At 62.3% G+C, this 55,748-nt stretch carries 58 protein-coding genes and 3 tRNA genes (1 of these 61 running past the window's edge); 32 read left to right on the top strand and 29 right to left on the bottom strand.

Going from position 1 to position 55,748, the window contains the following annotated elements; translation table 11 throughout:
- The 3 genes from AC4GYV_RS00305 to AC4GYV_RS00295 all read left to right on the top strand — a co-directional run.
- On the top strand, positions 1–72 hold the final stretch of the coding sequence (locus AC4GYV_RS00305; RefSeq protein ID WP_491098659.1) for a cupin domain-containing protein. It extends 324 nt beyond the left edge of the window; only the last 72 of its 396 coding nucleotides appear in the window; its start codon lies beyond the left edge, outside the window; it ends in the stop codon at positions 70–72.
- Between the two features lie 83 nt (positions 73–155).
- Complete coding sequence (locus tag AC4GYV_RS00300) at positions 156–308, top strand: hypothetical protein (protein ID WP_491098658.1); 153 nt, start codon at positions 156–158, stop codon at positions 306–308.
- A 96-nt stretch (positions 309–404) separates the two neighbouring features.
- Entirely contained in the window at positions 405–533 is a 129-nt protein-coding gene (locus AC4GYV_RS00295) for a hypothetical protein (RefSeq protein ID WP_491098657.1), read from the top strand.
- Positions 534–547: 14 nt separating this feature from the next.
- On the opposite strand, the gene AC4GYV_RS00290 is transcribed toward AC4GYV_RS00295, so the two are convergent.
- Positions 548–673 carry a hypothetical protein gene (locus AC4GYV_RS00290; protein WP_491098656.1) on the bottom strand — a complete coding sequence of 42 codons (126 nt, stop codon included), beginning with the start codon at positions 671–673 and terminating at the stop codon, positions 548–550.
- An 89-nt stretch (positions 674–762) separates the two neighbouring features.
- Between AC4GYV_RS00290 and AC4GYV_RS00285 the strand changes: the two genes are divergently transcribed.
- A tRNA-Thr gene (locus AC4GYV_RS00285) sits at positions 763–837 on the top strand.
- A gap of 161 nt (positions 838–998) precedes the next feature.
- On the opposite strand, the gene AC4GYV_RS00280 is transcribed toward AC4GYV_RS00285, so the two are convergent.
- From AC4GYV_RS00280 to AC4GYV_RS00250, 7 genes are all read right to left on the bottom strand, one after another.
- Entirely contained in the window at positions 999–1,349 is a 351-nt protein-coding gene (locus AC4GYV_RS00280; protein ID WP_491098655.1) for a hypothetical protein, read from the bottom strand.
- A gap of 65 nt (positions 1,350–1,414) precedes the next feature.
- Positions 1,415–1,771 (bottom strand): hypothetical protein, encoded by a 357-nt coding sequence (locus AC4GYV_RS00275; RefSeq protein WP_491098654.1) that lies wholly within the window; start codon positions 1,769–1,771, stop codon positions 1,415–1,417.
- A 269-nt stretch (positions 1,772–2,040) separates the two neighbouring features.
- Complete coding sequence (locus tag AC4GYV_RS00270; protein ID WP_491098653.1) at positions 2,041–2,760, bottom strand: sulfate/molybdate ABC transporter ATP-binding protein; 720 nt, start codon at positions 2,758–2,760, stop codon at positions 2,041–2,043.
- A 1-nt stretch (position 2,761) separates the two neighbouring features.
- A complete protein-coding gene (gene cysW / locus AC4GYV_RS00265; protein WP_491098652.1) occupies positions 2,762–3,598 on the bottom strand; it encodes a sulfate ABC transporter permease subunit CysW in 837 nt (278 codons plus the stop codon).
- Positions 3,595–4,428: a sulfate ABC transporter permease subunit CysT gene (gene cysT, locus AC4GYV_RS00260; protein WP_491098651.1), complete on the bottom strand. Its 834-nt coding sequence runs from the start codon at positions 4,426–4,428 to the stop codon at positions 3,595–3,597. The genes cysW and cysT overlap by 4 nt, the downstream gene beginning before the upstream one ends.
- Positions 4,429–4,436: 8 nt before the next feature.
- Positions 4,437–4,730, bottom strand: a complete 294-nt coding sequence (locus AC4GYV_RS00255) for a hypothetical protein (RefSeq protein ID WP_491098650.1) — start codon at positions 4,728–4,730, stop codon at positions 4,437–4,439.
- Positions 4,730–5,737 (bottom strand): sulfate ABC transporter substrate-binding protein, encoded by a 1,008-nt coding sequence (locus AC4GYV_RS00250; protein WP_491098649.1) that lies wholly within the window; start codon positions 5,735–5,737, stop codon positions 4,730–4,732. The genes AC4GYV_RS00255 and AC4GYV_RS00250 overlap by 1 nt, the downstream gene beginning before the upstream one ends.
- A gap of 258 nt (positions 5,738–5,995) precedes the next feature.
- Between AC4GYV_RS00250 and AC4GYV_RS00245 the strand changes: the two genes are divergently transcribed.
- The 4 genes from AC4GYV_RS00245 to AC4GYV_RS00230 are packed head-to-tail and all read left to right on the top strand — an operon-like array spanning position 5,996 to position 8,415.
- Positions 5,996–6,997 carry a threonine aldolase family protein gene (locus AC4GYV_RS00245; protein WP_491098648.1) on the top strand — a complete coding sequence of 334 codons (1,002 nt, stop codon included), beginning with the start codon at positions 5,996–5,998 and terminating at the stop codon, positions 6,995–6,997.
- On the top strand, positions 6,994–7,923 hold the full coding sequence (locus tag AC4GYV_RS00240) for a DMT family transporter (RefSeq protein ID WP_491098647.1): 930 nt from the start codon (positions 6,994–6,996) through the stop codon (positions 7,921–7,923). The genes AC4GYV_RS00245 and AC4GYV_RS00240 overlap by 4 nt, the downstream gene beginning before the upstream one ends.
- Positions 7,924–7,962: 39 nt before the next feature.
- The gene (locus tag AC4GYV_RS00235) at positions 7,963–8,181 is read left to right on the top strand and encodes a KTSC domain-containing protein (protein WP_491098646.1); all 219 of its coding nucleotides are present in this window, start codon (positions 7,963–7,965) and stop codon (positions 8,179–8,181) included.
- A gap of 24 nt (positions 8,182–8,205) precedes the next feature.
- On the top strand, positions 8,206–8,415 hold the full coding sequence (locus AC4GYV_RS00230; protein WP_491098645.1) for a hypothetical protein: 210 nt from the start codon (positions 8,206–8,208) through the stop codon (positions 8,413–8,415).
- Here the strand turns inward: AC4GYV_RS00230 and AC4GYV_RS00225 are convergent.
- Positions 8,412–8,963: a hypothetical protein gene (locus tag AC4GYV_RS00225; protein ID WP_491098644.1), complete on the bottom strand. Its 552-nt coding sequence runs from the start codon at positions 8,961–8,963 to the stop codon at positions 8,412–8,414. The two genes, AC4GYV_RS00230 and AC4GYV_RS00225, sit on opposite strands and share 4 nt — an antisense overlap.
- Before the next feature lie 79 nt (positions 8,964–9,042).
- Here AC4GYV_RS00225 and AC4GYV_RS00220 point away from each other — a divergent pair, with 79 nt between their 5' ends.
- From AC4GYV_RS00220 to AC4GYV_RS00205, 4 genes are all read left to right on the top strand, one after another.
- Positions 9,043–9,240: a hypothetical protein gene (locus tag AC4GYV_RS00220; RefSeq protein WP_491098643.1), complete on the top strand. Its 198-nt coding sequence runs from the start codon at positions 9,043–9,045 to the stop codon at positions 9,238–9,240.
- A gap of 106 nt (positions 9,241–9,346) precedes the next feature.
- Positions 9,347–10,630: a homogentisate 1,2-dioxygenase gene (gene hmgA, locus AC4GYV_RS00215; protein WP_491098642.1), complete on the top strand. Its 1,284-nt coding sequence runs from the start codon at positions 9,347–9,349 to the stop codon at positions 10,628–10,630.
- A complete protein-coding gene (gene fahA / locus AC4GYV_RS00210) occupies positions 10,627–11,922 on the top strand; it encodes a fumarylacetoacetase (RefSeq protein ID WP_491098641.1) in 1,296 nt (431 codons plus the stop codon). The genes hmgA and fahA overlap by 4 nt, the downstream gene beginning before the upstream one ends.
- A 246-nt stretch (positions 11,923–12,168) precedes the next feature.
- Entirely contained in the window at positions 12,169–12,483 is a 315-nt protein-coding gene (locus AC4GYV_RS00205) for a hypothetical protein (protein WP_491098640.1), read from the top strand.
- Positions 12,484–13,252: 769 nt separating this feature from the next.
- Here AC4GYV_RS00205 and AC4GYV_RS00200 read toward each other — a convergent pair.
- The 3 genes from AC4GYV_RS00200 to rpsM all read right to left on the bottom strand — a co-directional run bounded on the left by AC4GYV_RS00200 (position 13,253) and on the right by rpsM (position 15,247).
- Complete coding sequence (locus AC4GYV_RS00200; protein WP_491098639.1) at positions 13,253–14,326, bottom strand: DNA-directed RNA polymerase subunit alpha; 1,074 nt, start codon at positions 14,324–14,326, stop codon at positions 13,253–13,255.
- A gap of 91 nt (positions 14,327–14,417) precedes the next feature.
- Positions 14,418–14,807 (bottom strand): 30S ribosomal protein S11, encoded by a 390-nt coding sequence (rpsK, locus tag AC4GYV_RS00195; RefSeq protein WP_491098638.1) that lies wholly within the window; start codon positions 14,805–14,807, stop codon positions 14,418–14,420.
- A gap of 71 nt (positions 14,808–14,878) precedes the next feature.
- Positions 14,879–15,247 carry a 30S ribosomal protein S13 gene (gene rpsM, locus AC4GYV_RS00190; RefSeq protein WP_491098637.1) on the bottom strand — a complete coding sequence of 123 codons (369 nt, stop codon included), beginning with the start codon at positions 15,245–15,247 and terminating at the stop codon, positions 14,879–14,881.
- A 143-nt stretch (positions 15,248–15,390) separates the two neighbouring features.
- Between rpsM and AC4GYV_RS00185 the strand changes: the two genes are divergently transcribed.
- The 8 genes from AC4GYV_RS00185 to AC4GYV_RS00150 all read left to right on the top strand — a co-directional run bounded on the left by AC4GYV_RS00185 (position 15,391) and on the right by AC4GYV_RS00150 (position 21,754).
- Positions 15,391–15,906, top strand: a complete 516-nt coding sequence (locus AC4GYV_RS00185; RefSeq protein WP_491098636.1) for a DUF2127 domain-containing protein — start codon at positions 15,391–15,393, stop codon at positions 15,904–15,906.
- Positions 15,887–16,816, top strand: coding sequence for a bifunctional riboflavin kinase/FAD synthetase (locus AC4GYV_RS00180; RefSeq protein WP_491098635.1), 930 nt, complete (start codon positions 15,887–15,889; stop codon positions 16,814–16,816). Before AC4GYV_RS00185 ends, AC4GYV_RS00180 begins: the two co-directional genes overlap by 20 nt.
- A 46-nt stretch (positions 16,817–16,862) precedes the next feature.
- Positions 16,863–19,769, top strand: a complete 2,907-nt coding sequence (gene ileS / locus AC4GYV_RS00175; RefSeq protein WP_491098634.1) for an isoleucine--tRNA ligase — start codon at positions 16,863–16,865, stop codon at positions 19,767–19,769.
- Positions 19,762–19,884, top strand: coding sequence for a hypothetical protein (locus AC4GYV_RS00170; RefSeq protein WP_491098633.1), 123 nt, complete (start codon positions 19,762–19,764; stop codon positions 19,882–19,884). Before ileS ends, AC4GYV_RS00170 begins: the two co-directional genes overlap by 8 nt.
- On the top strand, positions 19,881–20,384 hold the full coding sequence (gene lspA, locus AC4GYV_RS00165) for a signal peptidase II (RefSeq protein ID WP_491098632.1): 504 nt from the start codon (positions 19,881–19,883) through the stop codon (positions 20,382–20,384). Before AC4GYV_RS00170 ends, lspA begins: the two co-directional genes overlap by 4 nt.
- Positions 20,377–20,778, top strand: coding sequence for a DUF3035 domain-containing protein (locus AC4GYV_RS00160; RefSeq protein WP_491098631.1), 402 nt, complete (start codon positions 20,377–20,379; stop codon positions 20,776–20,778). Before lspA ends, AC4GYV_RS00160 begins: the two co-directional genes overlap by 8 nt.
- A 29-nt stretch (positions 20,779–20,807) precedes the next feature.
- Positions 20,808–21,359: a winged helix-turn-helix domain-containing protein gene (locus AC4GYV_RS00155; RefSeq protein ID WP_491098630.1), complete on the top strand. Its 552-nt coding sequence runs from the start codon at positions 20,808–20,810 to the stop codon at positions 21,357–21,359.
- A 113-nt stretch (positions 21,360–21,472) separates the two neighbouring features.
- Positions 21,473–21,754: a hypothetical protein gene (locus AC4GYV_RS00150; protein WP_491098629.1), complete on the top strand. Its 282-nt coding sequence runs from the start codon at positions 21,473–21,475 to the stop codon at positions 21,752–21,754.
- On the opposite strand, the gene sseA is transcribed toward AC4GYV_RS00150, so the two are convergent.
- Entirely contained in the window at positions 21,751–22,584 is an 834-nt protein-coding gene (gene sseA / locus AC4GYV_RS00145) for a 3-mercaptopyruvate sulfurtransferase (protein WP_491098628.1), read from the bottom strand. The two genes, AC4GYV_RS00150 and sseA, sit on opposite strands and share 4 nt — an antisense overlap.
- 47 nt (positions 22,585–22,631) lie before the next feature.
- Here sseA and queF point away from each other — a divergent pair, with 47 nt between their 5' ends.
- Both queF and AC4GYV_RS00135 read left to right on the top strand, forming a co-directional pair.
- On the top strand, positions 22,632–23,078 hold the full coding sequence (gene queF, locus AC4GYV_RS00140) for a preQ(1) synthase (RefSeq protein WP_491100350.1): 447 nt from the start codon (positions 22,632–22,634) through the stop codon (positions 23,076–23,078).
- Positions 23,065–24,072 (top strand): 2-dehydropantoate 2-reductase, encoded by a 1,008-nt coding sequence (locus AC4GYV_RS00135; RefSeq protein ID WP_491098627.1) that lies wholly within the window; start codon positions 23,065–23,067, stop codon positions 24,070–24,072. The genes queF and AC4GYV_RS00135 overlap by 14 nt, the downstream gene beginning before the upstream one ends.
- A 2-nt stretch (positions 24,073–24,074) precedes the next feature.
- Here AC4GYV_RS00135 and AC4GYV_RS00130 read toward each other — a convergent pair whose 3' ends face one another.
- From AC4GYV_RS00130 to hflK, 7 genes are all read right to left on the bottom strand, one after another.
- Positions 24,075–26,120, bottom strand: a complete 2,046-nt coding sequence (locus tag AC4GYV_RS00130; RefSeq protein WP_491098626.1) for an OPT family oligopeptide transporter — start codon at positions 26,118–26,120, stop codon at positions 24,075–24,077.
- A gap of 25 nt (positions 26,121–26,145) precedes the next feature.
- Entirely contained in the window at positions 26,146–26,544 is a 399-nt protein-coding gene (locus AC4GYV_RS00125) for a nuclear transport factor 2 family protein (RefSeq protein WP_491098625.1), read from the bottom strand.
- 26 nt (positions 26,545–26,570) lie between these two features.
- On the bottom strand, positions 26,571–27,197 hold the full coding sequence (locus AC4GYV_RS00120) for a hypothetical protein (RefSeq protein ID WP_491098624.1): 627 nt from the start codon (positions 27,195–27,197) through the stop codon (positions 26,571–26,573).
- Positions 27,194–28,804 carry a helicase HerA-like domain-containing protein gene (locus AC4GYV_RS00115; protein WP_491098623.1) on the bottom strand — a complete coding sequence of 537 codons (1,611 nt, stop codon included), beginning with the start codon at positions 28,802–28,804 and terminating at the stop codon, positions 27,194–27,196. Before AC4GYV_RS00115 ends, AC4GYV_RS00120 begins: the two co-directional genes overlap by 4 nt.
- 70 nt (positions 28,805–28,874) lie before the next feature.
- Positions 28,875–30,443 carry a Do family serine endopeptidase gene (locus AC4GYV_RS00110; protein ID WP_491098622.1) on the bottom strand — a complete coding sequence of 523 codons (1,569 nt, stop codon included), beginning with the start codon at positions 30,441–30,443 and terminating at the stop codon, positions 28,875–28,877.
- 75 nt (positions 30,444–30,518) lie between these two features.
- Positions 30,519–31,382 carry a protease modulator HflC gene (gene hflC, locus AC4GYV_RS00105; RefSeq protein ID WP_491098621.1) on the bottom strand — a complete coding sequence of 288 codons (864 nt, stop codon included), beginning with the start codon at positions 31,380–31,382 and terminating at the stop codon, positions 30,519–30,521.
- Positions 31,379–32,497 (bottom strand): FtsH protease activity modulator HflK, encoded by a 1,119-nt coding sequence (gene hflK / locus AC4GYV_RS00100; RefSeq protein ID WP_491098620.1) that lies wholly within the window; start codon positions 32,495–32,497, stop codon positions 31,379–31,381. The genes hflC and hflK overlap by 4 nt, the downstream gene beginning before the upstream one ends.
- Positions 32,498–32,568: 71 nt before the next feature.
- On the opposite strand from hflK, the gene AC4GYV_RS00095 reads away from it, so the two are divergent.
- Both AC4GYV_RS00095 and AC4GYV_RS00090 read left to right on the top strand, forming a co-directional pair.
- Complete coding sequence (locus AC4GYV_RS00095; RefSeq protein ID WP_491098619.1) at positions 32,569–33,516, top strand: Mrp/NBP35 family ATP-binding protein; 948 nt, start codon at positions 32,569–32,571, stop codon at positions 33,514–33,516.
- Positions 33,517–33,537: 21 nt separating this feature from the next.
- The gene (locus tag AC4GYV_RS00090; protein WP_491098618.1) at positions 33,538–33,975 is read left to right on the top strand and encodes a CoA-binding protein; all 438 of its coding nucleotides are present in this window, start codon (positions 33,538–33,540) and stop codon (positions 33,973–33,975) included.
- Here AC4GYV_RS00090 and AC4GYV_RS00085 read toward each other — a convergent pair.
- Positions 33,972–35,318, bottom strand: a complete 1,347-nt coding sequence (locus AC4GYV_RS00085) for a TldD/PmbA family protein (RefSeq protein WP_491098617.1) — start codon at positions 35,316–35,318, stop codon at positions 33,972–33,974. The genes AC4GYV_RS00090 and AC4GYV_RS00085 overlap by 4 nt on opposite strands.
- A gap of 10 nt (positions 35,319–35,328) precedes the next feature.
- Positions 35,329–36,243, bottom strand: a complete 915-nt coding sequence (ubiA, locus tag AC4GYV_RS00080; protein WP_491098616.1) for a 4-hydroxybenzoate octaprenyltransferase — start codon at positions 36,241–36,243, stop codon at positions 35,329–35,331.
- A gap of 25 nt (positions 36,244–36,268) precedes the next feature.
- On the opposite strand from ubiA, the gene AC4GYV_RS00075 reads away from it, so the two are divergent.
- From AC4GYV_RS00075 to AC4GYV_RS00060, 4 genes are all read left to right on the top strand, one after another.
- Positions 36,269–37,012, top strand: a complete 744-nt coding sequence (locus AC4GYV_RS00075; protein ID WP_491098615.1) for a 16S rRNA (uracil(1498)-N(3))-methyltransferase — start codon at positions 36,269–36,271, stop codon at positions 37,010–37,012.
- A gap of 71 nt (positions 37,013–37,083) precedes the next feature.
- The gene (locus tag AC4GYV_RS00070; RefSeq protein ID WP_491098614.1) at positions 37,084–38,457 is read left to right on the top strand and encodes a glutamate--cysteine ligase; all 1,374 of its coding nucleotides are present in this window, start codon (positions 37,084–37,086) and stop codon (positions 38,455–38,457) included.
- A gap of 5 nt (positions 38,458–38,462) precedes the next feature.
- Positions 38,463–39,425 carry a prolyl aminopeptidase gene (gene pip / locus AC4GYV_RS00065; protein ID WP_491098613.1) on the top strand — a complete coding sequence of 321 codons (963 nt, stop codon included), beginning with the start codon at positions 38,463–38,465 and terminating at the stop codon, positions 39,423–39,425.
- A gap of 22 nt (positions 39,426–39,447) precedes the next feature.
- On the top strand, positions 39,448–40,812 hold the full coding sequence (locus AC4GYV_RS00060; protein WP_491098612.1) for a peptide MFS transporter: 1,365 nt from the start codon (positions 39,448–39,450) through the stop codon (positions 40,810–40,812).
- Here the strand turns inward: AC4GYV_RS00060 and AC4GYV_RS00055 are convergent.
- A complete protein-coding gene (locus AC4GYV_RS00055; RefSeq protein ID WP_491098611.1) occupies positions 40,797–42,959 on the bottom strand; it encodes a penicillin acylase family protein in 2,163 nt (720 codons plus the stop codon). The genes AC4GYV_RS00060 and AC4GYV_RS00055 overlap by 16 nt on opposite strands.
- Positions 42,960–43,045: 86 nt before the next feature.
- Here AC4GYV_RS00055 and AC4GYV_RS00050 point away from each other — a divergent pair, with 86 nt between their 5' ends.
- Entirely contained in the window at positions 43,046–43,981 is a 936-nt protein-coding gene (locus AC4GYV_RS00050; protein ID WP_491098610.1) for an alpha/beta fold hydrolase, read from the top strand.
- Here the strand turns inward: AC4GYV_RS00050 and ligD are convergent.
- Genes ligD through trpD form a run of 6 tightly spaced genes read right to left on the bottom strand, consistent with a single transcriptional unit; the run spans position 43,978 to position 51,806 of the window.
- Positions 43,978–46,494, bottom strand: coding sequence for a DNA ligase D (gene ligD / locus AC4GYV_RS00045; protein WP_491098609.1), 2,517 nt, complete (start codon positions 46,492–46,494; stop codon positions 43,978–43,980). The two genes, AC4GYV_RS00050 and ligD, sit on opposite strands and share 4 nt — an antisense overlap.
- A 2-nt stretch (positions 46,495–46,496) precedes the next feature.
- Positions 46,497–47,396, bottom strand: a complete 900-nt coding sequence (ku, locus tag AC4GYV_RS00040; RefSeq protein WP_491098608.1) for a non-homologous end joining protein Ku — start codon at positions 47,394–47,396, stop codon at positions 46,497–46,499.
- Positions 47,397–47,430: 34 nt separating this feature from the next.
- Positions 47,431–48,213 (bottom strand): tryptophan synthase subunit alpha, encoded by a 783-nt coding sequence (gene trpA, locus AC4GYV_RS00035; protein WP_491098607.1) that lies wholly within the window; start codon positions 48,211–48,213, stop codon positions 47,431–47,433.
- A complete protein-coding gene (gene trpB, locus AC4GYV_RS00030) occupies positions 48,210–49,361 on the bottom strand; it encodes a tryptophan synthase subunit beta (protein WP_491098606.1) in 1,152 nt (383 codons plus the stop codon). The genes trpA and trpB overlap by 4 nt, the downstream gene beginning before the upstream one ends.
- A complete protein-coding gene (gene trpCF, locus AC4GYV_RS00025) occupies positions 49,352–50,743 on the bottom strand; it encodes a bifunctional indole-3-glycerol-phosphate synthase TrpC/phosphoribosylanthranilate isomerase TrpF (RefSeq protein WP_491098605.1) in 1,392 nt (463 codons plus the stop codon). Before trpCF ends, trpB begins: the two co-directional genes overlap by 10 nt.
- Positions 50,736–51,806, bottom strand: a complete 1,071-nt coding sequence (gene trpD, locus AC4GYV_RS00020) for an anthranilate phosphoribosyltransferase (RefSeq protein WP_491098604.1) — start codon at positions 51,804–51,806, stop codon at positions 50,736–50,738. The genes trpCF and trpD overlap by 8 nt, the downstream gene beginning before the upstream one ends.
- 247 nt (positions 51,807–52,053) lie before the next feature.
- On the opposite strand from trpD, the gene AC4GYV_RS00015 reads away from it, so the two are divergent.
- From AC4GYV_RS00015 to AC4GYV_RS00005, 3 genes are all read left to right on the top strand, one after another.
- Positions 52,054–52,127: transfer RNA gene (locus AC4GYV_RS00015), tRNA-Gly, on the top strand.
- A 127-nt stretch (positions 52,128–52,254) separates the two neighbouring features.
- A tRNA-Tyr gene (locus AC4GYV_RS00010) sits at positions 52,255–52,340 on the top strand.
- 443 nt (positions 52,341–52,783) lie between these two features.
- Positions 52,784–55,748 (top strand): M10 family metallopeptidase C-terminal domain-containing protein (locus AC4GYV_RS00005; RefSeq protein ID WP_491098603.1); only part of this gene is annotated, 2,965 nt, incomplete at its 3' end.

Raw genomic sequence — 55,748 nt, 5'->3', positions numbered from 1 at the left:
GCCGACGCCGACGGACCGGTCGTGGCACTCTTCATTACGTCCGGAAAAGACACCACGCATCGTCCCAGATGAGGACTCGCAATCGGGGATTTTCCCAATTGCTTAAGGAGTTATGGTAGCCATGCTGGAAGGCGGCATGTGCGCGGAGGTGCGTAATGGTTGCTTTCAATGTCCAGCGTCTGCGTGAGAAACTGGTTGTTGGCGTCATCGCGATCCTGGTGGGCTTTGCCGTTTACACGGCGCTAGGCCTTGCGTGGACATTCAAGCTGGCAGTCGAGACGCCCCAGAGGCTTTGGCACTACCGCTGAACGCTCGTACGATTTTGCATCACTAACCAAATGGTCACCCGCCATTAATTGCGGGTTTAATCGATTGGCGGTAAAGCGAAATCACGGAGACGAATCGTGATCACCGCACTGCAACTTGTCCTTGGTATCGGCCTTCTGGGTGCCGTCGTCTGGGTGGGAGACCATCTTGCGGGCGGAATCGAAGGCGCCCTAGGCGAGAAGAAGATGAGGGACCGCGACGCCTGAGGCGCCCGGCGGACCTAGTCTGACTTCGGCTTTTCCTCCTGGTCGGCCGCGATCTTGCGCGACTGATCCTTCCGCCGCCTGAGATTTTCACGAAGCGCCGCGGCGAGGCGTTCTTCACGGTCGTTGCTGGTCCGAGCCATCGGATTCGCATGCCTCCTGCGGCCTGTGTCTTCAAGCGGGTTGACAGGGCGCGGGGCACGCCCTCATAGGCGCGCTTCCCTCGAAAAGTGCTGCCGTAGCTCAGTGGTAGAGCGCATCCTTGGTAAGGCTGAGGTCGTGAGTTCAATCCTCACCGGCAGCACCATTCCCTCAGAAGTGTGAACGGGGGTCGCCTTGGGACTATCGATCTCGAGGCGGCCTAATTTCAGCCGTATTGTTCGCGCTGATCGCGATGGTGCTTTTGGTCGTGAATCGGTCTTGGAAGACTATCGCTCAGGACCGTCGCCGCCGCGGTTGAACCGGCTTTCAGAAGCGCGTTTCGCGGTCGGATTGCTTGATGCGTTGGAACAAGCCCGGCAGCTCAACGCCGTCAAAAGGTGTGCAAGCGATCCCGAGGAGCTCGCGCGTGTTATGCATGACGTCCTCGGTCACGCTTCTGAGAGCGGAAGCTCGGTTGGCGATGTGAGCAAGGAGTTCGCTGCTTGACGCCCGCTTCGCCTTCAAGGCCGCCAACAGGCGCCGATTGTCCGTGAGAACTTTCTCAGCTGCGCCGAGGAGGCCGTCGAGAGGATCTGTATCGTTGGCGGGTGGCTGCGCCTGAAGGCGAACAACAGCTTTGATCGACTGGAAGTCCACCCGCTTCAAATGAAGGCTCATGGAGAGAGTTCCCTTTTGCCTACCATCAGGCTTGGGAATCGCCGAAATAGCAAGCGGGTCCGCGGCTACGCTGCGTCAACGCATCTCTGCACCAGCGGATAGACAAGGCGCTGCTCACGCTCCGCCTTGGTCTGCCACTTGTGCATCAATTCGCGCGTTTCGACACGATATTGGGACCAGTTGGTCGCGATCGCATCCAGTGTCCACTTGCTCGTGTGCGCCGTTGCCGTCTGAAGTAGCCGCTGATGCGAGGCTCGCAGCTCGTCGAGTATCGCCTGCTCTCCTGCCGTGACCTTTCCGGAAAGCACGTTGGCAACCCTGTTAATCAAGGGGCCTCGGGTGAGCCGGATGCCAGCAAGCCTCAAGCGGACCGATGTGAGCGCAGTTGCATCAAGCTCGGGGCTGTCGAGGAGCTTGTCCATTTCGCAGAAGCATGACTGCATACTGTCGTGCGCCTGTCGTATCTCCAGCTGGAGCGCAGTGGCTTCGCTGGACTTCAAGTGATCTCTTTTGATTTCGGTAATTTGCACAGGAACGCCCTTCACATCCGGGGATAAAGGACGATTGAACTGGATCGGTTTAACTGCTGACCAAGGATCGTAGTTAGCGCCGCGTTAGTCAGCCACCGCGCTTTCATCAGGACCTAAACTGACGCGCGACTGCTAGCAGCGGGAAGCCGCCATTTGCTTCATCACTGCGCCAGGAAAGTCCGGACAAATTCTGTCGCGGGACGCCTTAGAAACTCCTCGCGCGCTGCGAACTGCTCGATCCGTCCCTGGTGCAATAGAGCAACTCGGTCCGCCAAGGCGAAGGCTTCCTCCTGATCGTGGGTTACGAAGATCGACGTCAGTTCGAGTTCGTCGTGAATCTTTCGAAGAGCGTCGCGAAGTTCGCGGCGAACCTTCGCGTCGAGCGCCCCGAACGGTTCATCCAGCAACAGTATGCGTGGTTTTCGCGCGAGCGCTCTCGCAAGAGCCACGCGCTGGCGCTGGCCGCCAGACAGCTGGCTCGGATAGCGCTTCTCTAAACCCGGCAGTTGCACGAGCTCGAGCAACTCGTTGACGCGCTGAAGGATCGCCTCGCGCTTCGGGCGTTCTGAGCGCTTCATGACCTTGAGGCCGAAAGCAATGTTTTCGGCAACCGTCATATGCCCGAACAGCGCGTAGTTCTGGAACACGAAGCCGATCCCGCGTGAAGACGGCTTGTCCTTGGTTACATCCTTCTTCCCGAAGCGGACATGACCCGTTTCAGCGATTTCCAGGCCCGCGAGGATGCGAAGCAGCGTGGTCTTCCCGGATCCCGAGGGACCAAGCAGCGCGACGAACTCGCCGTCACGGATCGTCAACGAGACGTCCTCGAGGGCGGGATATGCGGAAAAGCTCTTGGAAACTCGAGATACCTCGATGAACATATCAGTGCGACGCGGCGAGCTGATCTCGATGACGCCACTCGAGCCCGGCCTTGAGCGCAAGAGTAACGACGGCGAGGAGGGTGAGGAGCGAAGCGAGGGAGAAGGCCGCGACAAAGTCGTAGTCATTATAAAGCGCCTCCACCTGCAGCGGCATGGTGTTGGTTTTGCCGCGGATGTGACCGGAAACGACGCTGACCGCACCGAACTCCCCCATGGCGCGCGCGTTGCACAGCAACACGCCGTAAAGCAGGGCGAAGCGAATGTTCGGGAGGGTGACCAGCCAGAAGGTGCGCCACCCCGATGCGCCAAGCGTCAACGCCGCCTCCTCGCTGTCGCGTCCCTGAGCCGCCATCAGCGGGATTAGCTGCCGCGCAACGAACGGGAATGTAACGAATATCGTCGCAAGCACGAGACCCGTCAGCGCGAAGATGATGTGAACATCGTGCTCCTCGAGCCATGAACCGAACCAGCCCTGTGCGCCGAACAAGAGCACGAAGACGAGTCCCGATACGACCGGAGAAACCGAGAAAGGGATCTCGATGAAAGCGACGAGCGCGGTCTTGCCCGGAAAATCGAACTTGGAAATCGCCCATGCGGCGGCGATGCCGAAAATCGTGTTGAGCGGAACCGCGATGGCCGCGACGAGCAGCGTCAGCTTGATAGATGTCCACGCGTCCGACTCTGTTATCGAGGCCCACCAGATCCCCGCCCCTTTGCGCAGTGCCTCCACCAGCACGGCCCCGAGCGGTAGGAGGAGCATGATGGCAACGTATGCAAGAGCGACTGCGATGAGCAGTCCCTTGGCGGCCTTCGGCTCACGCAAGCCGGAGGAACTCATGCCTTCCTCCGCTGCTGCCAATGCTGGATCTGGTTCAAGAATAACAGAACCGCGAATGAAATCAGGAGCATGACGCAAGCGATCGCCGCCGCGCCGGCGTAATTATATTGCTCCAGCTCAGTGATGATCAGCAGGGGCGCGATCTCCGACTTGAACGGCATGTTGCCGGCGATGAAAATCACCGATCCATATTCCCCGGCACCGCGAGCGAAGGCCAGCGCAAAGCCCGTGGCCAGCGCTGGCGCGATTGCAGGCAGGATGACACGGGAAAATGTTTGAAGCCGCGTTGCCCCTAGGGTCAACGCAGCCTCCTCGACCTCGCTCGGAAGACCGGAAAGCACCGGTTCGACGGTCCGCACGACGAAAGGCAATCCAATGAATGTCAGCGCCAGGACAACGCCAGCAGGGCGGTATGCGATCGGAAGGCCGACGCTTTCCAGCAGGTGGCCCATCAATCCCGTGTCCGCATATAATGCGGTCAATGCAATCCCCGCGACGGCTGTCGGAAGTGCGAATGGCAGGTCAATGATTGCACTGAGCATTCGCTGGCCGGGAAAGCGATAACGGACCAGCACCCACGCGATAAGCAGACCGAAGACACAGTTCACCGCAGCGGCAACGGCGGCGCCACCGAACGACAAGCGATAGGCGGCTAGTGCCCTGGGCGACATTGCTGCCGCCCAAAAGGCCCCCATGCCGTCACTGAGGCTCTTCACAAAGACGGCGCTCAGGGGGACCAGGACAATTAGCGACAGCCACAGAGTCGTGATGCCCAGCGACAAGCCCAAGCCGGGTAAAGGGGAGGAACGTCTTGCGATGACGCTGGGCACCACCAACCTCAGAAATCCACGTTCACGCGGCCCGCGGAATCGTCGCCCTTCGTCTCCGATCCAACCGGATCGAGGGGGGTGTCGTGGCTGCTGAACCTGATCCAGTTCGACATAAGCTTTGCGTAAGGGTTGAGATACCACGTCAGTCCGGCAGTGTCGTACCGAAGCGCGACCTCAAACGCGGCGAGTCCGTCGTTTCCGAGCGCCTTAATCAGCGTGATCCGCTCGAAATTGCCACCTTGGAACGGCGGAGTTTCACCCGAGCATACGCATACGCATTGCCCCCTTTGCAGAAGCGCCATCAGCGCTTGGCTGCTTCGTAGATTTGGTCGAACAGACCACCGTCGTTGAAATGCAGTCTTTGGGTGCGGTCCCAGCCCCCGAAGTTACGGTCGATCGTAAACAGCGGGACGTTCTTGAACTGGGCCTTGTACCGCGCGGCTATTTGGGAATTGCGAGGCCGGAAGTAGTTCCTCGCGATGATGTCCTGTGCGCCAGGGGTGTAGAGGAATCTCAAGTATGCCTCGGCAACCTTCCTGTTGCCATCCTTGTCGACCACCTTGTCGACCACCGCGACCGGCGGTTCGGCAAGTATCGAGACGGACGGCATGACAATTTCGAACTTGCCGCGACCTAGCTTGTTGACGGCGAGAAGCGCCTCATTCTCCCAGGCAATCAGAACGTCGCCCTGGCCACGCTCGACGAAGGTCGTCGTAGCCCCGCGTGCGCCGGAATCGAGGACAGGCACATTGCGGAACAACTTCGCCATGAACAGTTTCGCCTTGGCGGGTGTCCCGTACTTGCGCTGGGCATATCCCCAAGCCGCCAAATAATTCCATCGGGCGCCGCCACTAGTTTTGGGATTGGGCGTGATGACCTTCACGTCAGGTCGAATCAAATCGCCCCAATCCTTGATGTTCTTGGGATTGCCGTGGCGCACAAGCAAAACGATCGTGGAGTAATACGGCGTACTGTTGAACGGCAGACGCTTCTGCCAACCCGGTGAGATCAGACCGCGCTGTGCAATCGCGTCGATGTCATAAGCAAGTGCGAGAGTAACGACGTCAGCCGGTAGTCCATCGATCACGGCTCTTGCTTGCTTACCTGAGCCGCCATGACTTTGACGGATCTGAATCTGCTGCTTGCTCGCGGCCAGCCAACTCTTCTCGAAGGCCGCGTTAACCCCTTGATACAACTCGCGGGTCGGATCGTACGATACGTTGAGTAGCTCGTTTGGAGCTGCCTTGCCTGCGGACGGGATCGCCGCGGCCGCACATAGGGCTAATACAATGTGATGGAGCTTGTGCATCAGACCGATCCCTATTCGAGTCGGGTCAAGCGTAATCTCTGGTTAGCCACTAGGGAACATTAACCCTGCGTCAACTCGACGTGAAAAGCGAGCATCTCGTCGGCATCCGTAAAGCCATTGGTTGTCATTCGCAGATCACGCGTTTGTCCGACTTGGTGCACCCTCTCTGCCTGCAGCAAGTCCAGCGGCTGCCAAACCCCGAAAATTGCGCAGCGCTCGCATTGACCCTTCAACTCGCCGCCGCCATTCGGCGAGACCATGCGCTTTTTCTCCGATAATGCCGCGCCCGCCCATCCGAGGGTGATGGAGGCGATCGTCGAGGCCAACCGGCTCGACACCGCTTACGACGGCGACGCATGGAGTCAGCGGCTCGACGGAGCCTTCTCCGAGCTGTTCGAGCGAGAGGTGCGTGCGCTGTGGGTCTCGACAGGGACAGCAGCTAACTGTCTCGCGCTGGCGGCGCTTTGTCCTCCCTATCGCAGCATTCTCTGCCATCGCGATGCGCACATTGAGGTCGATGAAGCGGGCGCTCCGGGATTCTTCACCGCTGGCGCCAAACTGACGCTGCTGGACGGTGAGGGGGCCAAGATCACGACCGACACCGTCGCCGCTGCTTGCGACCTCATTCGCAAGGACGTGCACCAGGTTCAGCCCGCGGCGATCTCGATTACTAATGCGACCGAATACGGCCTTGTCTATCGTGCGAACGAAGTTGCGGCGCTCGGCGCATTGGCCAAGGAGCGCGGCCTTGCTTTGCACATGGATGGCGCACGTTTCGCAAATGCACTCGCGACAACCGGCGAGAGTCCAGCGGACGTCAGCTGGCGCGCGGGCGTCGAGGCGATGTCATTCGGGTTCGTGAAGAACGGCGGCCTCAACGCCGAGGCGCTGATCCTGTTCAAGACGGAGTTGTTCGACGAGGTTGCGGTGCGGAGGAAACGCGCAGGGCATTTGTCGTCGAAGGGGCGCATGCTTGCGGCGCAGATTCTTGCGATGCTCGAGGATGATCTTTGGCTCGAGAATGCTCGAGCTGCGAATTCGGTAGCCAAGACTTTGGCGACTGCAGCTCCGGGCCGCCTGGTCTACCCGGTGCAGGCGAATGAGATCTTCCTCAACGTCACGTCCGACGAGGCAGCAAAGCTGCGCGAACAGGGCTTCGATTTCTACGATTGGGGACCGGGCGAAATCCGTCTGGTGACCAGTTGGGATCAGCATGGCCAGGCTGTCGATCAGCTGGCCGAAGCTATCGCGGCATTGTGACGGAGAGTCACGGATCGACCTTCCGGTCGGTCACGCTTCCCTTCATCATCTTCACGGCGATTTGGGGCTCAACCTGGATCGTCATCCGCGGCCAGCTGGGTGTCGTTCCGCCGCAATGGTCGGTGACCTATCGCTTCGTCATTGCAGCAATTGCCATGGCGCTTCTGGCGACGCTCAAGGGCGAGAGTCTCCGAATCGGCCGGCACGGCATCGCGGCCGCCATCTTCCTTGGATTCACACAGTTCTGCGTCAACTTCAACGCGGTTTATCTAGCCGAGCGGCACATCACCTCCGGGGTTGTCGCGACAGTGTTCGCGCTGCTTTTGATCCCGGCGAGCCTGCTGGCCTGGGCGTTCCTTGGGCAACGGCCGACTTCGCGCTTCGTGTGGAGCTCCGTCGTGGCCGTGGCGGGCATCGCATTGCTCTTCGTTCACGAGCTTCAGGAGCACCAGGCGAGCAGTGGCCAGGTGGTCGCCGGCATCGGCATCACGCTCGTCGGCATGATCGGCGCAGCGATCGCCAACGTCGTGCAAGCGCGGCCGGAGATCCGCCGCTTCCCGCTGTTCGCGATGCTCGCCTGGTCGATGGCTGCGGGCGCCGTGATCGATGCGCTGATCGCTTTTGCCATGACCGGGCCGCCGGTGTTCGATCCGCGACCATCGTACTGGGCCGGCGTGCTCTACCTCGCGCTGTTCGCTTCAGTCCTCACCTTCAGTTTCTATTATCCCGTTATCCGCCGCATCGGCGCTGCAAAGGCTGCCTATTCGAGCGTGATCGTGCCGATCATCGCCATGGGCTTCTCCACCTGGCTGGAAGATTATCGCTGGACCGCGCTGACCATCGCAGGCGCGCTGCTCGCGCTTGGAGGCATGGCCTCCGCGCTGCGCCGCAACCGATCGCCGGTGCCTTTGCCTGACGCAGGCTGAGCCGTTGGAGCGCAGCCGCGCTCAGAGCGTTGATCAGCCATGCCTTCCACCGTCATCCGCCGCTTCGTCTACGACGAGATGGAAAAGAACCTGTGGGTCGAGTTCACGACCGGGCGCCGCTACGTCTATTTCAACGTGCCCGAGGAGGTCGCGACGACCTTCCGTTCCGCCTTTGCGAAGGGCGTCTATTTCAACACCCGGATCCGCGACAGATATCCGCACCGCGAAGTTACGCACGAGGAAGAAAGCAATCCTTAAGCGCGACCTGCGATGATCGCGGCCATGATTGTGAAGACCAGCTCCGTCTTCAAGAACCGCTGGATGGCCATCCTATGGGCGGCCGGCATCATCTGGTTCGCCTATGATTTCGCGGGATCGCAGCCGCAGGCCGCGAGCAACGACGCGAATGCCGAACAGGCCACCGACGTGACGGGCGGGCCGATCACGACTGATGACCAGAAGAAAGTCGAAGACGCGCTGAAGAGCCTTTAGGCGGCGTCTTTCCAGTCGATCCGTTCGATATGCCAGCGGCGCTGCGCTTCCGTCGATCCGGGCACGTCGTTGACGCGGCGCAGAATGACGTCGGCGGCTCGCCGGAACGGCTGCCCGTCCTTGGCGTCGCCGTAGAAGAAGACCGGCATCGTCACGTAGATCGAACCCGCGGCGCCTTCCGGATCGCTGAGGTTCCCGATTTCAAGGTGCACTTCGGGATTCTGCGATAGATCGGACTGCACCTTCTTCGCTGCGGCGGGGTCGCCCCACAACGCACTGGCTTCTGCCCAGCGGTTCTGCTCGATGAGCGCGCCGTAGCTCTGCACGACTTGTCCTGCGGCCTCAGTGCTCTTGGGATCGATACGCCCATTAGGTTCGGACAGGGGCGTGCGGTCGTTGGCTGGCTTCTCCGGCGGTGCTGCGGGAGCAGGCGTCACCGCTTGCGTCGATGCGTTCGCTTCCTGCTGTTGCTCTTGTTGCGACGGCGTATTTCCTCCGCAGGCGCTTAGCGCCAATGTCGCAGTTACGATCGTCAGCTTCTGTCCCATCCTGTCTCCTCGCGGAACCCGCTCACCCGAAGTTCGTTCGTTTCGCAACTACAACAGGTGACAAGAGGGAGAGTTTCCAATGGCCGATGATGATCGTGAACGTACGACCATTGTAGAAACCGGCGGCGGCGGAGGCGGCGGAGTTCTTGCCGTCGTGCTGCTGATCATTGTCGTTCTCGTCCTGCTCTTCGTCTTCCGCGGCCAACTTGGCCTCGGCGGCAACAAGACGACGGTCGAGGTTCCCGACAAGATCGACGTGAACGTCAATCACAACTGAGGGTTTCAAGCAGGCGGGTTGCGAGTCCCCGCCTGCCTGCGGGCGCGGTTCCAACAGGGGCCGCGCCCGTTTGAGTTTGGGCGCCTGACGCTTTAACGCGCGAGCCATGAGCGATGCCCTGCGGTACATGACCGGCTTCGGCGCCCATTTCGAAAGCGAAGCCGTCGAAGGCGCGCTTCCGAAGGGTCGCAATTCTCCTCAGAAACCAGCCTTCGGTCTTTACGCCGAGCAGCTATCGGGGAGTTCTTTCACTTCCGCACGGCACGAGAACCGGCGCAGCTGGCTCTACCGCCTGCGGCCGACCGCCGATCACCGGCCGTTCGTGCGCTACGAAGGCGCGCCGTTGTTCGCGCCCGGAACGGTGAAGGAGCCGTTGGCACCTAACCGGCTGCGCTGGAATGCACCGGACGACCTTCCGGCCGACGCGGACTTCGTCGACGGCTTGGTGACGATGCTTGCCAATCGTGATCCGGCGGATCTTGAGGGCGTAGCGGTGCACCTTTATCGCGCCAGCAAATCCATGAGGAACCGCGTCTTCGTCGATGCCGACGGCGAGCTGCTGATCTTGCCGCAACAGGGCGACCTGCACATCGTGACGGAATTCGGCCGGATGGATGTGCCGCCGGGCAGGGTCGCGATCGTGCCGCGCGGCGTGAAATTCCGCGTCGAGGTCGATGGAGAAGCACGCGGCTACGTCGCTGAGAATCATGGCCTCCCGTTGCGGCTCCCCGAGCTTGGTCCGATTGGATCGAACGGCCTCGCCAATCCGCGCGATTTTGAGACGCCGGTCGCATGGTTCGAGGATCGCGATGAGCCGACCGAGGTCGTGCAAAAATACCTCGGCTCGTTGTGGACGACGACGCTCGATCATTCGCCGCTCGATGTCGTTGCCTGGCACGGCAATTACGCACCCTGCCGCTACGACTTGGCGAACTTCAACGTCATCGGCACGATCAGCTTCGATCATCCCGATCCGTCGATCTTCACGGTGCTGACATCGCCGAGCGACGTCCCGGGGCGAGCGAACGCCGACTTCGTGATCTTCCCGCCGCGCTGGATGGTGGCGGAAGACACGTTCCGTCCGCCGTGGTTTCACCGCAACGTCATGAGCGAGGCCATGGGCCTGATCTATGGCGCCTACGATGCGAAGGCCGAAGGTTTTCAGCCAGGCGGCCTGTCGCTTCACAACCTGATGAGCGGTCACGGTCCCGATCTCGAAAGTTGGGAGAAGGCGAGCGGCGCCGAGCTGAAGCCGCACAAGATCGAGGGCACGATGGCGTTCATGGTCGAGACCTGCTGGCCCTATCGGCCGACGCAATATGCGCTCGATCGCGCGCAGCCGGACTATGACATGGCGTGGGCGGGCTTCCCGAAGGCGAAGCTGCCGTGAGCGGAACTGACGAAACCAACGATCCTTCGCTGAAAAGCTGGGTGGCATCGGCGCAAGGCAGCGATTTTCCCATCCAGAACCTGCCGCTTGGCATCTTCTCCGAAGCGAAGGGTAGGCGGCGGCCCGGCGTTGCGATCGGGGATTATATCCTCGACCTCACCGCCATCGCAGATTTGCTAGACGAGGGCTGGCGCGAAGACTTTGCGCAGCCGGTGCTCAACCGCTGGCTCGGCCGCGGCGCCAATGCCCATCGCGAGCTGCGGTTGCGCTTGTCGGAGATCCTCAGCGACGATCGTTATCGCGACGACGTCGAGCCTCAGCTGATCGGCCAAAGCGAAGTGCGCATGCACGTGCCATGCCTGATTGGCGACTACACCGACTTCTACGTCGGCATTCATCATGCGACGAACGTCGGCAAGCAGTTCCGGCCCGACAATCCGCTGCTGCCGAATTACAAATATGTGCCGATTGGCTATCACGGCCGGGCAAGTTCCGTCCGCCCATCGGGAGAGCCGGTGGTGCGGCCCAACGGCCAGCGCAAGCCGCCAGACGCCGACGCCCCGACCTTCGGCCCAAGCCGCCGCCTCGATTACGAGCTGGAGCTCGGCATCTGGATCGGCGAGGGGAACGAGCTTGGATCGCCGATTCCCATCGGCGAGGCGGGCGAGCATATCGCCGGCTATTGCTTGCTCAATGACTGGTCGGCGCGCGACATTCAGGGTTGGGAATACCAGCCCCTCGGGCCGTTCCTGGCGAAGAACTTCCTGACCAGCGTCAGCCCTTGGGTGGTGAGCGCTCAGGCGCTCGCGCCGTTCCGCAAGCCCATGCCGCCGCGTCCGACCGGCGATCCGGCGCCCCTGCCTTACTTGGATAATCCCCGGGACCGCGAAACAGGCGCGCTCGGTGTGCAACTCGAGGTCACGCTGACGACCGAGCAGATGCGGAATGCAGGAATAGCGCCCCACATCTTGTCGCGCGGCTCTGCAGACGCGGCAATGTATTGGAGCGCCGCCCAGATAGTTGCCCATCACAGCAGCAACGGCTGCAACCTTCAGCCAGGCGATCTCATCGGGACGGGTACGCTGTCGACGAACAGCGCCGGGGGCCTCGGCTCGCTCCTCGAGATCAGTCAGGGCGGCAAGCAGCCCATGCAACTCGCCAATGGCGAAACCCGCAGCTTTCTCGAAGACGGCGACGAAGTCATTCTTCGCGCCTGGTGCGAGGCGGAGGGCGCCGTGCGGATCGGTCTGGGAGAATGTGTGGGGCGGGTCGTCCCGGCGCCGACAATTTAGAGAGCGGTGCGCGATAATCCACAGCCCATGAGCTTGAGCGGCACTCGGAACGTACAAGCTCGTCCTTGGATCGTTCAGGCAGCGCTTGATCGTTTAGGATCTCGCCGACCGTTCGGCGAAGAGCAGCAGTCACTCAGGCAGCCACCCGGACCCCAGAAAACGAACTGGCCGGAGTGGTGAAGTGCTCGTCCTAGTGTCCGCTTTCGACCCATTGCAGACATTAGTGGCACTCGGCATCGTGACGACATGATCCTTGCCAATCCACCTCGCATATTGCTCGACTTCGAGACCGGTGACGGCGACCAATCGCTGTTCGGAACACCGTTCCTTGCTCAAGTCGCAGGAGCGGTTTGGAAGGCGCAGGACGGTGAGCAGCGGCTCTCGGCAAAGGTGTTGAGCGGACCTTGTGCCGGGGAGCTAATTCACATCGCGTCGCGCACGACCGACCGACTGGAGGATCAGTTGGTAACCCGCAGGCACCTAAGCGTCGTCGTTTATAGGGATGATCACCCTTCACCAGTTGGGATGGCCGCGCCCGAGCTGATACGACAGGCGAGCTAGTGTTCCCTCCGATTGCGTACCTTCGAAGGCCAAAGCAAACTTCGCCTATGCGAGCAGCTCAACAAATTTGGGTCGCTGGGGCATTGTTGACGGCTGCATGTCAGCAGTCAGCTATAGATCCGTCTCAAAGCCTTGTCGGTGCGAAGCAACTTCCCTCTGCGAAGCCCCTGTCGCGCGAAGTCATCTATCTCAGCCGTGGATATGGGTCCCCAAATTCACGCCGTCTTTCCTATGAGTTGCACCCCGACAACTCATTGGTTGTCACCCTCACCGAACGGGACTCGAATAAGACCCAGGATGAGCAGACATTTCATCTTGCTCGGCATGTTGCTGACCAAGCCCGTAAAAGGCTTTGGCGATTGCGTCCTGAACAGCTGAAGGGGGTCGCCCATGATACGAAGCCGCTCGGATGCCGATCAAACGTGAGTGATGACTTTCCGGAATCTGCAGTCGCCTTCATCGCGGAGGGTCCGAAACCCGGCATCCAAGATGACAAGGTCGGGGTTACTTCTGTCCCTTACGCCTCGAGTTGCAACACGCCTCAAGCCCGCGAGGCGCGAAACTTAGTTCAGTCAGTCCTCGAATTTTTCCCGAGGTCAAAAGTCGCTGACGAGTATGAACGCGAGCGAGCCAAAGTGGTCGTCCCACTGTAGCTACGCCGCCAACCTAACGTCCGCTTTCCACCCAAACCGGACATCAGACTCGCCCAAACAAAAAGGGCCGCCCCAACGGAGCGGCCCTTCCTTGTTCTGAACCGAAGTCCGGCTGATTAGCCGAGCATCTCCTGCTCGAGCTTCTTGGCCATCTCCTCGATGTTCTCCGGCGGCCAGCCGGGGATGTCCATGCCGAGGCGGAGGCCCATGCTGGCGAGCACTTCCTTGATCTCGTTGAGCGACTTGCGGCCGAAGTTCGGCGTACGCAGCATCTCGGCTTCGGTCTTCTGGACCAGGTCGCCGATGTAGATGATGTTGTCGTTCTTGAGGCAGTTCGCGCTGCGGACCGAAAGCTCCAGCTCGTCGACCTTCTTGAGAAGGTAGCGGTTGAGCTGGTTGGTGTCGGTCTGCGTCTCGACCGGCATCGCCGCGGTCGGCTGACCGATCATCGGCGACGGCGACATGCGGACCTGGCTCTCGTCGAAGTGGACGAACAGCTGCAGCTGGTCCTGAAGGATCCGCGCGGCATAGCCGAGCGCGTCTTCCGGAGTGACCGTGCCGTCTGTCTCGATCGTCAGCGTGAGCTTGTCGTAATCGAGCTCCTGCCCGACGCGCGTGTTCTCGACCTTGTAGGCGACCTGGCGAACCGGGCTGTACAGCGCGTCGACCGGGATAAGGCCGATCGGCGCGTCGGCCGGGCGGTTCGCGGCCGCCGGCTGGTAGCCCTTACCGATGTCGGCGGTCAGCTCCATGTTGAGCGTCGCGCCATCGTCGAGGTGGCAGATCACGAGGTCGGGATTGGTGACCTCGATGTCGCCCGACGTGGCGATCATGCCGGCGGTGACTTCTGCCGGGCCAGTGGCGCTGAGGTGAAGGCGCTTGGGGCCTTCGCCTTCCATACGCAGCGCGATCTGCTTCACGTTGAGCACGATGTCGGTGACGTCCTCACGGACGCCCGCGAGGCTCGAGAATTCGTGAAGCACGCCGTCGATCTTGATCGACGTGACGGCGGCGCCCTGAAGCGAGCTCAGCAGCACGCGGCGAAGCGAGTTGCCCAGCGTCATTCCGAAGCCGCGCTCCAGCGGCTCGGCGACGAACGCGGCGCGGCGGCGGCTGTCGCCTCCGCTCTGCTTCTTCTCGAGCGCGTTGGGCTTCTTGAGTTCCTGCCAGTTCTTTGCGTTGACGGCCATTTGTCTTCCTGCCCTTTGGCGAGGCGTCCCTCGCCGATACAAATTCAATTCGCCGCGGTCGTTGTGCCGCGGCAGCGGCGCAGAGGCGTCGTCAGACCCTGCGGCGCTTCGAAGGACGCACCCCGTTGTGCGGGATCGGGGTCACGTCGCGAATGCTGGTGATCGTGAAGCCGACTGCCTGAAGCGCACGAAGCGCGCTCTCGCGGCCCGAACCGGGGCCCTTGACCTCGACCTCGAGCGTGCGGACGCCGTGCTCGGCGGCCTTGCGGCCCGCGTCTTCTGCCGCGACCTGCGCGGCGTACGGCGTCGACTTACGGCTTCCCTTGAAGCCCATCATGCCGGCGCTCGACCAGGCAATCGCATTGCCCTGCGCGTCGGTGATGGTGATCATGGTGTTGTTGAAGCTGGCGTTCACGTGCGCGACGCCGGCGGAGATGTTCTTGCGTTCCCTTCTGCGGAGACGCTGGGGTGCTTGGGCCATTGGTCCTACAATCCTCTAATAACGTTCGCCCTCGGCTCTTCAGCGGGGCGTGAGTTCAAGCGACGGAAGAATTACTTCTTCTTGCCGGCGATCGGCTTGGCCTTGCCCTTGCGGGTGCGCGCATTGGTGTGCGTGCGCTGGCCGCGGACCGGAAGGCCCCTGCGATGGCGAAGCCCGCGGTAGCAGGCGAGGTCCATCAGCCGCTTGATGTTCATCGCGGTTTCACGGCGAAGGTCGCCCTCGACTGTGAAATCCTTGTCGATCGCCTCGCGGATGTGCAGGACTTCCTGGTCGGTCAGGTCCTGGACGCGCTTCTCCGGCGTGATGCCGAGCTGCTCAGTGATCTTCTTGGCCGTCGTGCGGCCGATACCGTGGATGTAGGTCAGCGCGATTTCGACGCGCTTGTTGGTGGGGATGTTGACCCCGGCAATACGAGCCATTCGTTACCCTTCTTCAGCTCCACGGGACGCCAACCGCCCCATCTCGTCGCTAGAAAGTCCCAAATCTAACGAAAAAACCGACGCGCGCACGAATGCGCCGCCGGGCAACCGGTGGATTGGGATGACGGCCAGATAGGAATGCAGTGGACCTGAGTCAAGCGCAGCGGCGTTACGCGCGCGTGCGGGAAAAACGGATACACCAACTATTCGTCGTCAGCGTCGTCCTCAAGGGGCTCCATGCCTTAGTGGAAATCGCCGGCGGCATCGCGCTCTACCTCTTCAGTACCGATGCGATCCTGCGCCTGCTCTACCGCGTCGACCAGCACGATATCCTCGCCCGCTACTTCACGCCAAACGAGCACCGCTACTACGCCTTTTACCTGCTGAGCCACGGCTTGGTGAACCTGGTCATCGTGATCGCTTTGCTCCGCCAGAAGCTATGGGCCTATCCCGCGACCTTCATCGTCCTCACCTTGTTCATCGCCTACCAGATCCACCGCTATCTCCACATCCACGATCCTGGCCTGATCGTGCTCAGCCTCCTCGACGTCATCGTCATGGGGCTAGCGTGGCACGAATATCGTCTGGTGAAGTCCGCCGATTTGCAGCGCTCGCGCCCTGCCGATAAGGCCGCGAGCAATGCAGCGTCTCACTCTTGAGGGCGGCATCCCCGACAATCTGAAGGGGAGCATCGTCGCGCTCGGCAATTTCGACGGATTTCATCTTGGCCACCAGGCGGTGGTCGGACGAGCAGTCCAGCGCGCCTTCCACGAGAGGCGGCCCGCGATCGTCGCGACCTTCGACCCACACCCGGTCCGCTACTTCAAACCCGACGTCCCGCCCTTCCGCCTGACCACCCTCGACCAGCGCGAAGCGCTCTTCGCCCATGCCGGCGCCGACGCGATGCTGGTGTTCGAATTCGACGAGAAGCTTCGCGAGACCAGCGCCGAGGAATTCGTCTCCTGGCTCCTCGCCGGAAAGATCGGCGCTGCGGGCGTGGTCACCGGCGACGACTTCAGCTTCGGCAAGGGCCGCTCCGGGGACATCGAGGCGCTCAAGACGCTTGGCGGCTATTCCGGAATCATTGCGGAGGCAGTGGCCCCCGTCATCGTCGACGCCGAGCGCGTGTCCTCCGGGCGCATCCGCGATTCCCTCAAGGCAGGCGACATCGGGCACGCAACGCACCTCCTCAGCCGCGACTTCGCGATCGAGGGCGTCGTCCAGAACGGCGACCAGCGGGGCCGCGAGCTCGGCTACCCAACAGCCAACCTGGTGCTTGGTGACTATCTCCGCCCCAAATACGGCATCTACGCGGTTCGCGTGACGCTCGACGACGGCAGCGAGCATGCCGGCGTCGCCAGTCTCGGCGTCCGCCCTACGTTCGACCCGCCGCAGGAGCTGCTCGAAGCGCATCTCTTCGATTTCGAGGGCGACCTTTACGGCCGCAAGGTCGAGGTCGCGCTTCACGCCTACATCCGCGAAGAGAAGAAATTCGATGGAATCGAAGCGCTGATTGCCCATATGCAGGAGGACGAGGCGAAAGCGCGGCGCCTGCTCGCGCTCGACTGAGCCTCCGAATTTGCAATCTCACCACTGACCGTTAGAGCCCGCGCCAATGGCTGACGCCCCCGAAACCACCAAGCCCGACTATCGTCCGACCGTCTTCCTGCCCAAGACCGACTTCCCGATGAAGGCCGGCCTGCCGCAGAAGGAGCCGGGCATTGCCGCGCGCTGGGAAGACGAGGGCCTCTACCAGCAGATCCGCCGCGCGCGCGAAGGCCGCGAGAAGTTCATCTTCCACGACGGGCCGCCCTACGCCAACGGCGACATCCACATCGGCCATGCGCTCAACCACACGCTCAAGGACATGGTCGTCCGGACACAGACGCTGCTGGGCAAGGACGCGCCTTACGTGCCCGGCTGGGATTGCCACGGCCTTCCGATCGAATGGAAGGTCGAGGAGCAGTATCGCAAGAAGAAGCTGAACAAGGACGAGGTTCCGGCGAAGGAATTCCGCGCCGAGTGCCGCGCTTATGCGCAGCATTGGGTCGACGTGCAGCGCGAGCAGCTGAAGCGGCTCGGCATCAGCGCGCACTGGGACAAGCCCTATCTGACGATGGCCTATTTCGCCGAGGGCACGATCGTCTCCGAGCTGTTCAAGTTCGCCGAGAGCGGCCAGCTTTACCGCGGCGCCAAGCCGGTGATGTGGTCCCCAGTTGAGAAGACTGCGCTCGCGGAAGCCGAGATCGAATATGAGGACATTACCTCGACCCAGATTGATGTGGCGTTTGAGATCGTAGAAAGCCCCATTCGTGAGCTGGTCGGCGCCCATGCGGTGATCTGGACGACCACTCCTTGGACGATCCCGGTCAACCAGGCGATCGCTTACGGTCCGGATGTCGAGTACGCCGTATTCAGTTATTCGTCCGACAACCCTCGTCCATCCCCGGTTGCGGCATCGAAATTTCTCGTCGCCACCGATCTGATGATCCCATTCCTGAATCGGGTAGAAGCTCTCTTCGAAGATCCCAATGAGGATACAATCCGTTGGGATCGCTCGGAGGCGACCTTCAAAGGCTCCGACCTCGCCGGCACCATCGCCCGCCACCCAATGCACAAGCTCGGCGGCTTCTTCGCCAAGCCGCGTCCGTTCCTGCCGGGCGACTTCGTCACCACCGATCAGGGTACGGGCCTTGTCCATATGGCGCCCGACCATGGCGAGGACGATTTCGAGCTGTGCCGCGCCAACGGCATCGACCCGGTGTTCGCGGTCGACGCAGGCGGCTTTTACCGGCCGGACTGGCTGTGGCTCGGCGGTCAGGGCAGCGTCATCAACAACAAGTTCAACGCGCCCGACGGCCCGATCTGCACTGACCTGCGCGAAGCCGGCGCCCTGCTCGCCGCGAGCGCGGACTTCAACCACAGCTATCCGCATAGCTGGCGGTCGAAAGCTAAGGTCATCTACCGCTGCACCCCGCAATGGTTCATCGCCATGGACCGTGAGCTCGGCGACGGATCGACCCTGCGCAGCCGGGCCATCCAGGCGATCGCCGACACCCGCTTCGTGCCGGAGAAGGGCCGCAACCGCCTTGGCTCGATGGTCGAAGGACGCCCGGACTGGGTGATCAGCCGTCAGCGCGCCTGGGGCGTGCCCATCGCGCTCTTCGTCGAGCGCAAGACCGGCGAGCTGCTCGTGGACGCCGAGGTGAACCAGCGAATCGTCGAGGCGATCACCGCCGAGGGCGTCGATGCCTGGTCAGCCGAAAACGCCCAAGCCTTCCTCGGCAACCGCAACCCCGATGATTACGAGATGATCACCGACATTCTCGACGTCTGGTTCGACAGTGGCTGCACCCATGCGTTCGTGCTGGAAAGCGGCCACTGGCCCGAGGAGGGTTGGCCCGCCGATCTGTATCTCGAAGGCTCCGACCAGCATCGCGGCTGGTTCCAGTCGTCGCTCCTCGAGAGCTGCGGCACCCGCGGCCGCGCACCCTATGACGCGGTGCTGACCCACGGCTTCACGATGGACTCCAAGGGCATGAAAATGTCCAAGAGCCTCGGCAACACGGTCAATCCGAACGACCTGATGAAAGAATATGGCGCCGACATCCTCCGGCTTTGGGCGCTGTCGGTCGACTTCACCGAGGACCACCGCATCGGCAAGGAGATCCTGGCCGGCGTGGCGGACCAGTATCGCAAGCTTCGAAACACCTTCCGCTACCTGCTCGGTGCGCTTGACGGGTTTAGCGAGGCCGATCGCCTCAGCGACATCGACTCCTTCCCGGAGCTCGAGCGCTACATGCTCCACCTGACGGCGGAGCTGGACGCGAAGCTTCGGCAGGCGGTCGATGACTTCGACTTCAACACCTACGTCCGTGCGCTCAGCGACTTCTGCAACGAGGACTTGTCGGCTTTCTATTTCGATATCCGCAAGGACATCCTCTATTGCGAGGTGAACCCGCAGTCGGGGTTCGAGACCGATCGCCGCCGGGCTTACCGGACGGTGCTCGACATCCTCTTCCACGCGCTCGTGCGCTGGCTCGCGCCGGTGCTGGTGTTCACGACCGAAGAGGTTTGGGGGACGCGCTATCCGGAATGCGGGTCGGTGCACCTGCTCGAATGGCCGAAGGTCCCGTCGCTACCGGCGGATGATGCGAAGTGGAATGAGATCAGGGCTTACCGTGAGACGTTCACGCAGGGCGTCGAGCCAATGCGACAAGCAAAAGAAGTAGGATCTAGTCTGGAGGTAACTGCATGGCTTGACCCAGCGGCTGCGTCATTTCTTAGTCCATCCGATTGGGAGGAAGTCTTCATTAGTTCGGGGGTTAGGATAGCTCCTCGCCAAGAGTGGCCGACAGGCGTCCAGGTTAATCGGCGAATGAGAACCGATGGACGACCGAATATTGAGATCGGTTTAGCGCGTTCGAGCAACCACAAATGCGGCCGCTGCTGGCGCTTCCTGCCCGAGGTAAAGGCGGACGGCGACCTCGATCACCGCTGCGAAGAGGTGCTCAGTGCGTAAGCACCTGTCCTACAGCATTCTCGCCGTGCGAAGTGAGTTCGCATCGACGTTGGCCCCTCAGATTCACGGCGGCGACACCCTGCGCGTCAGTGCGAAGATTGGGAAGATTGGATGAAAGCTCGCCGTCTCGGCTTCATGGTCGCGCTGATCGTCTTCGCGCTGGATCAGCTGGCGAAATGGATTGTCACTGGGCCGCTCGGCGTGAACCAGATCGGCGACCAGCTGTACCTGCTGCCGATCTTTCAGTTCAGCTACACCGAGAACAACGGGATCTCGCTGGGCCTGCTCAATGCGACCAATCCCACCGGGCGGTGGATGCTGGTCGCAGTCACCTCGTTGATCGCCATCGTCGTCGCCGTCTGGATCGGTCGCGAGAAGAACCGCCTCGATCAAATTGCGCTTGGAATGGTGCTCGGCGGCGCGCTCGGAAACATCCTCGACCGCACCCGCCACGGCTATGTGACGGACTTCCTGGACCTGCATTTCGGCGCATGGCGGCCGTTTTTGATCTTCAACGTCGCCGATGCGGCAATTAGCATCGGTGTCGTCATTCTGTTGCTGAGAGCCCTCCTGAGCCGTAAGGAAGGCAACAAGGAGACTATCGAACATGCGTAAAGCCCTGACCGTCGCCGTTCTGGCCGCTGCCGTGACCGCGAGTGGTTGTGCTACCCGTGGCCGTGCACCGGACGAATTCCAGGTGGCTCGCAACGCGCCGCTGATCGTCCCGCCGGACTTCAACCTTGCTCCGCCTGTCGCGGGCACTGCAGGCCTTTCGGCCGGTGAAGCCCAGCAGCAGGCGATCGACACTTTGTTCGGCGGACCCGCCCCGCGCAGCGCCAGCGAGATGAGCTTGCTCAATTCCGCCGGTCGCAACGACGCGGAGGTCGGGATCCGTTCGACGGTCGCCGACAATGACACGCGTATTGTGGACAAAGGCCGGCAGACCCTGACCCTTCTTCAGGCCCAACCGGCGAACACCAACATTGCCTCCGCGCAGGCTGGTCAGTGACGCCAAGCGGGGGGAGCGAAAACTAAGAGATGGCAGAACAAACCGTTTCCGCACGCCTCGTTGAGGTAGAATCCATGCTCGACCGGTCGCGTCGCCGGTTCGAGGAAGGCACCAAGCTGGTCGAAGAGGCCCACAAGATCCTCGCCGACCTGCAGCAGGCGCTGATCGGCAGTCCGCGCACCGTGTCGCCGGAGGACAGCGAAGAGGCGGCCTCGCGCCTGCTGACCTCGCTCAAGGCGAGCGGCGGCGAAATGCCCGAGACGCTCTGCGGTGGCCGCCTGTCGGTCGACCAGGTCCAGCGCCTTATCCGCATCGACGGTCATCCGATCGGCATCACCGAGATGGAATATCGCGTGCTCGAGCTGCTTGCATTCGCGCGCAACAACGTGGTCACGCGAGCGATGCTTCTGAAGCATCTCTACCGCCGGTCCGACGACCAGCCGCAGCCGAAGATCATCGACGTGTTCATCTCCAAGCTCCGCAAGAAGCTACGCAATGCGAGCGGCGGTGCGGAGTTCATCGAGACGATCCCGCAGCGCGGCTGGATCCTTCGCGACGTCGACGAAAAGAGCGGCGCTTAAAGCTTTCTTAGCTAACCCCGGTTAGCCCCGGGGTCATGCTGCACCTGTTCCCCGACTCTGCATCGGATTCGAGGCCTCGTGCCTATTCCGAAGCCGTGTCGCGGCTAGCCAGCGTGCGGCAGGCGCTCCGGCTCGTCGACCCGCACGGCGGCGGGCCGGCTGGCGACTTCGACGATGATCTCGCTGTCGCTGCTGCCTGGGAAGATGCCGGCGATGCACGCCGCCGGCTGTTCGGAAGCCGCTCGGCCCAGCTGGTCGGCGCTACTGCCGCCGGCGTCGAGGCGCTTCTCGATGAACGTAATCGCGGCCATGAACCCCATGCCGAAGCCAGCAAGACGCTGGTCGAGCAGATCCGCCGCCAGCTCGCCGAAGTCTCGAGCCTGATCCTCGACTAAGCCGGCCCGAGCGCCTTCGGCGTCTCCGGATCGGCACCCCACTCGCTCCAGCTGCCGTCGTACAATCGGCCTGAGTCACTGCCGAGCAAGTGCGCTGCGAAGATGATGCTGTTGGCCGTTACCCCCGAACCGCAGCTCGCCACAAAGGGCCGCTGGGGATCGATGCCCGCCTCAGCGAACAACCGCCGAATCTCGTCCCGGGACTTGAAGGTCCCATCCTCATTGTAGAGCGACCCGAACGGCAGGTTGCGAGCACCCGGAATATGACCCGCCTCGACGCCCGGCCGCGGATCGGGCTCGCTGCCCTCGAACCGGCCCTTGCCTCGAGCATCGACCAGCGGATCATGATCGCCAGCAAGGATCTGCTCCTTGGTAACGATCTGCGCACTCTTGTCCTGCGCATCGAAGCTCGAGATCAGCGCCTGCGGTTCGCCTGCCTCGGTCGCTCGGCCCTCCGCGACCCACTTCTGAAAACCGCCATCGAGGATCGCCACGTTCGCTGCTCCAAAGTGGCGGAGCATGAACCACCCCCGAGCGGCGGTACGGATCGAACTGTTGTCGTAGACGACGATGCGATCGTCTTGGCCAATGCCAAGACCCTCCATCGCTCGGCCGAAATCCTGAGCGGCGGGAAGCATGTGGGGCGATGGGTGGGCACGATCGCTGAGCGCATCGATGTCGAGGAACTGCGCTCCGGGGATATGCGAGTGAACATATTCCTCGCGTCCATTCCGGCCTGATGCAGCCATGTGCCAAGTCGCATCGACCACCACGAGTCCAGGCTCGCCCAGATGTTCCGCAAGCCATTTCGTTGAGACCAGTGAGTCCATCGCCGAAGGATAGGCTTGCAGCGCCGCTCCTGCTAGTTCGCCCGGCAATGGAGACGACCCAACTCGGTAAGAACAGCAAGCTACCCGCCTCGCCGGAGGAAGCGGCACTCGACTACGTGTCCAATCCGCGACCCGGCACCCTGTATCTCGTCCGCTTCGCAGCGCCCGAATTCACGTCCCTCTGCCCTGTTACCGGTCAGCCCGACTTTGCCCACCTGGTGATCGACTACGCGCCCGCCGAGACGATCGTCGAGAGCAAGAGCCTAAAGCTATTCCTCGGCTCCTTCCGCAATCATTGCGGCTTTCACGAGGACGTGACCGTCGGCATCGGACAGCGGCTCTTCGAGGAAATGAAGCCGCGCTGGCTGCGCATCGGTGGCTATTGGTATCCCCGCGGCGGCATGCCGATAGATGTCTTCTGGCAGTCGGGCGAGCCGCCGGAAGGCTTGTGGCTACCGGACCAGGGCGTCGCACCCTATCGTGGCCGCGGATAAGATTGCGATCCTCGGCGCCGGGTCGGTCGGCTGCTTCATCGGCGGCTGCTGGCAAGTCGCCGGGCTGCCGGTCACCTTCATCGGCCGGACCAAGATTGCTCAGGACATCGCCGCGAACGGCCTGTTAGTCAGCGACTACAGTGGCTGGCAGCAGCGGCTCTCCGCGGTCGACTTCCAAACCGACCCGCAAGCGCTTGCAGATGCCGACATGATCGCCGTTACGGTGAAGAGCGGCGCGACATCAGAGGCAGCGCGAGAAATCGCGCAGCACGTTCGCGAAGGCGCGCTCGTAATCAGCTTCCAGAACGGCATCAGCAACGTCGACGTGCTTCAAGCGGAGCTCGGAAGCCGCTTCGAAGTCATTCGCGGCACAGTACCCTACAACGTCGTCTACCTTGGCGAAGGACGGTTCCACAAAGGTGTTGCTGGCGATCTTTATGCCGAGGATCGGCCAGAAATCCGCGCACTGTCTGAGCGCATTGGCGACGGACCCGCCGCACTGAAGTTGTCACCGGACATGCTTGGCCTCGCCTGGGGCAAGCTGCTCATCAACCTCAACAATGCGGTGAATGCCTTGTCAGGCCGGATGCTCGTCGATCAGCTCCGTGAAAGGGACTATCGCCGCGTGGTTGCGGCTTCGCAGCGCGAGGGCGTGAAACTGCTTGAGAGAGCGAAGATCGAGCCTGCGAAAATTGGGGCGGTCGGGCCGAAGCTGCTGCCTACGGTGATCGATTCACCCGACTGGCTGTTCAACAAGGTTTTCCTCAAAAAGTGGAAGATCGACGCCAAGGCTCGCTCGTCGATGGCCGACGACCTGGCGGCCGGCCGCAAGACCGAGATCGACTATATCAACGGCGAGCTGGTCGCCCTGGCCGACCGGCTCAATGAGCCCGCGCCGGTCAACCGCAAGATCGTAGAGTTGGTCCGCGCGGCCGAGGCCGGCGCGAAGCCTTGGGCTCCCCGCGACCTGCGAAGAGAAGTGCTGGGCCGCTGAGCCTAGCGGTAGTCAGCAGTCTCGGGGACAAACGCATCATCACCGGGGGCCGGTGCATCGGAGGCACGCGACTTGGTCCAGAGGTATAGCCCGCCGACTGCAATTGCGAACACGATGAGGCTGACGACCATCACTGCCGGGTAAGGCTCGATGAGTGCCAGCACGTTAGCGCTGTCTTCTGACCCCGCCTTTTCGGCACCTGCGACGGCGGCCGCGTAGACGACGCCCATCAGGCTCTCGCCTACAATCAGGCCCGTCGCCATCAGCACGCCCATGCGCTCAGCGAAGTCGGGGCTTTTCGCGGTCGCGGCCCAGCGATTGTAGAACCAGCCGAGCACGGCACCGACTGGGATCAGCAAGGTCGCCTCCATTGGTAAATAGATTCCCATGCCGATGGCGAGCGGCGGCAGATGCAGTCGCTTGTTGGAGAAGCGCCTCAGGGCTTCGTCGACGATTACAGCGATAACGCCGATGATCGCGCCCTGGCGGATCAAACCCCAGTCGAGATTCCCGCCGAGCACGCCCTGGGCGATAGTCGAGATGATCGCCGCCTGCGGTGCTGGCAGCGCCGTCGCCTTCGCGCCCGGTGCGCCCTGGAAGGTGAAGGCGGTGTTCATCAGGTCGAGAATCGGCGGAATGACCAGCGCGCCGAACACGACGCCGAGCACCAGCGCCACCTGTTGCCGCCATGGCGTCGCATCGACCAATTGGCCGGTCTTGAGGTCCTGCAGGTTGTTGTTCGAGATTGTTGCCACGCCGAAGATGATCGCCGTGACGAACAAAGCGAACGCGACGAGCGCCTTGGTCTCGTCGCCGCCAGCGCCGCGGAACATCGCCGCAAGTATGAGCGAGATGCCGAGGACCGAAAGGATGCCGACGCCCGAGATCGGGCTGTTCGAGGCGCCGATCAGGCCGGCCATGTAACCGCAGACGGCGGCAATCAGAACACCGGCAATCAGGATGTAGACGATGCTGATGCCGACGGTGACCCCCGCTTCCGACGAGATCGGGGCGGTGTTGCCGAAGGCGAAGAGCAGCAGCCCGATCGGGATCATCGAGGCGAGGATGACGCCCGTGACGATGCCGATCGGCATGTCGCGCTCGGTGATCGGCAACTGGTCTGCACGGCCCGCCTTGCGCTCGCGGCTCGCGATGAGCGCGGAGCGGATGCCCGCGACGATAGGGCCGATAATCTTGAGCAAGGTCCAGATGGCGGCGACGCCGATCGCGCCGGCACCGACCATGCGCGCCTTCAGCCGGAAAGCGGTGCTCACGAGCTTTTCCAGGTCGCCCGCCGCCTGCGCGATCAGGCCGGGATCCTGGGTCCAGTGCGGGACGATGAAGACCCAGCTGATGACCAGGCCAACCACCATGGCGAGGCCCACGGCAACGCCGACTAGATGGCCGACGCCTATTAGCGCCATCGAGAGGCTAGCAGACATGCCAGATGCGCCAGAACCCACACGGAAGATGCGTGAGGCGGTGTCGGTAACGATCCGCGTCTTGGCGAGCAGAAAATAGGCTGCGGCAACGATCGTCGATCCGGTGATCAGCACCAGGCCGCGCTTGTTCTCTTCGGCGCCGCCGACTCCCGATCCTACCTTCAGGACCTCCGCTGCGGCGACCCCCTCGGGATAAGGCAAGTCCGTGCCAGTGACGAGCGCGCGGCGCAGCGGCACCGAGTACATGACGCCTAGGATGCCGCCGATGCCGATGACAGCCACCGAAAGCCAATAAGGGAAGCCGGTCCACCAGCCGACCATGATTAGGCCTGGCAGGACGAAGATGATCGCAGACAAGGTGCCCGCCGCAGACGCGATCGTCTGGACGATGTTGTTTTCCTGGATCGTCGAATCCTTGAACGCCTTGAGGACCGCCATCGAGATCACGGCCGCAGGAATCGAGGTCGCGAAGGTGAGGCCGATCTTGAGGCCTAGATAGACGTTGGCAGCAGTGAAGACGACGGTGATCAGCGCGCCGAGGATGATCCCCCGGATCGTCAGCTCCTTGATCTCCCCGCCCGCGCGAAGGCCCGCGACTGTCGCCATCAATTCTCCCCTCTCAAATTGTTCGTCAGCCTTCGGGGCACATGCCCGCTGGAGCTGGTGTGGAATGCCGGCGAAGAGCGCGCCAGTGGCCATCGTCCTTCACCCAAACGTCGGTGAGGATCACGCAGTCTTCGATAATCCGGCCAAGATATTTAACCCGCCACTTGGCGAGAATGGTCCCGACCATCACGTCGGGGAGCGCAGTCGCATCATGTACCTCAAGCTCGATGGACTCGACGTCACGGCGCTGGATCGCCTCCAACCACGAGTCACGATGCATGATGAACGGGCCGGTCGAGCGGGTGCCGATCAGCACGAAATCGGGGTGTACCAAACGTTGCAGCGCATCCATGTCGCGGCTGCACAAGGCATCGACCCATTCGCGCTCGAGGGCATCAATCAACTGCCGGTTCTTATCGGCCACGGCCTCTCCCTTCTCCCCGGGTCTTCTTAGGGCCGAACTTTCACAAAGCGAAAGGTTGTATCGTACCGTTCCATGACGAGGTCGCTTCCGTTCAACACGAGCGCCTCGTTGTTGAAACGCGCCTTTCCTAAGTCATTGCGATGGAAGCGGAAAGTCAGCTTGTGCCCGCGGTCGCCGGATAGGTTGAAGATCTGCCCGGTGGGCCCGAAGACCGGCACTTCCGGCGCGATCGCGCGGACCGGGGGCCTGCCGGTAAGGTCCACATGGCCCGAATCATCTGCGGAAATCTCGAACGCCTCGGGCGAGTCGCCCTTCGCGATCGCCTCCAAACCATGACCCCACTCGAAGCCCGGATCCTCCAAAGTCATGCTTAGCTCGCCCTTGGGCGCCGGCTCGTCGCGCACTAGCTCGAAGGCCGGTGCTCTGGGCATCGGATCGCTGGTCAGGTGGACGGCTTTGCCGTCGAAGCTCCAGTTGCCTTGGCCGACCTCATCCACCGCTCCATAGGAAAGGCCGTATTCGAACTTGCCGCCGCGCTTCAGCTCAAGGCCGGCGGCAACCTCCATTTGGTGGGTCTCGTAAACGCCGACGAGTGAGTCAGCTGTGACCGGCGCGGCAGCAAGTAGAGCTAGTGCCGGGCCGAGCACGATCACCGGCCTCTTAGTAACCCGCCGAGAATGCCGCGAAGCAGCTGGTTGCCGAGTTGCCTGCCAACGGAGCTCGCAGCCGCGCGGGTCGCCGACTGGATCATCTTGTCATAGGTTGTCGGCTTGGCCGCTTCACGTGCCGCCCGTGCGTCCGCCTGCGCCTGTTGCCGCTCACGCTGAGCCTGAAGCCGCTCCTGCTCGCGCTGGAGCTGAAGCTGCTGGCGTTGGGCAGCGGCATCTGCCTTTGCTTGCTCAGCCGCTTGTTTGTCGGCTTCCGTCTTCGCCTGGATCGCGGCGGCTGCAGCGGCAGCCTCAGCGGACTTGGCTTGGAGGATCTCCTCTGCGGATTCACGGTCGACTAGAGTGTCGTACTTGCTGCCGACTGCGTCGGTGGTGACGATGACCTGGCGTTCCTGCGGCGTCAGTGGACCAACGCGCGAGGAGGGCGGCTTGATCAATGTCCGCTGTACCGGCTCCGGTGAGCCGTCCGGCTGCAGCAGTGAAACCAGGGCCTCGCCGATCTTCAGTTCGGTAATCGCGGTTGCGACATCGATCGCCGGATTGGTGCGGAACGTGTCGGCAGCGGACTTCACGGCCTGCTGATCACGAGGCGTGAAGGCATTGAGCTTGTGCTGGACGCGATTGTTGAGCTGGGCCGCGATCTTGTCGGGGATGTCGATCGGGTTCTGCGTGATGAAATAGACGCCGACGCCTTTCGAGCGGATGAGGCGTACGACCTGCTCGACCTTCTCGAACAGGGCGGGCGGGGCGTCGTCGAACAGCAGGTGAGCTTCGTCGAAGAAGAAGCAAAGCTTCGGCTTGTCCGGATCCCCCACTTCAGGGAGCTGCTCGAACAATTCGCTGAGCAGCCACAGCAGGAACGTCGAATAGAGCCGCGGCGAGGCCATCAGCTTGTCGGCAGCAAGCACATTGACGATGCCTTTGCCGCTATCATCGAGCGCGATGAAATCCTTGAGCTCGAGTGCCGGCTCACCGAAGAAATGTTCTCCGCCCTGCGCGCGTAGCTGGAGTAGCGAACGCTGAATCGATCCGATCGATTGCTTGGAGACGTTGCCGTACTGGAGCGTCAGCTGGTCGGCCTGCTCGCCGCAGTGCACGAGCATCGACTGAAGGTCGTCGAGGTCGAGGAGGAGCAGCCCCTCCTTGTCCGCCACCGTGAAGGCGATGTTGAGGACACCTTCCTGGATATCGTTGAGGTTCATCAGGCGAGATAGCAGCAGCGGCCCCATCTCGCTGACGGTGGTGCGGATCGGGTGCCCCTGCTCACCGTAGAGATCCCAAAATTGAACCGGACAGGCTTCGAGCGAATAGCTGCTCATGCCGATGTCGGCCGCCCGCTGGCGGAAAATCTCGGCGTTCTTGGCGTTGGGATCGCCAGGCATCGCGAGCCCCGAAAGGTCACCCTTCACGTCGGCGACGAATGAAGGGACGCCAGCTGCGGACAGCGCCTCGACAATGCCCTGCAGAGTGACGGTCTTCCCGGTGCCGGTCGCGCCCGCAATCAACCCGTGCCGGTTGGCGCGGGAGAGTTCCAGTTTCTGTGCATTGGCACCGCCAGATTCAGCGCCGATGAAGATGCTATTGTCGCCCACGCGTCACCTCCGACCCGACCCTTTGCGCAGCAACAGCCGCAGCGCAAGGGCGGGTGGAAGTTTACGTCGGTTACTTGCCGGTGATGTCGATGCCGACGAAGGCCTCTGGAGCGTTGCCGCGCTTGACCAGAAGGAGGACGCTCGAGCGCCCTGCCTTACGCGCCGCATCGATCGCCGCGATCACCTGAGCCGGTGAAGTCACCTGCTGGTTGTTCACCGAAACGATGAGATCGCCGCGCTGCAGGCCCTGGTCCCCGGCGTTGCTGTTCGGGTCGACGGACGTGATGATCACGCCGCGCGATCCCGCCGGCAGGTTAGCCGCTCGTCCGAGTTCCGGAGTTAGGGGAGCGAGGGAAAGACCCAGCGCCGTCTGCGGCGCGTTGGGCGCGGCCCGGCCGCCCTGCGTGCCCGAATCGCCGCCCCCGCTGATCTTAGCCAATGCCTCTTCGGTCGGTCGCTCGGCGACCTGCACGTTGACGGTGCCGCGCTTGCCGTTGCGGATCACCTCCAGCGGCACGCGCGATCCAACCGGCGTGTTCGCGACGAGGTAGGAAACCGTCTGATCCGGCGTGACGGGCTTTCCGCCAACGCTGACGATCACGTCCCCCTGGACGAGGCCGCCGCGCGCTGCCGGCCCGTTCGGAACGACGGAGCGGACGATTTCACCCGTATTCTTCGGAATCCCGAGCGCAGGAGCCAGATCTTCGTCGACGGCCTGCAGACCGACGCCGAGATACCCACGCTGCGGACGCTGACCCTTGCGCAGCGAATCGATTACCGGCTTCGCGAGCTCGGCCGGGATCGCCAGGCCGATACCCACCGACGCGCCAGTCGGAGAAATCAGCGCCGAGTTCACGCCGATGACATTGCCGTTGAGGTCGAACATCGGGCCGCCGCTGTTGCCCATGTTGATGGCCGCGTCGGTCTGGATGTAGCGGTCGTATGCGCCGACGCCGGTGATCCCGCGGTGAAGCGCGGAGATGATGCCGGCGGTAACGGTGCTGCCGACGCCGTATGGGTCGCCGATCGCGATGACCCAATCGCCGACCCGAGCCCGGGTGCTATCGCCCCAATTGACGAATGGCAGGTTGCGGCCGTCGATCTTGAGCAAGGCGAGGTCGGACGTGTCGTCGCGGCCGACGATCCGTGCCGGATACTCCTTGCCGTCCGTGAGAGTGACGGTGACCTGGTCGACCGTGCCGGTGCCCGTGGCGCCCTGGATCAGGTGGTTGTTGGTGACGATGTAGCCGTCCGGCGAAATGATGAAGCCGGAACCGAGCGAGCCGGCTTCGCGGGTCCGCGGCTGCTGGCCGCTACCACCGCCGCCGCTGCTGCCGCCACCAGGCGGCTGGGTCGGATCGAACCGGCGGAAGAATTCCTCAAACGGATCAGCCTGGGACCGGACCGGGACCCGTTGCTTGGTCGAGATGTTGACGACCGCGGGCTGCAGCTTCGCCACGAGGTCCGCGAATGACATCGGCGCTCCCGGACGGGGAGCAAGGGCGGCCGTGCCCGGCGCGTTCTGCGCCACCTGAGCGCCCGCCTGGCCCGTTGCGAGAGAGAATGCAGTTCCTCCCAAGAGCAGGGCCATTGCGACCCCATAGGCGTAGCGCACTTTTCCGGACTCCTTCGGTCTCATCGATACTCCATCTATTGGCTCGAGACGCAAGGCGCTAATCGCCAAGCCGCTTAACCGTCATTGAACGCGCAGTTTTCAGCGGGAGCGTCCAGAGAATTCCTTCAAATAATCATTCTGCGGCGACAGAACGATGGTGGTGCCAGCGACCTTGTCCTGACCGTCGCCGACGAACGTGAGCTGATAGCTCTGCATCGCCCGATAGAAGTCGTAGAATTCCGGGTCCTTGCCGAAGCTTGCAGCATAGATCTTCGCCGCATCGGCATCCGCCTGCGCGCGGATGATCTGCGCCTGCTTCGCGCCCTCGGCGAGAATCGAACGCGCCTCCTGCTCGCGAGCGGTGCGCATGCTGTCGAAGGCTGCGCTGAGGGGCGCTCCGTCCGGAAGGTCGGTACGCTTGATGCGGACGTCGAGAACCTCGACGCCATATTGGCGCGCGATGCGGTTTAGCGAGGTCCGAACGCTATCCATGATGCCCTGGCGCTCGGGTGTCAGGAGCGAGGCGAATTCGACGCGCCCGAGCTCATTGCGGACCTCTGAGCCAAGGATCGGCCGAAGCTGCTCCTGGAGCTGCTGCTCGGTACCCGCGCGGATATACATCAGCAGGGGGTTGACGATCCGGTAGCGCGCGAAGGCGTCAACCTCGAGCCTGCGCTGGTCGGTCGACAGCACCTGCTGGCGCTGCATGTCGACGTCCTGAACCCGCTTGTCGATCCATACCAGCTGGTCGACGAACGGAATCCGGAAGTTGATGCCGGCGCCGGCGGCGCCGATGGGCCGGCCCGGCTTATATTGATTGAAGACGGCAACCGGCTTGCCGAACCGCACCACGACAGCCTGCTTGGTTTCCGGAATGACCGGGAAGCTCATCACGACGACGAGAACGGCGAGAATGGCGATGACCGTCCACATTACCGGATGGCGGCGCAGATGATCGGTCATTGCTGCGACCCCTGCTGCTGTGACTGGGGAGTCGATTTCTGGACCTGCGGCAGGGGCAGATAGGAGTTCACGCCCGGGACCTCGACGATCGTTTTGTCGACCTTCGATAGGACCTGCTCCATCGTCTCGTAATACATGCGTTTACGGGTCACGTCGGGGGCGAGCTTGTATTGTTCATAGACCTTGTCGAATGCGGTCGCGTCGCCCTGTGCCTTCTGATGAAGCTGTAGCGAGTAGGCGTTCGCGTTGTTGATGAAGGACTTCGCCTGCTGCTGCGCAGCGGTCACCTTCTTGAATGCATCGTTGACCTGGTCTGGCGGATCCGCCTGCTTGATGGCGATTCCCTGCACCTGGATGCCGGAGCGGTAGGAATCGAGGATCTGCTGCATCTTCTGCTGGACCAGGGACTCTATGTCGGCACGACGGTCACCCATCGCGTCGTTCAGGCTGACCTGGCTGACCACTGAGCGCATGGCGCTTTCAGCGACCTCGTGGATCGTCTCTTCAGGCTGTGCCATTTGATAGAGGAACAGTTCCGGCGTCCGGATATTCCAGCGGACCGTATAAGCGATATCGATGAGGTTCTGATCGCCTGTAAGCATCAGATCGTTGGCATCATCGGATCCCAGATCGATCGTACGAATGCTCTCCACGTTGAGCTTCTTCACGCGCTCGATCGGCGAAGGGAGCGTGAAGCTGACGCCCGGTCCGAGCGTGCGGCTGTAGCGGCCGAGCTGCGTGACGACGCCGCGCTGGCTCGGCGAGATCGAGTGAACCGACGTGAAGACGAGCCAGACTGCAATGAGTCCGAGGATCGCCCAGAAGAAAATGGATCGGTTTGGCTGTCCAGGAAGGCCCGTGCCTCCATCGCCGCCGCCGCCGAAGCGGAAGCGCTTACGCAGCGCTTCCTCGATCGAGGAGACGTTTGCTCCAGCGCCAAGGGACGTCCGACGCCTTTGCGGCGCCTCACCCCATGGTCCCTGGCTCTGTCCTTCGTCGGAAGACGGTTCGGAACCGCCACCACCGCTGGAGCCACTGCTACCCTGACCCCATGGGCCTTTTGTGTCGGCGAACAGCCCGCGAACGCGGCCGCCCCACCCGGAAATGATGTTCATCGCCGCTGAATATAGACGGGGTTCTGCCGAAAAACAGTGGCAAGCCGCGATGCGCTACCTATGTGCCGGTGATGGCCCATCCTGCTGACCCGTTGACCGAGCTTCCGCACGACGATCGAATTCGGTCGCGCAAGCTCGCGGGAGGGGTCGCGACAATCATCGCCGATGCGACCGGCCTGTCCAAATCCGACAGCGAGGCGCTGGAACAGGAACTTCGAGCTGCGGCGCTCGCGACTCCGGGCGTCAATGAAGCGCGGGTGGCGATCACTGCCGCACAGACAGCGCGAACAATCATCGCAATCGGCAGCGGTAAGGGTGGCGTCGGAAAATCGACGGTGTCAGCGAACCTCGCGGTCGCGCTCGCGAAGATGGGCAAGAAAGTCGGACTGATCGACGCCGACGTATATGGCCCGTCACAACCCACCTTGCTCGGCAGCCATGAAAAGCCAGCTGCTGAGGATGACAAGCTGGTCCCGGTCGAAGCGCATGGCGTCAAATTCCTCTCGCTCGGCCAGATCGTCTCGCCCGGTCACGCGCTGGCGTGGCGCGGTCCTATGGCGACGGGGGCACTGAACAATCTGGTCGAGGGCCAATGGGGCGACACCGAGTTGCTGCTCGTCGATCTTCCTCCCGGCACCGGTGACGTTCAAATCTCTCTGGTCCAGCGCTCGCGCCCCGCCGGCGCGGTGATCGTCTCGACGCCGCAGGACTTGTCGCTGATCGACGCTACACGCGCCGTCGACCTGTTCAACAAGACGAGCGTGCCGGTGCTCGGCATCATCGAGAATATGGCGACTTACACCTGCCCGCATTGCGGCGAAGCGTCGCACCCATTCGGAACGGGCGGCGCCGAGCAGGCGGCGGCGGAGATGGGAGTGCCGTTCCTTGGCCGGCTGCCATTGTCGCTGGCAATTCGCGAAGCGTCGGATGCAGGACGCCCGCCTGCTGCCGGCGAGGGACCCGAGGCCGAGAAGTTCGAAGCGATTGCAAGGCAACTGTTGGCGGCCGTGACGCATTGAACGTCTGGCAAGGAGAGCATCATGCCGCTCACCCGTGACGAAGATATTGCCGAGCTACTGACCAGCGCCAGAACAATCGCGCTTGTGGGCGCCTCCGATCGGCCGAGCCGACCATCATACGGCGTAATGCGATTCCTGAAGGATCACGGCTATCGGGTGATTCCGGTGAACCCGCAAATCACTGGCGAGCATGTTCACGGCGAATTCGTCTGGCGCGAGTTGTCTCAGATCGGTGTCCCAATCGATATCGTGGACATCTTCCGCCGGCCGCAAGCCGCGGCAGAAGCGGTGGATCAGGCCATTTTCGTCGGCGCCAAGGCGGTCTGGATGCAACTCGGCGTCATCAATGAAGAAGCCGCGGCTCGCGCTGAGGCAGCCGGACTGAAAGTGGTGATGGATCGCTGTCCCGCTATCGAAATCCCAAGGCTCAAGCTGCCCAGGATCGCAGCCGAAGCTTAGGCCGCGCCCACCGTCATTTCGGGAACCAGAATCGTCGGTGCGTCGACGCCGCGGCGGAACTCAAGGTCCGACGCGGGTTCGAGCGTCGCGAACATGTCGATCAGGTTCGACGCGATCGTGATCTCCGCGACCGGCTCGGCGATCTCTCCGCCGCGAACCATGAAGCCTACGGCGCCACGGCTGTAATCGCCGGTCACGCCATTCACGCCCTGACCAATCAACTCGACGATCAACACGGCCTCGGGGAAAGCGGCGAGCAGTTCCTCTCGGCTGCGCGAGCCAGCTTTCAAATAAAGGTTGCTCGGGCTCGCACCGGGGGCACCGCCGACACCGCGCGAAGCGTGGCCGGTCGGCTCAATCCCCAGCTGCCGCGCCGATGCGCTCTCCGCGATCCAGCCGTTGAGGACTCCATCAGAAACCAGTTCGCGCCCTGCAACTCGAACGCCTTCGCCGTCGAAGGGACGCGAGCGAAGCCCACGCGGACGCAGCGGATCGTCGACGATAGTCACGTTGTTCGCAAACACGGCCTGGCCAAGCTTGTCCTGCAGGAAGCTGGTCTTGCGAGCGATCGAGGAGCCGCTGATCGCGCCAGCGAAATGGCCGAGCAATGTCGAAGAAACGCGAGGATCGAAGATCACCGGATATTTGCCGGGCTTCGGTCGCGTGGGGTTGAGGCGTGCGACCGCGCGCTCGCCTGCTTTCCGCCCGATTTCGGCTGCAGGATCGAGATCGTCGAGGAACCGGGCGCTGTGCCAGGCGTGATCGCGCTGCATGCCAGCGCCCTCGCCCGCGACAACTGCTGCAGAACTGCTATTGCCGCTGGCCCGATACGCACCGGCAAAGCCGGCCGAAGTGGCGAGTGCGATGGTGCTTGCCGAGGCGCTGGCGCTCGCGCCGCTGGAGTTGGTGACGCCGTGGACAGCTAGCGCGGCTCCCTCTGCTTCGAGTGCGCGCTCGCGCAACTCGGTCGGATCCGGCTCGTGCGCGTCATATCCTTCAACGGCCGGTGGTTCACCGCGTTGGAGTAACTGCTCCGGGGCCAGACCCGCGTATGGGTCCTCAGGCGCTTCGCGCGCCATGGCAAGGCATCGCTCGACCAAAACGCCCAGGGCCTCGTCCGAAAGGTCGGACGACGCGACCGTCGCCGAGCGCGCGCCGTCGAACAGTCGGAGACCGACCTGCTCGCCTTCTGACCGGCTGACGTCCTCGAGCTTGCCGAGCCGCACCTGCACGCTTGACGAGCGGTCGCCGATGTAGAGCGCATCGGCCGCAGTCGCTCCCGCGGCGATCCCTCGCTCAACAAGGGACTCGGCGATGCGGCGGGCTTGTTCCGGAGATTGCATGGCCGCCCACCTAGTGAGTGGAGAGGCCGACGACCAGCATTGCGAGAAAGACGAGGAAGCCGCAGGTCCGGTTCGAGCGGAACAGCCTGAGCGCAAGGGCGCCGTCTTTGGGGTCGGCGCGGAGTGCCTGGTTAATGAGGTGCAACGCCGCGGGTGCGAGCGCCAAGAGCGCGAGCCAATCGGACCGTACCGACCAGATAGCGGCGCTCCAGAGGAGAAGCGCGGCGGTGTAAAAGAGGCCGACCCCGAGCGGTGCTTTCTCTCCGAGCCTTCTCGCGGACGATTTCACGCCGACGAGCGCGTCGTCCTCGATATCCTGGATCGCGTAGAGAGTGTCGTAGCCGATCACCCAGGCGAGGCTTCCGAACCAGAGGAGGAAGGGCGTCCAGCCAAGGCTTCCCGTTGCGGTGGGCCAACCGACCAACGCCCCCCATGAGAACACGAGCCCCAGCCATGCCTGCGGCCACCAGGTGATCCGCTTCATGAAGGGGTAGGCCGCGACGGGTATGACGCTGACCAACGCCACGGTTGCTGCAGTGAGGTTTAGCTGAAGCAGTACGATGAGCCCGATCATGCAGAGCAGCGCGATCAGTAGCCAGGCGGACCGCAAGGAGACGCGGCCGCTCGCCAACGGTCTGAGGCGGGTGCGTTCGACGCGCTTGTCGAGATCCCGGTCGACAATGTCGTTGTACACACAACCGGCGCTCCGCATCGCGAACGCGCCGAGCGCCAGCCACAAGAACAGGTCCCAGCGTCCGCCGACGCCCGCCAGCGCAACGCTCCACGCGCACGGCCAGTAGAGCAGCCACGTTCCGATCGGCCGGTCCAGCCGCATCAACGATGCATAGGGCCTGAGCCGCGGCGGGAGCGCGCCAATGAAGCCGATGCGTTCGCTGTCGGGGACTATGTCGGTAGTGGCGGTCACGGCTGCACCTAAGTAGGACGTGGCGATGCCCGCAACCCCTGCATGGCCGCCCAAGAGCTTGCCCCGTCTGTTCGTTCGTCAGCCGCTGAGCCAAGGGGCGACCGTCGAACTCGACGGCGGTCAGGCCAATTATCTCGGCAATGTGATGCGCTTGAAGGAAGGTGGCGAGTTGCTCGTCTTCGACGGAAGCTCTGGCGAATGGCTCGCGCGCGTCGCTGAAGCCGGGAAGAAGCGCATGACGCTTTCTGTGGACCGGCAGACGCGGGAACCGGAGGTGATCCCGGATGTCTGGCTGGCGTTTGCGCCGGTCAAGCGCACGCAGACGGACTGGCTGGTCGAGAAAGCCACCGAGCTGGGTGCGATGCGACTGATCCCAGTGATGACGCAGCGAACCGTCGCGGAGCGAGTGAAGCTGGAGCGACTCGAAGCGATTTCCATCGAGGCAGCTGAGCAATGCGGCCGAACGCGCCTGCCAGACATTGCAGAGCCAAAGCAGCTAACCAAATTGCTCGAAAGGCGCGATGTGAAACGCACCCTCTATTTCGCTGACGAAGGCGGCGGGGAGCCCCCCTCATCGGCATTTAAGCTAGGCCCGGCGATCATTCTCACGGGGCCGGAAGGCGGCTTCACGGATGAAGAGCGTGCCCGCATCCGTGCCGCGGAAAACAGCATAGCGATATCGCTCGGGCCCAGGATCTTGCGCGCCGAGACGGCGGCCTTGGCGGCCCTAGCTGCGTACATGACGGTAGCGGGCGACTGGCGGCCATAAGAGCTCTTGTTGATGTCATAAGTTGAGAAGTGCTGGCGCCTCTCGCAGCCCATCGCTAGGGCCCGCCCAACATGACGCAGCGTACTGACAATGGGGGTGACAGCCCGCCGATTGAGAGCCGAGACGATCTCCTGTCGGTGTTCGCCGGCGGGGAGAAGGCGCGCGAGAAATGGCGCATCGGCACGGAGCACGAGAAATTCGTCTATCGCGAGTCCGATCACCGGGCGCCGAGCTACGACGAGCCCGGCGGCATCCGCGACCTCCTGAACGGGCTGACCGAGTTCGGGTGGCGGCCGGTCGAAGAAGGCGGCCACGTGATTGCGCTGACCGGCCCCGACGGCACGATCAGCCTGGAGCCAGCGGGGCAATTCGAGCTTTCGGGCGCGCCGCTCGAGAACCTTCACCAGACCTGCTCGGAAGCTGCCCGCCACCTCGATCAGTGCAAGGCGGTCGGCGACCGGCTTGGGCTTGGCTTCCTTGGCATCGGCATGTGGCCGGACAAGACACGGGCCGAACTGCCGATCATGCCTAAGGGCCGTTACGCGGTCATGCTTCGCTACATGCCGCTAGTCGGTAGCCTCGGCCTCGACATGATGCTTCGCACCTGTACCATTCAGGTGAATTTGGATTACTCGTCAGAAGCCGATATGGTGAAGAAGTTTCGTGTAGGCCTGGCGCTTCAGCCGGTCGCGACGGCGCTCTTCGCCAATTCGCCGTTCACCGAGGGCAAGCCGAACGGCTACAAGAGCTTCCGCAGCCACATCTGGGAAGACACCGATCCGGACCGCACCGGTATGCTGCCCTTCGTGTTCGAGGATGGTTTCGGCTACGAACGCTACTGCGACTATGCGCTCGATGTGCCGATGTACTTCGTCTACCGCGACGGCAAGTATATCGACGTCGCCGGGGAGAGCTTCCGCAGTTTCCTCGAAGGCAAGCTTCCCCAGCTGCCGGGCGAGAAGCCGCGGCTGACCGACTGGACCGATCACCTTTCGACTGCCTTCCCGGAGGTACGTCTTAAGAGCTTCCTCGAAATGCGCGGCGCCGACGGCGGACGCTGGAGCCGCATTTGCGGGCTGCCCGCGCTCTGGGTCGGGTTGCTCTACGACGATCAGGCGCTCGACGACGCGTGGGATCTCGTGAAGCATTGGACGATCGAGCAGCGCGAGAAGCTGCGCCATGACGTTCCGAGGCTGGCGCTCGATGCAGTGACTCCGGACGGTGAAACAATGCGTGATTTCGCAGGCCGAGTGCTCGACGTCTCGGCCGAAGGCCTTACGCGCCGAGCAAAGCTCAACAGCGCGGGCGACAATGAAGGCGGATTCCTCGATCCATTGCGCGATGTCGTGACAACAGGCATGACGCCTGCCGATCGCTTGTTGGACCGCTTCAATGGCCCTTGGAACGGCGACGTGTCCCACATCTATGAGGAATTCAGCTTTTGATGGACATGCCAGCCAGTCGCCGCCGCTCGCTCTATCCCGAGATAGAACCTTATGAGAGCGGTCACCTCGACGTCGGCGAAGGCCACAGGCTCTACTGGGAACTGAGCGGCAATCCGAACGGCAAGCCGGTCGTCTTCCTGCACGGCGGACCGGGCGGTGGGTCCAGCCCCGATCACCGGCGGCAATTCAACCCAGAGAAGTACAAGATCCTCGTGTTCGACCAGCGCGGCTGCGGGAAGTCGACGCCCTATGCTAGCCTTGAAGCCAACACGACCTGGCACCTGGTCGACGACATCGAGAAGTTGCGCACGCAGGTCGCGAAGGTGGAGAAGTGGCAGGTGTTCGGCGGAAGCTGGGGCTCGACGCTGGCGCTTGCTTATGCCGAGACACATCCCGATCGCGTCACCGAGCTCGTGCTCCGCGGCATCTTCCTGTTCGACCAGTACGAGATCGACTGGATGTACAAGGAAGGCGGCGCTTCGCAGGTCTATCCCGACAAGTTCGACGAGTTCTTGGCGCCGATCCCGGAGAGCGAGCGCCACGACGTGGTCGAGGCTTATCGCCGGCGCCTGACCAGCAGCGACAAGAACGAGCAGCTGACCGCCGCCAAGGCGTGGAGCAAGTGGGAAGGCGATATCGTCACCCTGCTGCCGAGCCCGTCGACCATCGAGCACTTCACGAGCCCCGACGTTGCGGTGGCCGTGGCGCGAATTGAGAACCATTATATGGCGGCACATGGTTGGCTCGAGGAAGGCCAGCTGCTACGTGACGCGACGAAGCTGAAGGGTATCCCCGGCGTCATCGTCCAAGGTCGCCATGACACGTGTACGCCACCGGTCGCGGCCTGGCGGCTGAAGCAGGCCTGGCCCGAGGTCGAGCTGAACATCATTCCCGATGGCGGGCATCTGTTCAGCGAGCCTGGCGTGCTAGACGGCTTGATCCGCGCGACCGACAAGTTCGCAGCATAAAATCACGTTCGGGGGCGGCGCGATGAAACAGAACGCCGCTCAGACCAACAGGCATCCTACCAGCCTTTACGTCCTGGCGGGGACCGAGCTTGCCGAGCGCTTTTCCTATTATGGGATGACGGCGCTGCTGCCGCTGTACATGGTCAAGCAGCTGCTGTTGCCCGGCCATGCAGAGCATGTCGCGGGGCTCGCCGCACTGAGGCATGTCTTCGAGTTTCGCGGTGCCATGTCGGACGCGGCCTTCGCATCGCTCATCTACGGCTGGTATTCGGGCCTAGTCTATTTCACGCCATTGATCGGCGGATGGATCGCGGATCGCTGGATCGGCGCGAAGCGCGCAGTGGCCCTAGGCGCGATCCTGATGACTGCAGGTCATCTCGCGATGTCGCTTGATAAGACGTTCCTGCTCGCTCTGCTGTTGCTGATTACCGGCTCGGGTTTCCTCAAGGGGAACATCTCGGCACAGGTCGGCAAGCTCTACGCGCCTGAAGCGGATTCCATGCGCGAGCGCGGGTTCACGATCTTCTCCACCGGCATCAATATCGGTGCGGTCGCCGGTCCCATCGCCACCGGTTCCGTTGCTTTGATCTTTGGGTGGCACGCAGGCTTTTCGCTGGCCGCGGCGCTCATGTTCCTCGCGCTGATCATCTTCTTGGCCGGTTCGCGATATCTGCCAAATCCAAGTGCCGTGAAAACCGATCGCGAAGCACTTCCGCCACTGACGAGCGAAGAGAGAAAGCGCGTCGGCTACATCGTCCTGCTCATTGCGCTGCTGATCCCGGTCAGCATTTCCTACCCGATGATCTGGAACATCGGCGTCATCTGGGTCGATCAGCGCGTCGACCTGATCTCTCCATTCGGCGCCGTTCCCGCGAGCTGGTTCAACTCCGTCGACAGCTTCGCGAGCGTGATCTCGGCGCCATTTCTGGTGTGGCTCTGGGCGTGGCAGGCGCGACACCATCGCGAGCCACGCAGCATGTCGAAGATTGCGATCGGCGCGTTGATCACCGGGGTTTCCGCGTTCATCCTCGCGGTCGCTTGCCTGATGGCGGGCGCGGGCAAAGTGCCGGTCATTTGGCCCTTGATCTGCTGGTTCGGAATGGGCCTCGCCTTCATGTGGTACTGGCCGGTGACGCTGGCGATGGTCTCCCGAGCCGCTCCCACCAAGCTCAACTCGACTTTGGTCAGCGCGTCGTTCCTCGCTTTGTTTTTCGGCTCGACGATCATGGGCTGGGTCGGAAGCTTCTACGACCAGATGAGCAATGCCGCCTTCTGGACGCTTGATGCTGCGATCGCACTAGCCAGCGCTGTGGTGATCGTCCTGCTCAAGCGGCCGATGACGCGCGTGCTCGAACGGGAGGCCGGACGCGATCACTCGCCTGGATGATATACTCGCTCGGTATGGCCCTTGAGCTGCTCCGGATAGAAATAGACGTCGCGCAGATTGCCTGAAGCATAGCGCTGCGCTTCGTCGTTGAAGTGCGGCGACGCGGGATTGCCGCTTTCGCCACCGGCAGTAACCGCACGCGCGCGCACCTGCTTCCCGAATTCGACAACGGCGACGAAGCTGTTGCCGTAGTCGCCGTACCAGCGCTTGGTCCCGTCACGCGGAAGCGAACGAACGGACGCGAGGGACCCATAGCTGCCATCAGCGAACGGCACGGGAATGCTCGGTGCAGCATCGCTGTAGGTCGGGTTTTTGATCGCGTTCGAAATACGCTGGGCGCGATTGATCTCCCCCCACGGGACGTTCCACCGACCAAAGTCGCGCTCCAGCCGGGCAACTGCATCAACGAGAGCCTGCACCTTCTGCTGCGGCGTCGTGTCCCGGGCGAGACGCATCATCTTCTTGTTGCCGGGCTCATCCGCCGGATTCTTGATCAGCTGACGGAGCGTATTGCCCCACACCATCGCCAGCGACTGCGGGACAGACTCTGCTCTCCAGCGGAAATCCCAGGAACGAAGTGCAGCGATCTGGGGGGCAAGCTTAGCGCGGCGCGGATCGCTTTGGGGGAGTCCGTCATAAGCTTGGATCAAGGACGGGATCAGTACGGCGAAACCCGGCTGGAAGCTGTCGTAGGCAGCGGACTGCAATTTCTCGCGCGTCCATCCGCCGCTGCCTTCAAGCATCTTCAGCGCGTGAATGCCGCGCCAGTTCTCTCCGTCCATGTCCATATATCTCGGAAAGCGCGCCTCGTTCGCGCTGTTCGAACCGGCTGCACGATAGGGCCACGTGTTAGTGTTCTGCACCCAGCCGTTCGGCGGATTGACGACGCTCGGCAACTCATTCAGCGCATGCAGTCCGCGCCAGTCCGTCGCGGGGTCGCTGCCGTCCACGGGCTTCGTGTAATCGAAGCGATTGTCGCGGCGCGGGATGAACTGCGGGTGGAGATAAGCGATCTCGCCCTTGCCGTCCGCGAAGATGGTGTTGTTGGAACTGTTCGCCTTCAGCTCCGCCACGCGCAGGAATGACGTGAGGTCTGCCGCCTTCGTACGCAGGAAGCTTTGCTGCAACGCCTCGACCGGCTTGTCCATCATCGCGAAGGCAATCCACTTGCCATTGTCTGAGCGCACGATGGGGCCGTGCTGCGTACGCCATGTAGTAAAGGTGCGAGACGCCAAGGCGCCGTCAGCGCCTCTGTAGCGGATGGTGACGGCACGGATTGTGACAGGGCGGCACTCGGCACCGAAGCGATAGCAATAGCCCTTCCCGCGACGCTCGACCTTCTCGGCAAACTCATCGACAGAATCGACACCGCTCGACGTGTGCATCCAGCCGATGTGCGGGTTGAAGCCCTGGTAGATGAAGAACTGCCCCCAGGTCGCCGCCCCATAGACGCTGAGGCCTTCGTCGCTCGTGACCTGCTGTTCCGAACGAAAGTACCAGCTGGTGTGCGGATTGATCAGCAGCAGCGCTCCGCCGTTCGCCGTGATCTTCGGCGCGATCGCGATGCCGTTCGACCCCTGCCGTTCGCGCCATGGCATGGCTGCGGCGGCGATCGGCCTTTTCGAATAGAATGCCTTCAGCTGGTCGAGGTCGATGCGCTCAATGTCGCCCCCGATACTGCCTTCTGTGAAGCTCAGCGCCATCCAGGGCTCGAAGTGCGTGAGCACGCGCGGATGTACGTTCGGGTGCGTTGCAAGATAATAGTTCAGTCCGTCCGCCCACGCGTCCATCAAGCGGCGCATCGACTGCGGGCTTCGCCAATAATCGGCCTTCAGCTCAGCTTCGCTGACATAAAGGCGCGCGCGCAGGTCCTGCCAAATCGCCTTCTCGCCATCCGATTCTGCGGTGCGCCCAAGGTTGGTCAAATAGTTCGCTTCGATGCGCGGAAAGTCGTCTTCAGCCTGCGCGTAGATCATTCCGAAAACCGCATCGGCGTCCGTCTGGCCATGCACATGCGCAATGCCCCAATCGTCACGCGTGATTGTCACTCTCGCGGCCTGATCTCGCCATTGCGCGAGTTCGAGTGGAGAAGCGGCAGTTAGGACGAACAGAAGCGGCAGTAAGGCCGCGGCGGGAGCTTTGCGCATTTGCGCGCTTCTAAACGCGCCATCCCGACCGTCCAGCTTGACTTTGCCGGACCCGAGCCAGAACCCCTCGTTAGGGGAGATCTCGCATGCGCTTGTTGTTTATCGCGTTTCTGCTTTCGTTGGTTGCTGCAGCACCGCCGGGTGCGTCGGACGGAGAGCACCGCGTCAAGACGAGTGACGGTGTCGAGTTGTGGTACCGCGTGGCGGGCGTTCAACATGGCGTTCCACTGCTCTTCCTTCACGGGGGTCCGGGCGAAGGCAGTCAGGCAATGCAGGCGCTCGGGGGACCTGCGCTCGAAAAGCGCGTGCGCATGATCTATCTCGACCAGCGCGGGTCCGGGCGTTCCGAGCGACCGAAGGACTCAAAATTCTATTCGCTGGCACTGCTGGAATCCGACATCGACGCCGTTCGGCGGCAGCTTGGCGTCGAGAAGCTGATCCTTCTCGCGCACAGCGCCGGGACGCCGATCGCCCTCGATTATGCGGCCGATCGTCCCGAGCGTGTCGCGGGTCTTGTCCTTACCGGTGCCGTTCCTGATCTGCCTGCCGTCGTCGACGGTCTGTGCGGTCGCGTGCGCGCCGTACGTCCTGAGCGATATGCAAAGGCGGTCGCCGCCGCAGAGCATTGCCGAAAGTGCAATCCCTTCGCAGCATTCAGCGATGACGAGCGACAGGCGTTCTTCGATTCCAACATGTTCCCGGATGCGCAGGTGCGGCAGCGGGTCGGCTGGCTCGATCACATTCCCGGCATTGCGAACAGCGGAGAGATGGGCGGAGCGCTCTTCAGTCAGGGGCTGTTCGATTATCGGTTCAATCGTCCCGAGCGGATCACCATGCCATTGCTGTTCATTGCGGGGGGACGCGACTTCCAGACCGCCATCGCGCCGCAGCGCGCTCTAGCAGCGAAGGTCCGGAATGGCCGCGTGATCGTCTATCCGGATGCCGGCCATTTCATGTTCGCGGATGAGCCGGAGCGCTTCGCTGCGGACGTCGCGGAATTCGTCAGCCGCACCTCACGTTAGGCGTCCGGCAGCGCCTGCTTCGCCTCGCCCCATCCCGCGAGCAGCTTCGAACTCGCGCGGTCGAGCAATTCTTGAGCATCGCGCATGCTGAAGTGATGGCCGCTCTCATACTTGTCGAGTTCGCTCCAGGCGACCGGCGCTGACACGGGGGCGCCTTCGCGTGCCCGGACCGAATAAGGCATGACTGCCGTCGCGCCGCGCTGGTTACGGAGCCAGTCGAGGAAGATGCGGCCCTTGCGCTGCACCTTGCGGATGTTGGCGGTGAACGTGTCAGGCTCAGCTTCGGAGATCGCTCGGCTGAAGCGCTCGGCGAAGCTTTTCACCGTTGGCCAATCCTTCGATGCGTCGAGCGGAACGACGACGTGAATGCCCTTGCCGCCCGACAATAACGGGAAGCTCCTCAATCCCAGATCTTCGAGCAGGGCCTTGAGCCGCACCGCGGCAGCTTTCACCTTGTCGAAGTCCAGCCCCTCATCTGGGTCGAGGTCAAACACCAAACGGTCCGGATATTCTACCTTGTCGATCTTGCTGCCCCAGCCATGGAATTCGATCGTGCCCATCTGCACGCTCGCGAGCAGGCCCTTGATGTCGTCGAAATAGAGATAGTCTTCGACTGACCCATCGCTCTCCTCGATTGGGATTTGCTTCACGTGCGGGCCGAACGTTCCCTTGTCGTGCTTTTGGAAGAAGCATTCGCCGGTACGGCCGCCGGGGCAGCGGATCAGCGTCATCGGCCGCCTGGCCGCGTCGATCATGATGAGCGGCTCGATGGTCGCGTAATAGTCTGCGAGGTCCTTCTTGGTGAGGCCCAGTTCCGGGAAGATGACCCGTTCCGGACTGCTGATCTCGATCTCGAAATCCTCCGCCGTCGCGGCGGCCGACTTCTTCTTTTTCGACGACTTGGGCTTGGTCTGCTTTGTCACTTTGTCGGTGTCCTGCGGCACTTCCTTGACGACGTCTTTGGCCGGCTTGTCTTCGCGAAGACCCATGAAGCTCGGGTGCCTCAACACGCCGTCATCCGTCATTTCGGCGAACGCGATCTCCGCGACCAGTTGAGGCTTGAGCCAATGCGCGCCCTTGCGATCGGGGCGCGGAACATCGACGGCCGCCTTGTCGGTTTCGAGCGGCCTCATACGCTCCATCAGTTCCTGGATCAGCTTCGCATTGAAGCCGGTCCCGACCTTGCCGGCGTAACGGAAATGATCGCCGTCGCGCACGCCGAGGAGCAATGACCTGAAGCCGATGCGTCGGTCGCTCTCGGACCATCCGACGATCACGAATTCCTGGCGCTGGATGCATTTGATCTTGAGCCAACTCCGGGCGCGACTGCCTTTGTAGGGCGCATCGGCCTTCTTCGAGACGATGCCCTCGCCGCCCTGCTTGCACATCGCCTCGAACATCTCCTGTCCGCGGCCGATGATGTGGTCACCATAGATGATTGGCGGGGACACGCCTTCGAGCAGCGACGCGAGCCTTTCCTTGCGTTGGATCTGCGGCAGTTTCTTGATGTCCTCGCCGCGATCAACGAGCAGGTCGAAAGCATAGAAGACCAGGTTTGCACCCCGCTGATCCTTCAGCGTTGACTGCAAGAGCTGGAAGCTAGGCTTGCCCTTGTCATCGATCGCCACTGCCTCGCCGTCGATCAAGCAGCCGGCCGGGAGTTTCGCTGCGGCCTTCACCAGCGCCTTGAACTTGTCGCTCCAGTCGAGGCCATTGCGCGTCCAGGCCGTGGCGACGCCATCGCCAACCGAGAGCAGCAAGCGATAGCCGTCATATTTATATTCGTGGATCCACGAATTGCCGGTCGGCACTTCGTCCACCAAGGTCGCGAGCTGCGGTTCCTGGAACGGTGGCGGCGCCTTGCTTGCGGACTTTTTCGCACGGCCGCCCTTCTGTCCGCCGCGGTTCGAGCGCCATACGTCCTCGCCCGCAGCGATCTCAGCCATCGTTCGGCCGGTCGTCACGCTGGTCACGCAATTGTCGACAAGCGCGTCACCGTCGCCCGCATCGGCGAAATCGTCCGTGACTTTCTTCAGCATCCACGGCTCTGCCTTTTCGCCGGGGCGCGGTTTAAGGCGAAACATCACCCACTCACCCTTCATCCGCTCGCCTTCGAGCGTGAAGTGGAGGTGACCTTCTTCGATCGTCTTGCTCGGATCCTTGCTTGGCTCAGGAATCCAGCGGCCCTGGTCCCATAGCATGACCGTACCGCCGCCATATTCGCCCTTGGGGATCGTGCCCTCGAACCCGCCGTAATCGAGCGGGTGGTCCTCGGTGCGCATGGCGAGGCGGTTCTCGCCGGGATCGAGGCTGGGGCCCTTCGGCACCGCCCAGCTCTTCAGGACGCCGTCGAGTTCCAGCCGGAAGTCCCAGTGCAGCCGCGACGCATCGTGCTTCTGGACGACGAAGCTGTCGCCCTTGCCCTTAAGCTTGCGGCCGCGCGGCTCCTTCGTTTTCGAGAAGTCGCGCTTGCGGTTGTAGGTCTCGATATCGAGCGGCGCTCGTGGGGGCATAACTACGCCCTTTTACGTGCTGGCGCCCTTGCCGGTTCCTTCTTGGCGGTCGTCTTTTTCGCGGCGGCCTTCTTGGGCTTCGAGTCCTTGGCGTCAGCCTTGCCCTTCTTTTCGTCGCCAAGGCTCTTCTTCAGCGCCGCCATCAGATCGATGACGTTCGAACCCTTGGGCGGGCCGGCATCCGCGTCCGGGTCCTCGATGATCTTCTCGCCCTTCTTCTTTTGCTTCTCTTCGATCAGGCGATGCAGCGCGTCGACGTAGCGGTTATGGAACTCGTTCGGATCGAACTCACCTGCTTTTCGCTCGATCAGCATGGACGCCATGTCGAGCAGATCCGGGTCGGGCTTGTGATCGCCGATGTCGCGGAAGAAGCCGGTCGCCTTGTTGACCTCGTCCGCATAGCGCAGCGTCTCCAGGACGAGGCCGCGGTCGAAGGGCTTCAGTGCAACGACATATTCCTGACCGCGCATCGCGAGCTGTCCGACGCCGATCTTGTTCGCGGCCTTGAGTGCGTCACGCAGCACGACATAAGCTTCCTCGGCCAGGTCGTCGGCCGGGACGACGTAATAAGGCTTGTCGAAATACATCGGGTCGATGCCGTCGTCGTCGACGAACTCGACCAGGTCGAGCGTCTTGCGGCTCTCGAGCTTGACGCTCTCGATCTCCTCGGGGTCGAGCAGGACATAGTGGCCCTTGGAGACCTCATAGCCCTTTACGATCTCGTCCTTGTCGACCGCGCCGATACCCGGAACCACCTTCTCATATTTGATCCTCTTGCCCGAAGGCTCGTGGACCTGGTGGAACTGGATTTGCGCGCCGCTACGGGTCGCGGAGTAAAGCTCGACAGGGATCGATACCAGCGCAAGCCGGATTTGCCCTCGCCAGATCGGTCGTGCCGCCATGCAATCGTCTCCTTCGAAACCGAGGCGATTCAATTCATTGCAGTACCGACTCGTTCCTTGTCGAATCTTTCAACGTGCGGACGAATGCGGCGACGTTCCCGCCTTGGGACGCGAGATCGACGATGGCGGAGCCGCAAATCACGCCCTTGGCGCCTGCGGAAAGGGCCGCGCGGACATGCTCGGGCGTGGAGATTCCAAAGCCGAATACGGGGGGCGGTGCATCGACAGCTTCCAACCGTCGGACAAGTCCTGCGTTGAACTCGCCACCTGCGTGCGTGCCCGTGATGCCGGTACGGCTGACACAATAAATGTAGGCTTTCGAGATGCCGGCGATGCGGCGGAGCGTCGCGTCCGGCGTGTTCGCGGCGGCGATCAGCACCGGTTCGATGCCGCTTTGCTGCATCGCCTGTACGACCGGCTCCGCCTCGACTGCGGGAACATCAGCGATGAGCAAGCTATCAACACCGGCTTGCGCAGCGTCTCGCATGAAGCCCGGGCGCGCCATCACGATATTGGCGTAGGTCAGGATCCCGATGGGCACGTCCGCATGACGAGCCCTGAATGATCCGATCAGCTCGAAACAATCATCGACTCTGACGCCTGCAGCCAAAGCGCGTTGCGCTGCGGCCTGAATGACCGGTCCGTCAGCAACGGGATCTGAAAAGGGAATGCCAAGCTCGACCATATCGGCGCCGCCTTCGACCACCGCGTCGAGCAATCTTGCGCTGGTCTGCAGATCGGGATCGCCAAGCATCAGGAACGCTCCGAAGGCGCCTTCTCCCGCCAAGCGCTCGAACATTGCGGCGTAGCGGCTCACGAGAGTAGCGCCTGCGCTTGTGCCACGTCCTTGTCGCCTCTCCCCGACAGTCCGACGAGTATCGCGCTCTCCGGTTCCGCCAGCGCGAGCTTCAGCGCTTGGGCGAGCGCGTGTGCGGATTCGAAGGCGCATAGGATGCCCTCGCGTTGTGCGAGCAATCGAAAGGCGGACAGCGCTTCGTCATCGGTGACCCCGACATAGTTGACGCGTCCGCTGTCCTTGAGGTGCGCATGTTCGGGGCCCACCGCGGGATAGTCCAAGCCGGCCGACACGGACCAGGTGTCGGTAACCTGCCCGTCGTCATCCTGCAGAATATAGGTCTCTGCGCCGTGAAGAATGCCGGGTGTGCCGCGCAGCAGCGTTGCGCCATGTTCGCCGCCATCCAATCCCTTCCCCGCCGCTTCGACGCCGACTAGCCGAACGTCATCATCCAGGAAGTCCGCGAACAGACCAATGGCGTTTGAGCCGCCACCAACGCACGCAACAACAGCGTCCGGCAAGCGTCCAAGCTGTTCGATGATTTGCGCCCGCGCTTCGCGCCCGATGACGCGCTGAAATTCGCGGACCATTGTGGGAAAAGGATGCGGACCAGCCGCGGTGCCAAGCAGATAATGCGTGTTCTCAAAGCTCGCCGACCAGTCGCGCAGCGCTTCGTTGATCGCATCCTTAAGCGTGCGCCCCCCGCTTTCGACGGGCACGACCTTCGCGCCCATCAGCTCCATGCGAAATACGTTGAGCTGCTGTCGCGCAACGTCTTCCGCACCCATGTAGACGACGGTTTCGAACCCGAGCAGCGATCCCGCAATCGCGGTTGCGACGCCGTGCTGGCCCGCGCCAGTTTCGGCAATGAGCCGCGTCTTGCCCATGCGCTTGGCAAGTAGCCCTTGCGCAAGAACCTGATTGGTCTTGTGAGCGCCGCCGTGCAGCAAATCCTCGCGCTTCAGGTAAATGTTGCCCGGCAAGTTACGGCAGCGAGTCAGCGGTGTCGGGCGTCCCGCATGATTGGCGAGCAGACCATTCAATTCCTCGACAAAGGCGGAATCTTCTTGCGCGTCGAGAAAGGCTGCCTCGAGCTGCTCGAGTGCGGGCACCAGGATCTCGGGAACATAGCAGCCGCCGAAGCGGCCAAACCGGCCGTTCAGGCGCATGCGCGCATCTGCTGGCGGCAACCGGGGCGAAGCGTTTCGAAGAACGCAGCAATCTTCTCGGGCGACTTGCGGCCCGGCCGCTGATCGAGCGCAGAACCGACATCGATCGCATAACCACCAAGATGCTGGGCAGCGCGCGCGTTGTGCGGACCGATGCCGCCCGCAACCACAGCGCGGCTCAGTTGCGGGTGCCTTTGTATCTGGGTCCAGTCGAACATCTGCCCGCTACCGCCGTCAGCATTGTCGAACACCAGCCGATCTCCGCCACGACTGTTCAACGACTCCCGCCCGACGCTGAGCGCCGTCCAGATCTCGCACCCGCCGCCAAGTTCGCGTCGGAGTGAGCGGACATATTCGACGTCTTCATGACCGTGCAGCTGCACCGCGTGCAGGTTGAGCAAGGTCGCCATGTCCGTGACGACTCCAAGCGGTGCATCGCGGAACACGCCGACCGGCAGCATGCCGGCTTGGCGAGACGTTCCGGCCAGCGGCGCGGCCTCCGGTGCCGTGACATGGCGGGGACTTCCAGGCACGAACACGAAGCCTGCGAAAGCCGCCGGCCGGGCGGCGCGCACGTCGGCACCGCAATTCAATCCGCACAGTTTCGTGCGGCCAAAGATCAGTTCGCGAGCGGCCTGGGCAGGGTCGCTCGCCCGCATCAACGATGACCCGATCAGGAACCCATCCACCTGCCCTGAGAGCCTGTCTACATCGCCGCGGGAGGAAATTCCGGACTCGGATACAAGCACCCGATCCGGCGCTAGGCGAGCGAGGCGCTCGGTCGTGGAAAGATCGATGCTAAGATCGCGCAGGTCGCGGTTGTTGATTCCGATCAGAGGGCTGCCGAGCGCTATCGCCCGACACATTTCGCGCTCGTCATGGGCCTCGACGAGCGCATCCATGCCCAGCCGCCTCGCTTCGCCAATGATTTCCCGCGCCTGATCGTCGTCGAGCAGGGACATCATGACTAGCACGGCGTCCGCTCCGGTGAGCCGCGCTTCGACCACCTGCCGTCGGTCCATGAAGAAATCCTTGGCGAGGATCGGCCCCTCGAACTGCGCCCGGGCGGCCGCCAAGTCGCCTAGCGATCCGCCGAAGAATTCACGGTCGGTCAGCACGCTGAGCGCATCGGCTACTCCGTCGTAACCGCGAGCGAGCGATGCAGGATCAGCATTCAGGCGGATGGCTCCCCCCGATGGGGACGCCTTCTTGATCTCGAGGATGAAGCGGGCACCTGGCTTGGCGAGCACTTGCGCCAAGCTTCGGCTCGTCGGTCTCGCTCGGGCACGAAGCGCGTCGAGAGATACGTCAGCGAAGCGGGTGCGCAGCTCGTCCTGCTTGGCAGCGGCAATCTTTCCGAGCACTCCGATCGGACTAGCCACGGCTCGCCTCCACGAAGTTGGCCAGAAGCTCGTTCACACGTCCGGATCGAATGGCGTCGACCGCATGGGCGACGCCCTCCTTGAGGTCGAGCGCACAGCCGGCCGTCATCAGCAGCGCACCCGCATTCAGCGCTACGACCGCCGTATCGGCTTCACCCCCGTGACCGGCGAGCAACGCGCCGAGCCGCCGCGCATTCTCCTCGGGGGAGCCGCCGGCGATCTGCTGCAGCGGCATGCGCTGAAGTCCGGCCTGTTCCGGCGTGATTTCGAGCTCGTCGATCTCATCGGCGATAACCGAGATCGCGCGGGTGAAGCCGTGCAGCGCCACTTCGTCGAGGCCGCAGCCGTGAACGACCAGGGCGCGCTCCACCCCTAGCGCCTGCAGTGTCTCCGCAATCGGCCGCAACAGCTTCGGATCTGCGACGCCCAAGAGCTGCACCTTCGGCCGGGCGGGATTCAGGCAGGGCCCGAGAAGGTTCATGATGGTCCGAACCTTGAGTGCTCGACGGACCGGACCGGCGTGAGCAATGCCCGGGTGATATTGGGGCGCAAGCAGGAAGCAGAAGCCGGTGCGATCGAGGATCTCGCGCGATTCCAGCGGCGTGAGGTCCAGCCGGGCACCGAGGGCTTCGAGGACGTCCGCAGACCCGCACTTCGACGTGAAGGATCGGTTGCCGTGCTTCACCACCGGCAAACCGCACGCGGCGGCAACCAGTCCTGCCGCGGTCGAAACGTTGATCGATCCCGAGAAGTCACCGCCCGTCCCGCAGCTGTCGGCAAACAGATAGGCAGGAGTCGGAAACGGCTGCGCGGCGATGCGCAGAGCTTGCGCCGCCCCGATCAGCTCATCGGCGGTCTCGCCTTTGACGCGAAGCGCGACAAAGGCGGCCGCCATCAGTGGCTCACTGAGGCTGCCCTCGACGATACGGCCAAACAGCTTTCGTGCTGCTAGGCGGTTGAGGTCCTTGCCGTCGAGAAGCTCCGCGATCGCGGTCTCCGCTTCCGGATCCGACGCGGTCGGAGCAGCGGCAGCAAGGCGCGGAAAGGGCAGAATCTGAGTCATGAATTCACCTGAAACAAAAAAGCCCGCCGGTTGGCGGGCGGGCAGTCGATGATCGTTTGGCTAGTCGATCAGTCGCGCCATCGCGCCGCATACGTGTGCCCGCGCCACCAAAGGTGAGCGGTCGTCGTCGCGGCGATGGCGTTCAGGTGCGTCATGCGAATCGCAAAGTAAGGCAAGGTCTTAACTCGGGTCAAGCCGCTTCACGGGTTGACGCTTTGAAGCCGCATGGGCATCTGAGCCGAAGCGAGCGGGTGTAGCTCAATGGTAGAGCAGAAGCCTTCCAAGCTTACGACGAGGGTTCGATTCCCTTCACCCGCTCCAAAATTCGACCATCCGGGGGATGGATGAATTTTGAAGCGCCCGTAGCGCAGCTAAGGGGCGACACGCGTTTCTAGCGCGTTGACACATCAACCCCGCGCCGCCATGTGGCGCGCCTGCCTGACCTCGTGGAGAGGTGGCCGAGTGGTTAAAGGCAGCAGACTGTAAATCTGCCCGCGCAAGCGTACGCTGGTTCGAATCCAGCCCTCTCCACCATTTCAAAATCGGTGTTTCTGCCGTTTTCAAGGTGTGCCTGCTGATCTGTCATCGCTCTTGCCAAGCAATCCAAAATTGATAGCGTAACAATGCGAGCGGGGCTCGGCCGCGCGCGAAGGGGCACAAGTCGGTTTTGGTCGCGTGCGTCGGACGCTACCGGGCAAATCCTGCCGTTGCCTGATCAGAAGCCGGTTCAATCCGGACTGTGCAACGGGGGATTCATGCCAGCTAATCAACTGACCGGCGCGACCGCGCCCTTGGCCAACGGCAACTTCGTCGACGCCATTTTCTCCGCGGACGGATCGCGAATGTACGCTGCCTCCGCAAATGGAGTCTCCGTAATCAATGTGGCTACGGGAGAAGTTCTCGCAACATATCTAACCGGAAGTCCCGTGCTCGGCCTCGATCTTTCGCCGAACGGAAATTACCTCGCCGCTGTAGGCATGAGCGCGCCGGGCGGTCTCGGCCAGCTGTACCTGATCAACGTTAGCGACGGGAGCATCACGGGTTACTCGCTGCCTGGTACAGCTGCACTCAACGATGTTGCATTCCTTGCCGATGGGTCCCTGATCGTCTCTCAACAGGTCGACGCACCCTTGGTCGTGTTCAACGTTCAAAATCAAACGTCCTACAATGCGACCGGCGTAATCCCTGCCTATTCTGTACTGACACAATCCGCCGACGCGAACTTCATCTTGGCGCAGCCGCACACGTTTACCTGGCCGCTATACGCTTATGACCTGCGCACGCACGCGTCATACGCAGTCAACACTAACGATCCTTATGCCGGCGCGGCCACGGGAGGCCCGGATCGTGCTGTCGGGGCGGTTTCTCCCGACGGCAGCATCGTTGTTCAAGGATCGAGCCTGCGTGTGTACGATGACAAGCTTCAGCTCGTCACTAACCTGGGAGCTAAGTTCCCGTACTTGGCCTATGCCTACGGGCTGACATTTAGTGCCGACGGCGCGAGCCTCTACATCCCGACGCACGATGGCCAAATCGTTCGGGTGGACACGACGACGTGGGACGCGATTGCTTCCTTCTCTATCGGCGCAAGTCCGGTGGCTCCCGAGACTGAATCAGGTCCAACGACCGGCTTCGGGGATGTGATTCAGCTCAGCCCAGATGGGCACCATGTTTCCGTCATCACGACAACAGGCATTCAGCTGGTCGATTTATCCGTGGCGACGCCGCTTGGAACCCCGGAGAGTGATAATCTTGGCGGGTCAGGTACTTTCTACAGTTTCGGGGGAGATGACGTGCTCACGGGCTCCGGCTCGTCCAAGTTGTATGGTGGTCAAGGCAACGACACCTACTACGTCATTGGCTCGAACGACCAGGTCTTCGAATACACTGGCCAGGGCGTGGACACTGTTCACTCCACTCAACCTTACGCGCTGACTGGGAACATTGAAAATCTGGTGTTGGACGGTTCCGCGGCGATCGACGGAACGGGCAACGAATTGAACAACACCATCACCGGGAACGCTGCGGCGAACACTTTGACCGGCGGATTTGGCAACGACCATGTCCAAGGGGGCGCAGGGAACGACAGTCTGGTCGGCAATGGCGGCGATGACTGGCTAGAAGGGGGCGCAGGAGCCGATGTTCTGAATGGCGGTGTAGGCAATGACCTGATCGACGGCGGGGACGGCATTGATACGGCATCATATGCATCTACCTTTTATGGAGCCTATGCGAACGTAACCGTCAGTCTCGCGATCAGCGGAGCGCAGAACACTGGTTCCGGAGGAACCGACACTCTCGTTAACATCGAGAACCTGACGGGCACCGAGTACAATGATTTCCTCACCGGAAACTCGGGAGCCAATGTCATATCGGGCGGCAGCGGCTTTGACGTAATCAGTGGAGGGCTGGGCGCGGATACGCTCATTGGCGGTGATTGGACCGATAGTTTTGTCGACACGGCTGCTGGTCTGAACGGCGACACGATCACGGACCTGACCACCAAAGAGCGAATCGTCATCACTGATGCGTCTCTGGCCAATTTTGCCTTCAGCTTGGCGAACGGCATCCTGACCTATTCTGGCGGGTCGATCAACGTCGGCACTCAAGTCCAGGCATTTACGGCGAGTGCTGCTCCCGAAGGCGGCGTTCAGCTAACTGCAGTGCCCGCCGGTGTCGTGTCCATCGATGAAATTGCGAATGAACTGACGACGGGTTTCTGGGGCGGCGAGTCACACCATTTCAATGTGACGCAAGGCGGCAGCATTAGTGTCGACATCACCACCCTCAATCCGACTGAACAGAATCTCGCGAGGAACGCCTTATCCCTATGGAGCGATATCCTGGGCATCAACTTTCAGGAAGTGTCGAGCGGGGCGCAGATCACATTTGACCATAGTGAGGAGCCGGATGGACCAATTGCCGCGACAGACGCAACTTGGTCAGACGGGATTACAACGTCAGCACACATCCAGATTTCGACCTCGTGGGTGAACGATTACGGCACGGGCCTTACGGGTTATAGTTTCCAGAGCTACGTTCACGAGGTTGGCCATGCGCTCGGTCTCGGTCACTCGGGCGATTACAACGTCGACGCGGCGTATCCGACGGACGCCATGTTCGTGAACGACGGTTGGCCTGTAACCGTCATGTCCTACTTCAGCGGGCAAGAAAACAGCTACTTCTCCAATCTCGGCTTCTCGGCAACCTATGCGGTCACTCCAATGCAGGCTGACATTGTAGCCTTGCAGTCGTTGTATGGGCTGTCGGCCAACGTGCACGCGGGAGACACGACCTACGGCTTCAACTCAAATGTTGGAGGCACGTTTAATCCGAGCGCCTCCCTGAGCGTGCTCTTCACGATATACGACACGAGCGGCATCGATACCCTAGATTACTCAGGCTACAATGGTGGTCAGCGGATCAACCTCAATCCGGAAAGCTTCTCTTGGGTCAATGGGGTTCTACCCAACCTGTCGATCGCGCGAGGCGTCATTATCGAAAATGCGATCGGCGGATCCGGAGATGACATCATTAGCGGAAATTCGGTCGATAACGTCATCATCGGCAATTCTGGCGCCGACACGCTGACGGGCGGTGCCGGCAACGACACGTTCCGAGATACAATCGCAAACCACAATGGCGACACCATCGTCGATTTCAGCGACAGCGACAGGATCGTCTTCACTGACGCGACGCTTGCCAGCTTCACGTTTAGTTTGACGGACGGCCTTTCGGGCATTGCCCTTGCCTATACCGGTGGCTCGCTGACGCTTGCTCGCATGCCCCAAGGCAGGATCATCGCCAGCGCTGCGGCCGGCGGCGGGGTACAGCTCACGGTCATTCCGGATGTCCCGGCCCACGACTTCAACGGTGACGGGTTGAGCGATGTGCTGTGGCGCAACCAGGCGGGGACGTTCCAGGAGTGGCTGGGACAGCCCA

Source organism: Sphingomonas sp. SP4 (assembly GCF_058313375.1).
The sequence above is the reverse complement of the archived record's forward strand: the minus strand, read 5'-3'. Positions and strand labels throughout refer to the sequence as shown.

Coding starts and splice junctions, on each gene's coding strand:
- AC4GYV_RS00130 (WP_491098626.1), bottom strand. CDS start 26,120: ATGGCGACAGTCGCGGGCCTTCGCGCGGGCGGGGAGATCAAGGAGCTG.
- AC4GYV_RS00180 (WP_491098635.1), top strand. CDS start 15,887: ATGCAGCGTCTCACTCTTGAGGGCGGCATCCCCGACAATCTGAAGGGG.
- rpsK (WP_491098638.1), bottom strand. CDS start 14,807: ATGGCCCAAGCACCCCAGCGTCTCCGCAGAAGGGAACGCAAGAACATC.
- AC4GYV_RS00075 (WP_491098615.1), top strand. CDS start 36,269: ATGCCCGCAACCCCTGCATGGCCGCCCAAGAGCTTGCCCCGTCTGTTC.
- AC4GYV_RS00060 (WP_491098612.1), top strand. CDS start 39,448: ATGAAACAGAACGCCGCTCAGACCAACAGGCATCCTACCAGCCTTTAC.
- AC4GYV_RS00225 (WP_491098644.1), bottom strand. CDS start 8,963: ATGGGACAGAAGCTGACGATCGTAACTGCGACATTGGCGCTAAGCGCC.
- AC4GYV_RS00085 (WP_491098617.1), bottom strand. CDS start 35,318: ATGCAATCTCCGGAACAAGCCCGCCGCATCGCCGAGTCCCTTGTTGAG.
- AC4GYV_RS00160 (WP_491098631.1), top strand. CDS start 20,377: ATGCGTAAAGCCCTGACCGTCGCCGTTCTGGCCGCTGCCGTGACCGCG.
- rpsM (WP_491098637.1), bottom strand. CDS start 15,247: ATGGCTCGTATTGCCGGGGTCAACATCCCCACCAACAAGCGCGTCGAA.
- AC4GYV_RS00055 (WP_491098611.1), bottom strand. CDS start 42,959: ATGCGCAAAGCTCCCGCCGCGGCCTTACTGCCGCTTCTGTTCGTCCTA.
- AC4GYV_RS00275 (WP_491098654.1), bottom strand. CDS start 1,771: ATGGACAAGCTCCTCGACAGCCCCGAGCTTGATGCAACTGCGCTCACA.
- ligD (WP_491098609.1), bottom strand. CDS start 46,494: ATGCCCCCACGAGCGCCGCTCGATATCGAGACCTACAACCGCAAGCGC.
- AC4GYV_RS00110 (WP_491098622.1), bottom strand. CDS start 30,443: ATGAGACCGAAGGAGTCCGGAAAAGTGCGCTACGCCTATGGGGTCGCA.
- ileS (WP_491098634.1), top strand. CDS start 16,863: ATGGCTGACGCCCCCGAAACCACCAAGCCCGACTATCGTCCGACCGTC.
- AC4GYV_RS00255 (WP_491098650.1), bottom strand. CDS start 4,730: ATGGCGCTTCTGCAAAGGGGGCAATGCGTATGCGTATGCTCGGGTGAA.
- hflK (WP_491098620.1), bottom strand. CDS start 32,497: ATGAACATCATTTCCGGGTGGGGCGGCCGCGTTCGCGGGCTGTTCGCC.
- hmgA (WP_491098642.1), top strand. CDS start 9,347: ATGAGCGATGCCCTGCGGTACATGACCGGCTTCGGCGCCCATTTCGAA.
- AC4GYV_RS00200 (WP_491098639.1), bottom strand. CDS start 14,326: ATGGCCGTCAACGCAAAGAACTGGCAGGAACTCAAGAAGCCCAACGCG.
- AC4GYV_RS00205 (WP_491098640.1), top strand. CDS start 12,169: ATGATCCTTGCCAATCCACCTCGCATATTGCTCGACTTCGAGACCGGT.
- sseA (WP_491098628.1), bottom strand. CDS start 22,584: ATGGACTCACTGGTCTCAACGAAATGGCTTGCGGAACATCTGGGCGAG.
- AC4GYV_RS00245 (WP_491098648.1), top strand. CDS start 5,996: ATGCGCTTTTTCTCCGATAATGCCGCGCCCGCCCATCCGAGGGTGATG.
- AC4GYV_RS00230 (WP_491098645.1), top strand. CDS start 8,206: ATGATTGTGAAGACCAGCTCCGTCTTCAAGAACCGCTGGATGGCCATC.
- ku (WP_491098608.1), bottom strand. CDS start 47,396: ATGGCGGCACGACCGATCTGGCGAGGGCAAATCCGGCTTGCGCTGGTA.
- AC4GYV_RS00290 (WP_491098656.1), bottom strand. CDS start 673: ATGGCTCGGACCAGCAACGACCGTGAAGAACGCCTCGCCGCGGCGCTT.
- AC4GYV_RS00235 (WP_491098646.1), top strand. CDS start 7,963: ATGCCTTCCACCGTCATCCGCCGCTTCGTCTACGACGAGATGGAAAAG.
- lspA (WP_491098632.1), top strand. CDS start 19,881: ATGAAAGCTCGCCGTCTCGGCTTCATGGTCGCGCTGATCGTCTTCGCG.
- hflC (WP_491098621.1), bottom strand. CDS start 31,382: ATGACCGATCATCTGCGCCGCCATCCGGTAATGTGGACGGTCATCGCC.
- queF (WP_491100350.1), top strand. CDS start 22,632: ATGGAGACGACCCAACTCGGTAAGAACAGCAAGCTACCCGCCTCGCCG.
- cysW (WP_491098652.1), bottom strand. CDS start 3,598: ATGAGTTCCTCCGGCTTGCGTGAGCCGAAGGCCGCCAAGGGACTGCTC.
- AC4GYV_RS00250 (WP_491098649.1), bottom strand. CDS start 5,737: ATGCACAAGCTCCATCACATTGTATTAGCCCTATGTGCGGCCGCGGCG.
- trpB (WP_491098606.1), bottom strand. CDS start 49,361: ATGCGCCTGAACGGCCGGTTTGGCCGCTTCGGCGGCTGCTATGTTCCC.
- AC4GYV_RS00155 (WP_491098630.1), top strand. CDS start 20,808: ATGGCAGAACAAACCGTTTCCGCACGCCTCGTTGAGGTAGAATCCATG.
- AC4GYV_RS00220 (WP_491098643.1), top strand. CDS start 9,043: ATGGCCGATGATGATCGTGAACGTACGACCATTGTAGAAACCGGCGGC.
- AC4GYV_RS00050 (WP_491098610.1), top strand. CDS start 43,046: ATGCGCTTGTTGTTTATCGCGTTTCTGCTTTCGTTGGTTGCTGCAGCA.
- AC4GYV_RS00280 (WP_491098655.1), bottom strand. CDS start 1,349: ATGAGCCTTCATTTGAAGCGGGTGGACTTCCAGTCGATCAAAGCTGTT.
- AC4GYV_RS00090 (WP_491098618.1), top strand. CDS start 33,538: ATGCCGCTCACCCGTGACGAAGATATTGCCGAGCTACTGACCAGCGCC.
- trpD (WP_491098604.1), bottom strand. CDS start 51,806: ATGACTCAGATTCTGCCCTTTCCGCGCCTTGCTGCCGCTGCTCCGACC.
- pip (WP_491098613.1), top strand. CDS start 38,463: ATGCCAGCCAGTCGCCGCCGCTCGCTCTATCCCGAGATAGAACCTTAT.
- AC4GYV_RS00095 (WP_491098619.1), top strand. CDS start 32,569: ATGGCCCATCCTGCTGACCCGTTGACCGAGCTTCCGCACGACGATCGA.
- AC4GYV_RS00270 (WP_491098653.1), bottom strand. CDS start 2,760: ATGTTCATCGAGGTATCTCGAGTTTCCAAGAGCTTTTCCGCATATCCC.
- AC4GYV_RS00070 (WP_491098614.1), top strand. CDS start 37,084: ATGACGCAGCGTACTGACAATGGGGGTGACAGCCCGCCGATTGAGAGC.
- AC4GYV_RS00300 (WP_491098658.1), top strand. CDS start 156: ATGGTTGCTTTCAATGTCCAGCGTCTGCGTGAGAAACTGGTTGTTGGC.